Source organism: Hymenobacter antarcticus, assembly GCF_039539545.1.
GTDB classification, from domain to species: Bacteria; Bacteroidota; Bacteroidia; order Cytophagales; family Hymenobacteraceae; genus Hymenobacter; species Hymenobacter antarcticus.
In genome coordinates this window covers 1-57,671 of record NZ_BAABDI010000008.1, presented here as the reverse complement: position 1 = coordinate 57,671, position 57,671 = coordinate 1, and the positions used below count along the sequence as shown (strand labels likewise).

At 63.6% G+C, this 57,671-nt stretch carries 42 protein-coding genes and 2 pseudogenes (1 of these 44 running past the window's edge); 28 read left to right on the top strand and 16 right to left on the bottom strand.

Features of this window, described 5'->3' with window-relative positions:
- Positions 1-217: the 5' end (the start) of a 7TM diverse intracellular signaling domain-containing protein gene (locus tag ABD819_RS07780; RefSeq protein ID WP_345122781.1), read on the bottom strand. It extends 2,798 nt beyond the left edge of the window; the window shows 217 of its 3,015 coding nt (coding positions 1-217); the start codon lies at positions 215-217; the stop codon falls past the left edge of the window.
- Between the two features lie 299 nt (positions 218-516).
- Between ABD819_RS07780 and ABD819_RS07775 the strand changes: the two genes are divergently transcribed.
- The 3 genes from ABD819_RS07775 to ABD819_RS07765 all read left to right on the top strand — a co-directional run bounded on the left by ABD819_RS07775 (position 517) and on the right by ABD819_RS07765 (position 6,980).
- The gene (locus ABD819_RS07775) at positions 517-5,511 is read left to right on the top strand and encodes a fibronectin type III domain-containing protein (protein WP_345122779.1); all 4,995 of its coding nucleotides are present in this window, start codon (positions 517-519) and stop codon (positions 5,509-5,511) included.
- A 271-nt stretch (positions 5,512-5,782) separates the two neighbouring features.
- Positions 5,783-6,037 carry a PID-CTERM protein-sorting domain-containing protein gene (locus ABD819_RS07770; protein ID WP_345122777.1) on the top strand — a complete coding sequence of 85 codons (255 nt, stop codon included), beginning with the start codon at positions 5,783-5,785 and terminating at the stop codon, positions 6,035-6,037.
- Between the two features lie 541 nt (positions 6,038-6,578).
- Positions 6,579-6,980, top strand: a complete 402-nt coding sequence (locus ABD819_RS07765) for a hypothetical protein (RefSeq protein WP_345122775.1) — start codon at positions 6,579-6,581, stop codon at positions 6,978-6,980.
- A 21-nt stretch (positions 6,981-7,001) separates the two neighbouring features.
- Here the strand turns inward: ABD819_RS07765 and ABD819_RS07760 are convergent, their stop codons facing one another.
- From ABD819_RS07760 to ABD819_RS07750, 3 genes are all read right to left on the bottom strand, one after another.
- Complete coding sequence (locus tag ABD819_RS07760; protein WP_345122773.1) at positions 7,002-7,895, bottom strand: DUF6929 family protein; 894 nt, start codon at positions 7,893-7,895, stop codon at positions 7,002-7,004.
- A gap of 36 nt (positions 7,896-7,931) precedes the next feature.
- A complete protein-coding gene (locus ABD819_RS07755; RefSeq protein ID WP_345122771.1) occupies positions 7,932-9,968 on the bottom strand; it encodes an RICIN domain-containing protein in 2,037 nt (678 codons plus the stop codon).
- A gap of 244 nt (positions 9,969-10,212) precedes the next feature.
- Positions 10,213-12,000, bottom strand: a complete 1,788-nt coding sequence (locus tag ABD819_RS07750) for a tetratricopeptide repeat protein (protein ID WP_345122769.1) — start codon at positions 11,998-12,000, stop codon at positions 10,213-10,215.
- Positions 12,001-12,243: 243 nt separating this feature from the next.
- On the opposite strand from ABD819_RS07750, the gene ABD819_RS07745 reads away from it, so the two are divergent.
- Positions 12,244-12,453, top strand: a complete 210-nt coding sequence (locus ABD819_RS07745) for a hypervirulence associated TUDOR domain-containing protein (RefSeq protein ID WP_345122767.1) — start codon at positions 12,244-12,246, stop codon at positions 12,451-12,453.
- A gap of 120 nt (positions 12,454-12,573) precedes the next feature.
- Here the strand turns inward: ABD819_RS07745 and ABD819_RS07740 are convergent, their stop codons facing one another.
- Complete coding sequence (locus ABD819_RS07740; RefSeq protein WP_345122765.1) at positions 12,574-14,154, bottom strand: amino acid permease; 1,581 nt, start codon at positions 14,152-14,154, stop codon at positions 12,574-12,576.
- Positions 14,155-14,402: 248 nt separating this feature from the next.
- Here ABD819_RS07740 and ABD819_RS07735 point away from each other — a divergent pair, with 248 nt between their 5' ends.
- The 3 genes from ABD819_RS07735 to ABD819_RS07725 all read left to right on the top strand — a co-directional run bounded on the left by ABD819_RS07735 (position 14,403) and on the right by ABD819_RS07725 (position 16,933).
- Positions 14,403-14,831, top strand: a complete 429-nt coding sequence (locus ABD819_RS07735; RefSeq protein WP_345122763.1) for a hypothetical protein — start codon at positions 14,403-14,405, stop codon at positions 14,829-14,831.
- A gap of 147 nt (positions 14,832-14,978) precedes the next feature.
- Complete coding sequence (locus tag ABD819_RS07730; protein ID WP_345122761.1) at positions 14,979-15,404, top strand: hypothetical protein; 426 nt, start codon at positions 14,979-14,981, stop codon at positions 15,402-15,404.
- A 149-nt stretch (positions 15,405-15,553) separates the two neighbouring features.
- Positions 15,554-16,933, top strand: coding sequence for an MBL fold metallo-hydrolase (locus ABD819_RS07725; protein ID WP_345122759.1), 1,380 nt, complete (start codon positions 15,554-15,556; stop codon positions 16,931-16,933).
- A gap of 204 nt (positions 16,934-17,137) precedes the next feature.
- On the opposite strand, the gene ABD819_RS07720 is transcribed toward ABD819_RS07725, so the two are convergent.
- Positions 17,138-20,668, bottom strand: coding sequence for a T9SS type A sorting domain-containing protein (locus ABD819_RS07720; protein WP_345122757.1), 3,531 nt, complete (start codon positions 20,666-20,668; stop codon positions 17,138-17,140).
- A 440-nt stretch (positions 20,669-21,108) separates the two neighbouring features.
- Here ABD819_RS07720 and ABD819_RS07715 point away from each other — a divergent pair, with 440 nt between their 5' ends.
- Positions 21,109-22,368, top strand: coding sequence for an exonuclease SbcCD subunit D C-terminal domain-containing protein (locus ABD819_RS07715; RefSeq protein ID WP_345122755.1), 1,260 nt, complete (start codon positions 21,109-21,111; stop codon positions 22,366-22,368).
- 54 nt (positions 22,369-22,422) lie between these two features.
- Here the strand turns inward: ABD819_RS07715 and ABD819_RS07710 are convergent, their stop codons facing one another.
- On the bottom strand, positions 22,423-23,337 hold the full coding sequence (locus ABD819_RS07710; protein WP_345122753.1) for an alpha/beta fold hydrolase: 915 nt from the start codon (positions 23,335-23,337) through the stop codon (positions 22,423-22,425).
- Positions 23,338-23,571: 234 nt separating this feature from the next.
- On the opposite strand from ABD819_RS07710, the gene ABD819_RS07705 reads away from it, so the two are divergent.
- A complete protein-coding gene (locus ABD819_RS07705; RefSeq protein ID WP_345122751.1) occupies positions 23,572-27,285 on the top strand; it encodes an AAA family ATPase in 3,714 nt (1,237 codons plus the stop codon).
- Positions 27,286-27,367: 82 nt separating this feature from the next.
- Here ABD819_RS07705 and ABD819_RS07700 read toward each other — a convergent pair whose 3' ends face one another.
- Both ABD819_RS07700 and ABD819_RS07695 read right to left on the bottom strand, forming a co-directional pair.
- Positions 27,368-28,423: a DUF6687 family protein gene (locus ABD819_RS07700; protein ID WP_345122749.1), complete on the bottom strand. Its 1,056-nt coding sequence runs from the start codon at positions 28,421-28,423 to the stop codon at positions 27,368-27,370.
- Positions 28,424-28,464: 41 nt separating this feature from the next.
- Positions 28,465-28,704 (bottom strand): HNH endonuclease, encoded by a 240-nt coding sequence (locus ABD819_RS07695; RefSeq protein ID WP_345122747.1) that lies wholly within the window; start codon positions 28,702-28,704, stop codon positions 28,465-28,467.
- A 247-nt stretch (positions 28,705-28,951) separates the two neighbouring features.
- Between ABD819_RS07695 and ABD819_RS07690 the strand changes: the two genes are divergently transcribed.
- The 5 genes from ABD819_RS07690 (at position 28,952) to ABD819_RS07670 (ending at position 33,711) form a co-directional block, all read left to right on the top strand.
- Positions 28,952-29,410: a hypothetical protein gene (locus ABD819_RS07690; protein WP_345122745.1), complete on the top strand. Its 459-nt coding sequence runs from the start codon at positions 28,952-28,954 to the stop codon at positions 29,408-29,410.
- Between the two features lie 140 nt (positions 29,411-29,550).
- Positions 29,551-29,859: a thioredoxin gene (trxA, locus tag ABD819_RS07685; RefSeq protein ID WP_345122742.1), complete on the top strand. Its 309-nt coding sequence runs from the start codon at positions 29,551-29,553 to the stop codon at positions 29,857-29,859.
- A gap of 89 nt (positions 29,860-29,948) precedes the next feature.
- Positions 29,949-32,306, top strand: a complete 2,358-nt coding sequence (locus tag ABD819_RS07680; protein ID WP_345122740.1) for a TonB-dependent receptor — start codon at positions 29,949-29,951, stop codon at positions 32,304-32,306.
- A 23-nt stretch (positions 32,307-32,329) separates the two neighbouring features.
- Positions 32,330-33,184, top strand: coding sequence for a DUF4249 domain-containing protein (locus ABD819_RS07675; RefSeq protein ID WP_345122738.1), 855 nt, complete (start codon positions 32,330-32,332; stop codon positions 33,182-33,184).
- 92 nt (positions 33,185-33,276) lie between these two features.
- Positions 33,277-33,711: a lipocalin family protein gene (locus ABD819_RS07670; protein ID WP_345122736.1), complete on the top strand. Its 435-nt coding sequence runs from the start codon at positions 33,277-33,279 to the stop codon at positions 33,709-33,711.
- Between the two features lie 88 nt (positions 33,712-33,799).
- On the opposite strand, the gene ABD819_RS07665 is transcribed toward ABD819_RS07670, so the two are convergent.
- From ABD819_RS07665 to ABD819_RS07655, 3 genes are all read right to left on the bottom strand, one after another.
- Entirely contained in the window at positions 33,800-34,621 is an 822-nt protein-coding gene (locus ABD819_RS07665) for a purine-nucleoside phosphorylase (RefSeq protein ID WP_345122734.1), read from the bottom strand.
- Between the two features lie 107 nt (positions 34,622-34,728).
- Positions 34,729-36,501: a signal peptide peptidase SppA gene (sppA, locus tag ABD819_RS07660; protein WP_345122732.1), complete on the bottom strand. Its 1,773-nt coding sequence runs from the start codon at positions 36,499-36,501 to the stop codon at positions 34,729-34,731.
- A 300-nt stretch (positions 36,502-36,801) separates the two neighbouring features.
- Positions 36,802-38,136, bottom strand: a complete 1,335-nt coding sequence (locus ABD819_RS07655; protein ID WP_345122730.1) for a replication-associated recombination protein A — start codon at positions 38,134-38,136, stop codon at positions 36,802-36,804.
- Positions 38,137-38,274: 138 nt separating this feature from the next.
- Between ABD819_RS07655 and ABD819_RS07650 the strand changes: the two genes are divergently transcribed.
- On the top strand, positions 38,275-39,207 hold the full coding sequence (locus tag ABD819_RS07650) for a DMT family transporter (RefSeq protein WP_345122728.1): 933 nt from the start codon (positions 38,275-38,277) through the stop codon (positions 39,205-39,207).
- Positions 39,208-39,309: 102 nt separating this feature from the next.
- Positions 39,310-40,269, top strand: coding sequence for an energy transducer TonB (locus ABD819_RS07645; RefSeq protein ID WP_345122726.1), 960 nt, complete (start codon positions 39,310-39,312; stop codon positions 40,267-40,269).
- Positions 40,270-40,326: 57 nt separating this feature from the next.
- Here the strand turns inward: ABD819_RS07645 and lpdA are convergent, their stop codons facing one another.
- Positions 40,327-41,721: a dihydrolipoyl dehydrogenase gene (lpdA, locus tag ABD819_RS07640; RefSeq protein WP_345122724.1), complete on the bottom strand. Its 1,395-nt coding sequence runs from the start codon at positions 41,719-41,721 to the stop codon at positions 40,327-40,329.
- 221 nt (positions 41,722-41,942) lie between these two features.
- Between lpdA and ABD819_RS07635 the strand changes: the two genes are divergently transcribed.
- Positions 41,943-42,872 carry a tetratricopeptide repeat protein gene (locus tag ABD819_RS07635; RefSeq protein WP_345122722.1) on the top strand — a complete coding sequence of 310 codons (930 nt, stop codon included), beginning with the start codon at positions 41,943-41,945 and terminating at the stop codon, positions 42,870-42,872.
- A gap of 154 nt (positions 42,873-43,026) precedes the next feature.
- On the opposite strand, the gene ABD819_RS07630 is transcribed toward ABD819_RS07635, so the two are convergent.
- A complete protein-coding gene (locus tag ABD819_RS07630; protein WP_345122720.1) occupies positions 43,027-44,283 on the bottom strand; it encodes an NAD(P)/FAD-dependent oxidoreductase in 1,257 nt (418 codons plus the stop codon).
- 118 nt (positions 44,284-44,401) lie between these two features.
- Between ABD819_RS07630 and fabG the strand changes: the two genes are divergently transcribed.
- The 3 genes from fabG to ABD819_RS07615 all read left to right on the top strand — a co-directional run bounded on the left by fabG (position 44,402) and on the right by ABD819_RS07615 (position 46,307).
- Positions 44,402-45,151, top strand: a complete 750-nt coding sequence (fabG, locus tag ABD819_RS07625) for a 3-oxoacyl-[acyl-carrier-protein] reductase (protein ID WP_345122718.1) — start codon at positions 44,402-44,404, stop codon at positions 45,149-45,151.
- 186 nt (positions 45,152-45,337) lie between these two features.
- The gene (locus tag ABD819_RS07620) at positions 45,338-45,610 is read left to right on the top strand and encodes a DUF7660 family protein (RefSeq protein WP_345122716.1); all 273 of its coding nucleotides are present in this window, start codon (positions 45,338-45,340) and stop codon (positions 45,608-45,610) included.
- Positions 45,611-45,629: 19 nt separating this feature from the next.
- Positions 45,630-46,307 carry a YiiX family permuted papain-like enzyme gene (locus ABD819_RS07615; protein ID WP_345122714.1) on the top strand — a complete coding sequence of 226 codons (678 nt, stop codon included), beginning with the start codon at positions 45,630-45,632 and terminating at the stop codon, positions 46,305-46,307.
- A 65-nt stretch (positions 46,308-46,372) separates the two neighbouring features.
- Here the strand turns inward: ABD819_RS07615 and ABD819_RS07610 are convergent, their stop codons facing one another.
- The gene (locus ABD819_RS07610; protein ID WP_345122712.1) at positions 46,373-50,260 is read right to left on the bottom strand and encodes a beta strand repeat-containing protein; all 3,888 of its coding nucleotides are present in this window, start codon (positions 50,258-50,260) and stop codon (positions 46,373-46,375) included.
- A 740-nt stretch (positions 50,261-51,000) separates the two neighbouring features.
- Between ABD819_RS07610 and ABD819_RS07605 the strand changes: the two genes are divergently transcribed.
- The 8 genes and pseudogenes from ABD819_RS07605 to ABD819_RS21515 all read left to right on the top strand — a co-directional run.
- The gene (locus ABD819_RS07605; RefSeq protein ID WP_345122710.1) at positions 51,001-51,228 is read left to right on the top strand and encodes a hypothetical protein; all 228 of its coding nucleotides are present in this window, start codon (positions 51,001-51,003) and stop codon (positions 51,226-51,228) included.
- A gap of 43 nt (positions 51,229-51,271) precedes the next feature.
- Positions 51,272-53,353, top strand: a complete 2,082-nt coding sequence (locus tag ABD819_RS07600) for a VWA domain-containing protein (protein WP_345122708.1) — start codon at positions 51,272-51,274, stop codon at positions 53,351-53,353.
- 96 nt (positions 53,354-53,449) lie between these two features.
- Complete coding sequence (locus ABD819_RS07595) at positions 53,450-53,740, top strand: GIY-YIG nuclease family protein (protein ID WP_345122705.1); 291 nt, start codon at positions 53,450-53,452, stop codon at positions 53,738-53,740.
- A 121-nt stretch (positions 53,741-53,861) separates the two neighbouring features.
- Positions 53,862-54,536, top strand: a complete 675-nt coding sequence (locus ABD819_RS07590) for an NAD-dependent epimerase/dehydratase family protein (protein ID WP_345122703.1) — start codon at positions 53,862-53,864, stop codon at positions 54,534-54,536.
- 31 nt (positions 54,537-54,567) lie between these two features.
- A complete protein-coding gene (locus ABD819_RS07585; protein WP_345122701.1) occupies positions 54,568-55,662 on the top strand; it encodes an MBL fold metallo-hydrolase in 1,095 nt (364 codons plus the stop codon).
- Between the two features lie 70 nt (positions 55,663-55,732).
- Positions 55,733-56,320, top strand: a complete 588-nt coding sequence (locus tag ABD819_RS07580) for a pseudouridine synthase (protein ID WP_345122699.1) — start codon at positions 55,733-55,735, stop codon at positions 56,318-56,320.
- A gap of 8 nt (positions 56,321-56,328) precedes the next feature.
- Positions 56,329-57,318, top strand: coding sequence for an alpha/beta hydrolase (locus ABD819_RS07575; protein ID WP_345122697.1), 990 nt, complete (start codon positions 56,329-56,331; stop codon positions 57,316-57,318).
- Positions 57,319-57,345: 27 nt separating this feature from the next.
- Positions 57,346-57,483: pseudogene (locus ABD819_RS21515) on the top strand (Imm53 family immunity protein); the annotation flags it as partial.
- 65 nt (positions 57,484-57,548) lie between these two features.
- Here the strand turns inward: ABD819_RS21515 and ABD819_RS07570 are convergent.
- A pseudogene (locus tag ABD819_RS07570) lies at positions 57,549-57,671 on the bottom strand (IS481 family transposase); the annotation flags it as partial.

The following is a 57,671-nucleotide window of genomic DNA, read 5'->3' as shown; positions in this document are numbered from 1 at the left end:
AGCGGGCGGCCAGGGAGTCGGCCCGCACCTGGGCCAGCGTGAAGGCGGGCGCGGCGGCGCGGTGGTCGGCCAGAATGCTCCAGTAGGTGCCCAGGGCGTAGAGCCGGGCCGTGTCGCGCAGCAGCACCGGGCCGGCGGGCGGAGCCGGCCCACCGCCCAGCGCCCGCAGGGGCAGGGCGCAGAGCAAGGCAACTAGCAGAGCGACAAAAGGGGGCATGGCCGGGGAACAAAGACCAGCTCCGCGATAAGCCGGCAAACAAGCGCTTAAAAATAGTCAATTCATTTCCAATTACTTACGCTCGCATTGCAACAAATGTATCAGCGCTGGTAACGAGGTTGTCATTATAAAAATAGCAATATGTAATTATAGTACTGATTTTTGACTAGAATGTGCTAACAGGCGGGTAGGCCCTCGGGCTAGGTTTGCATCGCATTGGCCGGGGTCGTTCTGCCCGGGCCGAAGTCGCGTCGGATTTGTGCGTCGGCCACTTTTGTCCAACCCTAACCCCTGAGCTCATGAAACTCCCTCTTCCTTCCTTTTGGCCAGCCCCGCCCCGGCCCACCCGGCAGCCGCGGGGGCGGGCGCTGCTGGTAGCGCTGGTATTGCTGGTGGCCGGCCTGCTGCCCCTGGGCAGCCGGGCGCAGCTGGTGGCCAACTACGCCTTTGCCGCCAGCACTGGCACGTTTACGGAGCTGACCGGGGCCACCCTCACGCCGGGGCTGCGCGTGGACACGGGCAACACGCCGGCCATCCCGCTGGGCTTCACCTTCCGGTTTGAGGGCGTGGACTATACCTCCGTCATCGCCACGTCGGACGGCTACCTCACCTTTAATTCCAGCCTGACCAGCTCCACGTTCAACAATGGCTTCGCCTTCGTGACACTGGCCAGCGACCCGCTCATCGCCGGCCTCTGGGACGACCTGACCGGGGCGGTGGCCAGCAGCCGGGCGGGCTACGCGATGACGGGGGCCCCCGGCAGCCGGGTCTTCACGTTTGAGTGGCTCAACTGGGGCTGGAACTACAACGCTACGGCCGGCGGCGTGTCCTTCCAGATAAAGCTGCGCGAGGGCAGCAACCAGGTCGAGCTGGTGTACCGGCCCGAAGCCGGGGCCGTCGTGTCGGGCAGTGCCTCGGTGGGGCTGCGGTCGGCGGGCGGCCAGGGGGCGGGCACGTACCTGTCGGTGAACAGCCTCAGCACCACGGCCACCACCAGCAGCACCGTGGCCACCGATAACCTGGCGACCAAGCCCGCCAGCGGGCTCACCTTCACCTTCACGCCCGCGCCCTGCAACGCGCCGCCCACCTACGCCACGCTGCCCGTGAGCCAGAGCTTCGAGGCGGCCTGGACCGACGCCTGCGCCACCCGCAACGCGGCCGGGCCCAGCTGGCGCACCACCCCGCTCATTGGCGACAACTCCTGGCGGCGCGACGACGACGGGGCCGCCGCCGCCTGGCGCTCGCCCACCAGCTACCTGCCCACGCCCCGGGCCAGCCAGGGCAGCCGGGCCGCCATTTTCCACAGCGCCTTCGCCCGGGCCGGCAGCCTCGGCAGCCTCGATTTGTACGTGGACCTGAGCGCGGGCGGCACCAAAACGCTCTCGTTCGACTACGTGAACCCGACCACCGTGACCGGCGGCAACCCCGAAAAGCTGGAGGTGCTGCTCAGCACCGACGGCGGAGCCACCTTCGGCGCCCCGCTACTGACCCTGACCGTGGCCGCCGCCTACACGCCCCAGAGCGTGACCGTGCCCGGCACCTCGGCCACCAGCGTCATCCGCTTCCGGGGCACCGGCGAGTTCGGCAACTCGGACATTGGGATTGACAACGTGCGGGTGATAGCCGCGGCCTGCGCGCCGCCCACGGCCCCGGCCGTGAGCACCATCACCAGCATTTCGGCCAGCCTGAGCTTTACGGCCAGCGCAACGGCCAGCAGCTACACCGTGAGCTACCAGCCGGCCGGCGGGGCCACCCAAACTGTGAGCGCGGCCGCATCGCCGGTGGCCCTCACGGGCCTGACGCCAGCCACCATCTACACGGTGACGGCGGTGAGCAGCTGCGGGGCGGGGGCGACCTCGCCCACCACGCCCAGCATTACCTTCACCACCGCCCCCGTCAACGACCTGTGCCCCAACGCCCAGACCCTGACGCCGGCTACGCCCTGCGCCGGCACGGCCGGCACCGTGGGCGGCGCGACCGGCTCGGGCCCGGCGGGCACCACGGGTGGCACCGCCGACGACGACGTGTGGTACTCGTTCGTGGCCACCAGCCCCCAGCACCGCATTACGGTGACGGAAAACGTGTACACCAACGCCACTGACCTCTCGCATGAGGTGTTCGGCGGGGGCAGCTGCCCGGGGGCCAGCGCCACCCCGTTGTTCAGCTCGTTCCAGCCCACGATACTGGCCACCGGCCTGACGGTGGGCCAGACCTATTTCGTGCGGGTATTCAGCTACTACGCCGTGCCGCTCACGCCACTAGAAGGCGCGTTCACCATTTGCGTGGACCGGCCCAGCAACGTGCCGGCCAACGACGAGTGCGCGGCGGCGGTTTCGCTCACTCAGGCCACTAATGCTACCTGCACCGCTACCGGCGGCACGGTGTTCGGGGCCACGCAGTCGGCCGTGAGTGGCGGCAGCACGGGCACGGCCGATGACGACGTGTGGTACTCGTTCGTGGCGACCAGCGCCGCCGCCGCCGTGGCCCTCACCAATACCGGGAGCCTCGATGTGGTGGTGAACCTGCGCACCGGGCCCTGCGCCACCGGCACCAGCCTGCGCTTCGGCGACCAGGCCGGGGCTACGGCCGGGGCCATCGACAGCGTGATTGTGCGCAACCTCACGGCCGGCCAGACCTACTACGTGCGGGTGTACTCCTACGGGACCACGCCGGCCACGGTCGCCAACGGCACGTTCACGCTGTGCGTGACCACGCCCCCGGCCCTGCCCATTACCTGCGCCCCGCCCACGGCCCTCATGGCCAGCGGCATCACCACCACCACCGCCATATTGGGCTGGACGCCCGGGGCCAGCGGCACGAGCTACCTGATAGAGTACGGCCCCAGCGGCTTCGCGCCCGGCAGCGGCACGGGGTTCAATGTGCTGGCCCCCGCCAGCTCGGCCACGATTATCGGCCTGACGCCGGCCACCGCCTACCAGTTCTACATGACCCAGCAGTGCGCCTCGGGCCAGACCAGCCCCCGCGTGGGGCCGGTGAGCTTCAGCACGCTGGGCGCGCCGGCCACCTGCGCCCCGCCCACGGGCCTGACCACCGGCAACGTGAGCAGCACCGGGGCCACCATCAGCTGGACGCCGGGAGCCAGCGCGGCCACCTACGCCGTGGAGTACGGCCTGAGCGGATTTACGCCGGGCTCGGCGGGCGGCACCGTTTCGGCCGGCCTCACCGCCGCTACCCTCAACCTGACCGGCCTGACGCCCGCCACCACCTACCAGTGCTACGTGACGCAGACCTGCGCCTCGGGCCAGAGCAGCGCGCGGGTGGGGCCAGTGAGCTTCACCACGCTGGGCGCGGCGCTTAATAACCTGGTGGTGAGCACTACCCAAGGTGTGCAGGGCACCTACGACAACGTGACCATCACCGGCACCGGCGCGGCCACGCTGGGCGGGGCCCTGGTCGTGAACCAGTCCCTGACCGTGCTGAGCGGCGGGCTGCTGAACTCGAATTGCCAGCTCATCACCGGCCCGGGCAGCTTCACGCTGAGCGCGGGCGGCACGCTGAACATCTGCGACCCGGCCGGCATTGCCCAGACCGGAGCGACGGGAACGGTGCGGGTGGCGGGGCCGCGCACCTTCAGCACCGGCGGCCTCTACGTGTATGATGGCCCGGCCCCCAGCGCCCGGGCCACCGGCCCCGGCCTGCCCGCCGAGGTACGGGAGCTAACCGTGAACCTGCCCGCCGACCTCAGCCTGACCAACGGCGGCCTCGACATCGCCCAGGTGCTGCGCCTGACCAGCGCCAACCTGAGCGTGCCGGCCGGCACCCGGCTGCGGCTGCTGTCGGGCCCCGGCGGCACGGCGTTGGTGGTGAATACCGGCGGCGGCATCAGCGGCCCCGGCGCGGGGGCGGCGCAGGTGCAGCGCTACGTGAGTGCCTCCCTGAATGCGGGCCCCGGCTATCGCCACTTCAGTGCCCCGGTGGGCGGGGCTGCGCTCAGCCAGCTGGGCAGCGGCGGCTCGGCGGTGGTCATCAATGTAGCCTTCAACGCGGCCTCGGCCACGGTGCGGCCCACCATCGTGCCCTTCCCCACGGTGTTTTTCTACGACCAAAGCCAGGTGCCGGCCACAGGCAGCCTGCTGGCCTTCGACCAGGGCTGGACTTCGCCCACTGCGGCCAGCAGCGTTATGGGCACGGGCCAGGGCTTCACGATGCAGGCCAGTGGGGCCGAAACCATCACCTTCCAGGGGCTGCTGACGACGGGCGCGGTGCAGCTCCCGGGCCTGGGCTTTGGCCCGAACGCGGGCCAGGCCGGCTGGCAGCTGCTGGGCAACCCCTACCCCAGCCCGCTCGACTGGAGCACGCTGACGGTGGGCACCCTGGGCACCGATAACCTCCAGAACCTGAACGGGGCCGTGTACGTGTTCCAGAGCAGCGGGCCCTACGCGGGCACCTACCGCAGCTACATCGGCGGCATTGGCAACCCGCTGGTGGCCAGCGGCCAGGGCTTCTTCGTGCGCACGGCCGGCAGCGGCCAGTCGGGCACCCTGCGCCTGGGCAACGCCAACCGCGTCACCACCTGGTCGGCCACCAACTCCACCCTGAACCGCTCCACCGCCGACACCCGCCCGCAGGTGCACCTGCGCCTGAGTAGCCCGGCGGCCGGCCTCGCGCCCGACGTGGCGGTGGTGTACTTCGAGGCCGGGGCCACGGCGGGCATTGATGCCCGCTTCGATGCCTACAAGCTCCGCAACCCCGGCGCGGCCGTGAGCCTGTTTAGCCTGGCCGGGCCCGAGGAGCTGAGCATCAACGGCCTGCCGCTGCCCGCCGGCCTGCCCCTCACCCTGCCGCTGGGCTTGAGCGTGCCGCAGGCGGGCACCTACACCTTTGAAGCCGACCAGCTGCTGAACTTCCGGGCCGGAGACGTGCAGCTGCGCGATGCCCTCACCGGGGCCCTCGTCGACTTGAGCCAGCAGCCAACCTATGCCTTCCAGGTGGCGGCGGGCAGCCTCAGCAGCACCACCCGCTTCGCGCTGCTGTTCCGCCCGGGCACGGTAACGGCTACCGCGCCCGTGCTCAGCGCCGCCCAGGTGGGCCTGTTTCCGAACCCGGCCCGGCAGGAGTTCACGCTCACCATGCCCGGGCTGCCGGCGGCCCGCACCGTGGTGGCCGAGCTCAGCAACGCCCTCGGCCAGCGGGTGCTGGTGCAGACGCTGGCCCTGCCCGGCACCGGCCTCCGCGCCCGCTTCGACGTGCGGGCGCTACCCACCGGCGTGTACTCGCTGCGCCTGAAAGCCGGCTCCGAGCCTCCGCTCACCAAGCGCCTGATTATTGAATAAGTGCTGTTGCGCAGCAAAGTGTAGCGCGGACTTTGTAGTCCGCGAGTCTGCTCCGTTTAGTGGTTGTAACGGCGCGAGGACGCGCACCACAAAGTCCGCGCTACCCCTCCAGCGGCGCTTCAACAAAGGCACTGCGTAACCGCAGTGAATAAGTACCTGGTGGCGAGGGGGCGGGTACGCCCCCGGACCCTGGCCGCCGGGCATTTCGCCCTGCCCCAATGGGTTCAACACGACGCTCAGCTACCCCATCACACCCGGCCACTCCTTTTTTATGAAATCGCACCTGTTTTTCGTTATTCGCTTACTGGTTTGCGGGCTGGGGCTGAGCCTGGCCCCGGCCGTGCGGGCCCAGCCGGGCAGCGGCGGCCCGGAGCCCGGCGCGCCCACCGCCGTTCCGCTCGATGGCGGCGTTTCGCTGCTGCTGGCCGCCGGCCTGGGCCTGGGGCTACGACGGCTGCGGCAGCGGCGGCCGGGCCAGGCGGTGCCGGACAACGCCCGGGCGCGGGGGCCGCGTAGGCCGCATTAGGCGGCTCAATTCGACATTCTACTTGATACATGGGATGTCGGATTGACAATTCAGCTTTTAAGTTGTTAGTCATTAGTTGTCAGTTGTTAGCAGGAAGGCAATCGGCTGACTGACAACTAACAGCGAGCAACTGACAACCCGTTTATTTTTGAACGACTACTTAGCAGCTAAGTTCCGCGCTCAGCAGCCAGTTTTGGACCGCCTCGTACGTGGAAAAACGTTGAAAAATCAGGCCCGCCGGAGCCGCGCTCAGCATCAGGCTCATCACCTGTTCATAGAAGGCCTTAATGGCTTCCAGGACTGCCCGCCGGGGGGGGGGGCACGCCAGACACACAAAACCTGCGGGCCGGCAAAAAAGCCTGGCGGCGGCAGTACCGCGCGGCCCCGCAGGCAAGTAAAATCACGCCCGCATCTGCTTCACCGTGTCCCTCTGCCAACAAATTCCGTTTTGCTTCGTAAGCCACCCCGGCCATCTATGGTATATCGAGCCGAGCATCTTATCCAATTTACCCCTCTGTTTCATTACGTTAGGCAGTTCGCTATGCGGTTATATTTTGAGAATCCCATCGGGCGGGTGCTTGAGGACCCCAACGGTTACGCCCTGGTGCAGTACGCGGCCGGGCCCCGCGATTTTGCCACTTTTCAAGCCTTTCTGACCCACACGCACCAGCTCCTGCGCCGGCACGGCTGGCACAAAATGCTGGCCGACCAGCGCCACATGACTCCCTACACCGAGCAGGAGCGCGCCTGGATTGCCGACCATTGGCTGGCTCAGAGCGCTGATGATGGATACCCGTTATTCGGCGCTATTATTATTGCCAGTGACGTTTATGCCCACTTGGCACCAGTGCCGACGATGGACGCGGTGCGGCACCAATCGGCGCTGACCTACCGGATTTTTGAGGCCGAGCAGGATGCCACCAACTGGCTGGCGCAGCAGTAGCGGCCCTGTGTTCGACCACGCTCACAGCCGCACCTGGGCAATGACGGCCGTGCTGCCGCCCGCATCATCATCGGTCACGAGCACTACTTCGAACTGACCGTCGGCCAACTGCCGGCGCACGGCCAGCCCTTCCACCTTGCCGTAGTAGGCCCGGCCATCGGCCCAGGCCAGCCGGGCAAAGGTGGCCGTGTGCGCCGCCACGTTCACCACCCCCACAAAGGAGCCCAGCACGTCGCCATCCAGTACGGCATCGGCGGTATCCTCCACTGAGGCCGACACGAACAGCCGTCCATCAACAAAGGAAGCCCCGGAAAAGCCCGCCGGGCAACCGTCAATCAGCGGCAGCTCAAACACCAGCTGCTGCGCGGTGGGCGGGCTTGCGCCAGCCGGGTTCGTCAGAAAAGCCAGGGTTTCGGCCAGCGGCAGCCCGAAAAGCAGGGCGGCGTCGGCCCGCCCCACGGTGCGCTGAAACAGCAGCAGCTCGGTGGCGGTGGTGGCGGCGGCCTCCAGGTTGAGGGCGACGCCGGTGGGCAATTGGGCCCGCAGGGCTTCGTAAAGCGCCGTCAGGTCCACGGCTTCGGGCACCTGGGGGCCTTCGGTGGGCACAAACCAGCCCCGGGCCCGGGTGGGCAGGCTGCCCGAGCCAAGCAGCAGCAAGCCGGGCCGGCCATCGGGCCAAGTGAGGGCCACCAGGCATTCCAGGTCGGGTTTTTCGGGCTTGGGAATGCGGCCCGTAGCAAAGCCGCTGGCGTCGAATAACGGCAGCCGGCCGATGGGTGCCAGCGTGGCCGCATCGAGCTGGTAGAGGTAGGGCGAGTCGTCGCCAATGACGTAGGCGGTGCCGCCGAGTATTTCGATTCCGGAGGCGGAAGGCAGGCCGGGCAGGGTGATTTCGGAGAGGATGGCGGCCGTCATGGCAGGTGGTGGGGCTATTATTTAGCGCACGGGTAACTACTTCACAATCACCAGCTCCACGCGGCGGTTCAGGCGGCGGGTTTCCTCGCGCTCGTTGCCGTAGCGGGGCTTGGTACCGCCGAAGCCCACGGTGGCAATGCGCTTTTCGTCCACGCCCCGGCCCACCAGGTAGCGCTTCACCTCGGCCACCCGGTCTTCGGAGAGCTGCTGGTTTTTATCGGCGGGGCCCACGTTATCGGTGTGGCCTTCGAGGCGGACCTCAATGGCCGAATTGGCCTGCAGGGCAATGGCGAGGCGGTTGAGCTCGATGTAGGACGAGCCGAGCAGCGTGGCCTTGCCCTGGGTGAAAATAATGGCGGGCAAATCAACCTTGGCCCCCACGGCGGCGGGCAGCAGCAGCAGGTCGCGCCGGGGCGAGCCGGTGGCCAGCAGCGTGTCGCCCATCGTCAGAAACCCCCCGCCGAGGGCCGCCAGGTAATACTTACCGGGCAGCAGCGACATCTGGTAATTGCCCGAGTTGTCGGCCTTGCTGGTGGCGTTGAACTGCGTGCCCACCTTACTTATCAGGTTGGCTTTCACCACCGCGCCGGGCACGGGCTGCCTGGTGCGGGCATCCAGCACGCGCCCACTCAGAAACGCCCGGCCGCTGCTTTCGCTCACCTCGGCCACCACGGGCTGGGGCAGCGAATCGGCGGGTACGGCGCGGCCGGTGCGCCAGATGTCCTTGGTACCGCTGGCCGTGGCCGAGGACGAGAAGTAGGCCGTTTTGCCGTCGGGCGTGAGGCTGAGGAAAGCGTTGAAGCCGGGGCCATTCAGGGCCGGGCCCAGGTTGCGGGGCTCGCTCCACCGGGTCCAGCTCTCATCGAGGCGCTGGCTCACAAACATATCGGCCGAGCCGTAGCCCATGTGGCCGTATGAGGCAAAATACAAGGTTTTGCCATCGGCGGCCAGCCAGGGCGCAAAGTCGAAACCCGGCGAGTTCAGCACCGCCCCGAGGCTTTTGGGCTCGCTGAAACCGCCGCTGCCATCGGGCCGGCTCAGGTAGATATCGTTGCCGCCTTCCGAGTCGCCCCGCTCGAGCGAGAGCAGCAGTGTCCGGCCATCCGGCGACATGTAGAACCCCGTGCCGGCCACGGCCGAGTAGAAGTTGGCAATGCGCAGGGCTTCGGGCCGCACACTTTTGGGCGTGGCTCCGGCCGCTACGGCCGCGGCCTGCGCCACTCGGCTCAGGCCCTCGTCCCGAAAAGTACCGTCGCGCTCGTAGGTGCCGCGCACCAGCAGCAGCTGGCCGCCCGTGCCCGTGGTGGCCTCCACGGCGTTGTTTTGCGGCGTGTTCAGGCCGTCGAGGCGGGTGGGCGCGCCCCAGGTTTTGCCCTTATCCGGGCTCTGGCTCAGCCAGGCGTCGCCCGAATCGGTGTTGCCCTCGGTGTTGCCGGCAAACTTGGTGCGGGCGAAGTACAGCGTATTGCCATCGGGGCTAATCACGGGATGCACCTCGTTGCCGGGCGAATTTACCGGGCCCGCCAGCGGCTGCGGCGGGCCAAACGGCGACGCGCCTTCGAGCACGTTCAGCCGCAGCCGAAACAGCCGCCACTGCTGGCTGGCGCGCCCATTGCCGCTCTGGGCCAGGATGGGCGTCCCGTTGAATTTATCGGCCGAGGCCAGGGCGGCCACCTTGGTTTCACTCTTGTTTTCGAGCTGGTAGCTGCCGGCCGGGCCCGCCGGCACCAGCCGCCACTGCTGCTCGGCGCTGCCCTGAAACGGCCGTTGCACCAGGGCCGTGTTGTCGCCGGCCTTGTCCACGGTGAGGCACTGGCCGCTGTGCCGGGCCTCGATGCGGTAGTACTCGCTGCCGGCGCGCACCGGCACAAAGCGCCACTGCTGGCTGGGGGCGTGCGTGAATTCCCACTGCACGGCGGCGGCTCCGCTGGCCGTGCTGGCCCCGGTCACATCGAGGCAGCGCCCGCTGCCCCGGTCAATCAGCCCGTAGTACGCCCGCTCATCGGGCACAAAAGGCGTTTGGGCGGAGGCAAAAAACGGCAGCAGCAAGCACAGCGACAGGAATCGAAACATCAGTGGGGGCGCGCCGAAAGGCAGCGCGCTTGGGTGAACAGTGCAAAAGAACGGCGGGAAAGCTGAAACGCTGCCCCGGAAACCCAATTACCAAAGCAGCAGTGCCTCCGTCTGCCTTCCGTTTCGGCCACCCAGATTCGGGCCAGCGCCGGAGCGACCCACCATGCCCACTCCTACCCGACCACTCCCTTACACCTGGTCCTTTGCTTTCAAAAAAACCAGCAGAGTGGCAAGGCAGCCAGCCTCAGCGAGCTGCGCGGACAGCCCGCAGCGGCAGCCCCAACGTGACGGTGGTGCCCCGACCAGGCATCGCATCGAAGTAAACCCGCCCCCCCAGGTAGGCCATGCGGCTTTCCAGGTTTTTGAGCCCGATGCCGGCTTCATCGCCCAGGGCGGCCGGGTCGAATCCCACGCCGTTATCGGCCACCAGCACCGTTAGCTCGTCGGCGTGCCGCACTATCCCCAGCGTGAGCTCAGTGGCCTGCGCGTGCTTCAAAACGTTCTGCACCAGCTCTTGAATTACCCGAAAAAGCATGTTTTCAATCAGTGGCTCCATTCGGTCATTTTCATCCAGGCCGGTCACATCGAGGCTGGTTATCAGGCGGCCATCGGGGGGCACCTTACCCAGAAAGTCGCGCACGGCCTGGGCCAGTCCCTGCTTCATGAGCGCAGTTGGCATGAGGTTGTGGCTGATGCTGCGCACCTCGCGAAAGCTCTCGTTCACCACGTCCAGGGCATTGTGCAGCAGGATGTGCTGGCTCCTGTTTTGGCGGCACAGGTCCTCGTCGAGAGCGTGCAGATTGAGCTTGGCCGCCGTGAGCAGCTGCCCCACCCCGTCGTGCAAATCGCCGCCAATGCGGCGGCGCTCGGCTTCTTCAGCCTCTAGTATGCCCTGGACCCGCAGGCGCTCCAGCTGCTGCCGCTCCTGGGCAAACTCTACTTCGCGCCGCAGCCGCCGCCGGTTGAGCAGCAGGTAGGCAAACACCGCCACCACGGCCACCAGCCCCAGAGCGGCCAGCAGCAGCCGCTGCCGGTGGGCACTGCTGGCGCGCAGCTGGCGCTCGGCCAGCTCCTGCTGCCGCATCTGCTCGCTAAAGGCCAGTGCTTGCAGCTGAGCCATCTTCACCTGGCTAAACAGGCTGTCGCGCGTGGCCACGGCGGCGGCCAGCAGGCGGTAGGCCATGGTGGGGTTGCCGCGAGCCGCGTACAGCCGGGCCAGGTAGCCGCTGGCCTCAAATACCCCTTTGGCGTAGCCGCCCTCGTGGCTGGCCCGCAGCGCCAGCTGGCCGTAGCGCAGGGCTTGGTCGGGCGGCCCACTGGCCCGCGCCAGGCCCAAATAGGAGCGGCACAGGGCGTAGGAAACGGGCATGCCCCGGGCCCGGCCGATGGACCGCTGGTAGTAGGCGCGGGCGGCAGCCGGGTTGCCCCGCCGGGCCTCCACATCGCCAAGCAGCGACAAATCACCGATTTCGCTGTGCCGGTCCCGGAAGCGCACGTCGTACTTATAGCCTTCGAGGGTGTAGTACCGGGCCGAGTCGGTTTGACCAGCCATGAGGTAGGCTTGGCCAATATTGCCCAGAATGGGCGTCATCAGAATGTAGTTGCGCTGGTGGCGCGCCTGAGCGACGGCCCGTAGGTAATAGCGCAGGGCCAGGGGGTAATTGCCCTGCTCGGCGTAGGCATACCCCACGGCATTATCGGCGTGAATGATGCCCCCGGCGAAGCCCACCCGCTCGGCCAAACGGCGGGCCTGCAGCTGGGTTTGCACGGCCGTGGGGTAGTTGCCGGCCCGCATAAAGGCCCAGCCCAGCATCAGCAGCGAGCGGCACTCGCCGGTGGCAAAGTGTAGCTGCCGGGCCAGGCGAAGGCTCCGGCGGCCGTAGCGAATGGCGGCCAGGGGATTATCATCGGTGCGGTCCCAGGCCAGCTGAATCAGGTATTCGACGCGGTTCGTATCGGGGCGGCTGGCGGTCAGCAGGCGCTGCAGGCTGTCGGCGCGCACGCTGGGCCGCTGCGCCCAGGTGGTCGGCACGAGGGCGGTTAGGAGGAAAAAAAGCAGGTACAGATTTTTCAACCCTCGAATATATCTTTTTCTAAAGATAAAATACTCCTCTCCCATCCCGGCCGGATAGCCTGCCTGCTTGCTGCTGCCATCGAAACGGCCGCCGCGCCGCGGCCGCGAGCGTGATTATTGCCGGCCCCGCAACGGTGGAATGACAATGGCAGTACATTGCGGAGCATACCTCACATCCACTTGCATCCACTTCTCCGCCCCATGCGCAAAGGCACCAAAGTCACCTGGAAATACGGCACCGGCACGGCCACCGGCAAAATCGAATCGATGCACAAAGAGCCCGTAGCGCGTACCATCAAAGGCAGCGAAATCCATCGCAACGGCTCGGCCGCGGACCCGGCCCTGGTCATCGTGCAGGAAAACGGCGACCGGGTGCTCAAGCTTAAAAGCGAGGTGAAAGTGGCCTCCTGAAAAGGTAAAATTCGAATGATTTCGCCGCCTTGTATCGTCCTTATACCAAAATACTTATACCAAAAAATCCCCGTCAGCATACGCTGACGGGGATTTTTTGGGGTTGAATGGGCGAATTGCCTATAGGTTCTTATCGCTGGGCTCGATGAAGGCTTGCTCCTCCATTTCGCTGGGCACCACCACGATGCCCTTCTGGAGCAGCGAGTTGCGCTTGCCGTAGATAAAGTAGACGATAAAGCCCAGCAGCATCCAGCCAATGGCCACTTTCAGGGTGAAGGTGTCGAGGCCCGCAATCAGAGCCAGGCATACCAGCGCGCCCATGATGGGCACCAGCGGGAAGCTGGCCGACGATAGCGGGGCCCGGAATGGCCGGGGCTGGTCGGGGTCCGACTTGCGCATAATCCACACGCCCAGGCTTACCAGCACGAAGGCCAGCAGCGTGCCGAACGAGGTGAGGTCGCCGGCCAGGTTGCCGGGCACGAAGGCCGCGAACAGGCCCACGAATACCATCAGCATGAGGTTGGATTTGTAGGGCGTGGCGAAGCGGGGGTGCAGCTCGGAGAAAGCCTTGGGCATGAGGCCGTCCTTGGCCATGGAGAAGAATACGCGGCTCTGGCCCATCAGCATCACGAGGATTACCGACGTGAAGCCGAGCAGAATGCCCACCGTGACGGCCGTAGCCAGCCAGCCGTAGCCGGGCATGTGCGCCCGAATGGCGTAGGCCACCGAAGCCTCGCCGCCCAGGGCCGGGTCGGCAAATTCGCGCCAGTTGGCTACGCCGGTCAGTACGTGGCCGAACAGGATGTACAGCACCGTGCAGATGGCCAGCGAGCCGAGAATACCGATGGGCATGTCGCGCTTGGGGTTCTTGGCTTCCTGCGCGGCCGTGCTCACGGCATCGAACCCGATGAAGGCGAAAAATACGATGCCCGCGCCGCCCAGAATACCGCCCAGGCCGTGCTTGTTCCAGCCCTCGTAGGTGCGTACTACTTCGCCGGCGGTGTTTTTCACCACGGCGTCGGCCGGAATCAGGTAGGGCGTGTGGTTGGCGGGGTTGATGAACTGCCAACCCACGGCGATGAACACAATCACAATCAGCACCTTCAGCACCACTACCACGGCGTTGAACAGGGCCGACTCCTGCGTGCCTTTCACCAGCAGCAGGCTCAGCAGCACGATAATAATCAGGGCGGGCAGGTTGATAATACCCTGCTGCGACACCCCGTCAATCATGGCGTGCTCGAAGGGCGAGTGGCTGAGATTATACGGTATACTGGTGCCAAAGACTTCCAGGAGCTTATTCAGGTACTCGCTCCAGGCGATGCTCACGGTGGCCGCGCCCAGGGCGTACTCCATAATCAGGGCCCAGCCAATAACCCAGGCCACAAACTCGCCCATCGTGGTGTAGGCGTAGGTGTAGGCCGAGCCGGCGATGGGAATCATGGCCGCGAACTCGGCGTAGCACAGGCCGGCAAATACGCAGCCGAAAGCGGCCAGAATGAAGGCCAGCGTCACGCCCGGCCCGGAGGCCTGCGCGGCGGCGGCGGCGGTGCGCACAAACAGGCCCGCCCCAATAATAGCGCCCACGCCCAGCGCCACGAGGTTGCCCGCGCCCAGCGTCCGTTTTAGAGTGCCGTGCCCGGTGGAATTGGCCTCACCCAAGAGCACAGCCAGGGGTTTTTTGGCGAAAATACTTGCCATGTGTTAAATGTAAAGAAGGAAGAAGTGTGAAATAAATAAGAGATGAAACGAAACAATTCGTCGCCAGAGGCAATGAAATTGACCCCTGGCGTAGCGACGGGCCCGAAATATAGGCAGCAAATTCCCTCTGGAACGCGGCACTTCCCTTAACCTGCCGGACACACCACATACCCGAGCCTATCCGCATTGGCCTTAAACTTGTGCTGTCGACCGGCATCCAACCCCTACTTACCAGCTATATTTTCCCCATGAAAAAGTTTCTGTTTCTCTTTGTGGCCTGTGGAGCCACCGTCTCCGCCGGCTTTGCCCAGGCTCCGGCCCCAACCGTGCAAACCGTGCCCCCGGCCGGCGGCATGCAGCAATCGCCCGAGCAAATGGTGACGCGCCGCACGCAGTACCTGGCCAAGGAGCTTGGCCTGAGCGCCGACCAGCAGGCCCGGCTGCAACCCCTGCTGCTGACCCAGCGCCAGCAAATGCAGGTATTGCGCGAGCAGCGCACCACCGGCGGCCGCCGCCAGGGCACCGCGCAGGACCTCAAAGCGGCCCAGGCCAAGTTCGACGAGCAGCTCAAAGCCGTATTCACGCCCGAGCAGTACGCCAAGTTCAACGCGATGAAGGACGGGCAGCGTGACAAGGTGCGCGAGCGCCGCGCGGCCGGGGCCGGCCAGCCGGAATAAGCGGCCGCTTCATCCGCGGAAGGTGCCCGTTGGTCGATTGCAGGAGCGCGGCGCGGCGCAAGGGCGACTCTGGCACACCGCTTGTAATTCGTCTGGCAAGCGCCGCACCTTTATAGAGCGCCCCTCCCCACCCCTCAAGCTTTCCTCATGAAAAAGAATCTTTTGCTGCTCGTAGCCCTGGCATTCGCCACCGCCGGCACCAGCTTCGCCCAAACCACGCCCGCCGCCGCCTCTATGGTGCAGGCGCGCAAGCAAGCCCCCAAATCGCCCGCTCAAAAGGCCGACCGCCAGGCCGGCAAGATGGCCAGGGAGCTCGGCCTCAACGCCGACCAGGAAGCCAAAGTAGAGCTGCTGCTGCTGGCCCGCCAGCAGGAAACCGCCGCGCTCAAAACCAAGTACGGCACCGATAAAAAAGCCGGCCGCCCCGAAATGAAAGCCGCCCACGACCGCTACCAAACCCAGTTTAAGGCCATCCTCACGCCGGAGCAATACGCTAAGTTCAGCCAGATGAAAGCCGACCACCACGGCCATGGCAAAGACGGCGGCAAAATGAAGATGAAGGCCAAAGCCTGATTGCCCGGTTACCCATCCAGTCAGCTAAAGCCTCAACCCCGCCGGTTGGGGCTTTTTCGTGCCTTTTATAAAGCTGAACCGGTCTGCGCGTCCATCACCTTGCTTATATTTGGCCTGGCCACCCGGCTTCCACTTTACGCAGTTTCCCCATGCCTCCCCTTCCCAGTAGCACGGCCTCGGCCGTGCAAATCCAGCAGTTCTACGACAAGGGCCTGGCCCACGCCAGCTACGCCGTGCGCTGCGGCCGCCAGGTCGCCATCATCGACCCGGCCCGCGACCCGCAGCCCTACTACGACTTTGCCGACGAGCACGAGGCCCGCATCATCGCCGTGATTGAGACGCACCCGCACGCCGATTTCGTGTCGTCGCACCTGGAAATTGCCGAGGAAACCGAGGCCACCATCTATTGCAGCAAGCTGGTGGGCGCCAAATACCCCCACAAGAACTTTGACGACGGCGACCGCCTCACGCTAGGTACCGTGGAGCTGCACGCCATCAACACCCCCGGCCACTCACCCGACAGCATCAGCATTCTGCTCCTCGATGAGCTGGCCCAGAGCCGGGCCGTGTTCACCGGCGATACGCTGTTTGTGGGCGACGTGGGCCGGCCCGACCTGCGCGAAGAAGAGGCCGTGGGTGGCCACAAGCGCGAGGAGCTGGCCGCCCAGCTCTACCGCAGCACCCGCAATAAGCTCATGACCCTGCCCGGCAGCACCAAGGTGTACCCGGCCCACGGCCCCGGCTCGCTCTGCGGCAAAACCACCAGCCTCGACCTGGACAGCACCATTGCCAAAGAGCTGAAAACCAACTACGCCCTGCAACCCATGTCGCAGGACGAGTTTATCCGGGTACTGCTCGAAGACCAGCCGTTCGTACCCAAATACTTTGGCCACGACGTGCAGCTGAACCGCCAGGGTGCCCCCAGCTTCGAGGACAGCATCCGGGCCGTGCCGCACTTAAGCAGTGCCGACCCGCTGGAGCCCGGCGTGCTGCTTATCGATACCCGCCCGGCGGCCCGGTTCCGCGCCGGCCACCTGCCCGGCTCCCTCAATTTGCAGGATGGCGGCAAGTTCGAAACCTGGCTGGGCTCCGTCATCGGGCCAAAGGAGAAATTTTACCTGCTGGCCGACACCAAAATCGCCCTCGACACCGTGGTGCGCAAAACCGCCAAAATCGGCTACGAAGGCAATATCAAAGGCGCGCTGCTGGCCCCGGCCGCCCTGCCCGCCACCGCCACCGCCGTGGAGGTGGCCCAGGTGCGCGAGCACCCGGAGCAGTTCACCATCGTGGATATCCGCAACCGGACCGAGGCTAAAGTGCCGGTTTTCGCTGACGCCTTAGTCATTCCGCTGCCCGAGCTGCGCGAGCGGGCCCACGAAATCCCGACCGATAAACCCATTCTCGTGCACTGCGCGGGCGGCTACCGCTCGGCGGCCGGGGCCAGCATCGTGCAGGCCGCATTGCCGGGCGTGGAGGTGCTGGATTTAGGCGAGGCGGTGATGGAGTTTCAGCCGCAGGCGGTTCATTAATCACCTTATCAAATACCCCGGCCCGGCTGCGTAGAGCGCAGCTGGGCCGGGGTATTTCTGCTTCTTTCAGGCAGCGCCCGTTGCCTGCCAACGGCAAAGCCGCATGTGCCGCGCTTTAAGTTGTTAGTTGTTGACAGGATTACAATGTTCTGACTGACAACTAACAACGAGCAACCGACAACCTGTTTACTTTTGAACGACTACTTAAAGCAGCTTTACCAGGCGGCTGTTCAGGCTCAGTCCCGCTCCTTGCACATGGACCTCGTAGAGGCCGGCGGCGAGGGCAGTTACGTCCAGCTCGTGCACCTGGCCGGCACGCAGCCGCTCGGTGCGCACGGTTTGGCCGGTGGCGTTTAGTATTTGGATGGCGTAAGTGCCGGCTGGCACCAACGACAGGTCGAGGGTTACTTTCGACGCGGCTGGGTTGGGGTAGAGCACCAGCCGGGCCGGGCGCGCCAGCGGGCCGAACTTCACGGCCCGCACCGGCGAGTAGGCCGCCGTACCGCCGCCGTCCACCTGCCGCAGCCGGTAATAGACTACTTCGGCCAGGCGGCCGCTGCGGGCGTCGGTCCAGGCGTAGGCCAATGGCTGGCTCGAATTGCCGGCGCCAGGTATCCTTTCCACCGGGGTAAACCCACGGCCGTCGAGGGAGCGCTCCACTTCGAAATGGTCGTTGTTCCGCTCCGACGCCGTGCGCCACACCAAGGCCGCGTCTTCGCCCCGGGCTTCGGCTTCGAATGCCGTCAGCTCCACCGGCAGGGGCACCGTGCTGTAGGTAATGGTTCTGGTCTGGCTCAGCTGGCGGGCGCAGCTGTTGGTTGTCACGGCCGAAACGGCGTAGGTGGTAGTGGCGGCAATGGGGCCGGTGGGCAGGCCCAGGGTGTTGCCCGTGCCGGCCTGGGGCCCGCCCACGCTGCTATTGTTGCCGGTGTCGACCAGCTGATAGGAAACGCCCACCTCGGAAGTGGCCACGGTGATGGTGGTGCCGGAGTTGCCGGCGCTCACGGCACTCGCCTGCGCCCCCAGGGCTTTGTCGATGGGCAGCGGATTCACGGTGAGCGGCACGGCCGCCGTGGTTTGGCTGCAATTCACCGCCCCCACCGAATAGGCGTTCAGCTTAATGGAATAAGTGCCGGCCGTGGCGAACGGGGCCGTGCTCAGGGTGAGGCTGCTGGTGCCCGCGCCGGTGCCCACCCGCGAGTAGCCGGTGGCCACGCTGCTGCCGCTGGTGGCATCTTGCAGCGAGTACACCACGCCGGGCTCCACGTTAGTCACGGTGAAGGACGCCACCTGGTTCTGGCAGATGGCGCCGGTCGAAAACGACTTGTCAGCAATCGTGGCGCAGCCCACCGGCACCGGAGCCGAGGCGGCGCTGGCCAGCTTACCGGTTTCCGTGGCCGTGGCCGTGAGCACGCCGCCCGCGTACAGGGCCGGGTAAGCCGTGTTGGGGCTCAGGCCGCTGCCGTTGCTCAGGCCGGCCAGCGTCCAGGTGCCGCCCGCGGCCACCGTGGTGGTGCCCAGCACGTCGCCGTCTTCATACACCGTGATGAGGCTGCCCGTGGGCGCGGCCGACGTGCCGGTTATGGATGTTCCTTTTTCAGCGTACGTGCCGCTGATAACCGGCACGCTGGCAGTTTGGGACTGCACCACAACCACGTTGGACACGGCACTGGTGCCGTAGTTGGCCGGCGTGACGGTGGCGCTGGCGTTGAGGCCGGCCGTGAGGGCCGGCACCGTGACCGACCACGCCCCCCCAGCCAACACCGTGGTGGAGTAGGTGACCGTGGAAGTCGGCACGCCGTTTACTAAGGTGTATGTGCTCAGGGTGATGGCGGCGCCCACCGCTTCGCCCGACGTACCGCTCACCACCGTGCCCCCCACCATCAGCGGGTCGCTCACCTCGGGCGGGGCCACGGTGCGCGCCGCTACCACGTTTAGCGCCACGCCGCTCGAAAGGCAGGTGCCGCTGTTGCCGCTCACGTAAGCATACAGCGTGAGCGTGCGCCCCGTCGCCAGGGCGGGCAGGGTGGCGGTGGCCGTCGAGAACGTGAAGTTGCCCCCGGTGGCCGTCACGGCGCTGTAGCGCTGGCCATCGACGTACAGCAGCACGGTGCCCCCCGCTGTGGCCGTACCGCCGAGGCTGGCGGTGCTGGCCGTGATGGGCCGGGCCGTGGTTACCACCGGCGCCGCGTTGACTGCCGCATTGATGCACAGCTGCAGCCCCGCCGACTCGCAGCCGCCGCTGGCCGCGGGCGGCGCCTGCGACAGAAAGTACGTGCCCTTGAACGTATTGGTCTGCCCGGTGGTGCAGGTGGAGTTGCCGCCCTGGCTGCTGAAGGCGTAAGCCCCGGTGGCGTCGGTGAGCACGGGGTTGGCGGCCAGGCCCGTCATCAGCGCGCCATCGGGTGTGCGCACGTACACGCGGTGGTTGGCCGTGGTGGTGCCGGTGAAACCCCGGCCGTTCAGGTCGATGCAGGTGGGCATGGCGGGCACGGCCGTGGCGCACGCCGTGCTGCCCGCAGCCTGCACCTCGTTCGAAAAATCAGACTGGCTTTTGCCCGCCGCCGTGGCCGTGGCCTTCACCAGCGCGCCGCTGGCCAGGGCCGCGATGCCCGCCAGCGTCCAGGTGCCGCCGCTCTGCACCGTGGTGGTGGTGCCCAGGGCCGTGCCGTTCACGAACACGGTAATCACGGTGCCCGCGGCTTCGGCCGAGGTGCCGCTCACGCTCGTGGCCCCGGTCAGCAGCGGGGAGCTGACGACCGGCGCCGCCGAGCGGGCCGGGATGGCGTTGCCCAGCGTGGTGGGCACGGTGGCGCCGGTGGTGGCCGTCGAGCCCGTCACCAGGTCGATGTAGGCGTAGTCGGGGTTGGGGTAGGCAGCGTCGTTCACGCCACCGATGTCGGAAATATTCTGGTAGTGCGTCACGCTGTGCGGAGCGATGATGGTGTTGGCCACCAGCCGCAGCGCGGTGTTCAGGGTGAAAGGCACGGCCGTAGTGCCGGTGCTGTTGAAGAACGTACGGTCGCCAAACTGGGCCTGGATGACGGAGAGCGGGATGTAGAAGTCGTAAAACACGTCCGGGTCGCCGCCGTTGGTCGTCACGGCCAGGGCTTTTTGAGCGTAGCTGACGTAAGGCAATTCTATCATGCTGCCGTCGGGCCCGCCCACGTTGTCGAGGCCCGGGTCCGAGGGGTTGGCCGTGCCGTCGATGTTGTAGAGGCGCACACCGAAGTTGGAGGCCAGCAAAATTTCCATTTCGAAACCGGGGTTGTGGGCCACGGCATTGGGGTCGGCGTTGGGGCCGGTGAAGCCGAACTTGTTGTCCGTATCAATGGCAATGCTGTAGCCCTTCGAATTCGGCGCCGAGCTGCCCAGCCGAAACCGGAACATATAGTTACCGTTGCCGTCGACGAAAAAGCCCACCGAACTACCCCCACCGGTCACGTCGGCAAAGTCGGTGAACTTGTTGCTGGGCCCCACGCGCAGGTCGGCGTTGGGTTCCAGGCTGGTGCGCTGGGGCAGGTACTTGTAGGGAATCTCGCTTTGGGTACCCAGGTCGCCGCCCGCCGGGGCAAACCCGGTGGCCGCCGCCGACACGTACCCGTCGCCGTTCGGGTCGAGCACCGCCGCGCCGGGCGTGCCCGCAGTGGCGGGCTTAAAAATAAGGCCCGCCGTGGGCGTCTGCGCCGCGGTGGAAAGCACGCCGGGCCCCAGCAAGAGCAGCAATAAGCTCAAGGCTAGCAATCGGGCTGGGCCGGTGGGAAGCCAGCCTGCGTGTGGGGCGCGTAGAATGAGGAAAGGTGCAAGCATAATGGCGATTGGTTAAGGCAATAAGTGGTTGACAGAATTCTATGTATCAGTCAAAACCTCCGCCAACAGGGAGATTTGGCTCGCCTCAATAGCACCAGTTAAATACTTGAGTGCTGAACTTGCTAGATGCAAAGTTAGACGGGGCCCTACCCCTTTCGGGGTAGTTTTGCTACCCCAAAATGCGGTAGCTGCTTACCCTTTTTGGGGTATAAGCGCCGCGTTCGGCCCCACCGGCTAGCCGCGCCCCGTGCATAATTTCGGGCCCTGATTTGACTTTTTTTCGCATCTATCCCGGTTTGGCCCGGGAATATGCCGGGAGATGGTTTGCCAGCCGCCGGGGTATCTTTGAGATTCATTCTACCTTAATGCGCGTTCTTCACACCGCCGACTGGCACCTCGGCCAGCACTTCCTCACCGGCCAGGAACGCACCACCGAGCAGCAGGCTTTCCTCGACTGGCTGCTGCTGACGGTGCAGGCCCAGGCCATTGATACGCTGGTGATTGCCGGCGACATTTTCGATACCCAGTCGCCCTCCTACACGGCTCAGGAGCAATATTATACCTTCCTGGTGCGGATGCAGGGCACCGGCTGCCGCGACATCGTGGTGGTGGGCGGCAACCACGACTCGCCCACCATGCTCAACGCCTCGCGACAATTGCTGCGGCAGCTGCGCATTCACGTAGTGGGCGGCGTGCCAACTGACCCCGCCGAGCAGGTGCTGCACCTGGCCGGACCCGATGGCCGGCCGGGGCTGGTGGTGTGCGCCGTACCGTTTCTGCGCGACCGCGACATTCGCCTGGCCGTGGCCGGCGAAACCCCCGACGACCGCCAGCTGCGCATCCGCCAGAGCATTGCCGGCCACTACGCGGCGCTGTCGGAAATGGACGTGGTGCGCCGCCTGCGCGAGCAGGACGTACCCGTGCTGGCCACCGGCCACCTCTACGCGGCCGGCGGCGAGGCCCGCGAGGGAGCCGAGCGCGACGTGCACATTGGCGGGCTGGGGCTGGTGGGAGCCGAGCATTTCCCGGCCGCCTTCGACTACGTGGCCCTGGGCCACCTGCACCGTCCGCAGGTGGTGGGCGGCCGGGCGCACATCCGCTACTCGGGCTCGCCGGTGCCGCTGTCCTTCACCGAGGCCGATGATAAGCAGCAGGTGCTGCTGCTGGAGTTTAAGGGAGCCGGCGCGCCCACGATTACGGCCCTGGCGGTACCGGTGGCGCGGCGGCTGCAGCGCTTCCACGGCACGCTCGACGAGGTGGAGGCCGACATTCTGGCCTACGATAACGCGGCCTTTCCGCTCGTGGCCTGGGCCGACGTGCTGGTGCGCTCCGACGAAACGCCCACCGAGGTACAGCGCCGCGTGCAGGCGGTATTGGAGCTGAAGAAGCTGGAAGTAGTGGCCCCGCGCGGCGTGCGCCACCAGCGCGCCACCGAGCAACCCGACCTGGCCGCCGACGTGGCCCCGCTCGCGCAGCTGCACGAGCTGACCGTGGACGAGGTATTTGGCCGCCGGGTGGCGGGCCTGCCGCCGGAGCGGGCGGCAGCCCTCACGGCCACATTTGGCGAGCTACGCCAGTTGCTGAGCGAGGCGGAGCCGCAGGCCTGGGGGGGCGGCCAGCAGTGACGAACCAGGCAAATGCCGGGACGCGAAAGTTGGCGTCCCGGCATTTGTCGGGCTTTATTTCTTTTTCAATAGCCAGAAGGTGCCGAAACCCAGTGCCGCTCCCCCCGCCGCTACGGCTACGGTAGAAACAGCCTTGCTTTTGGTGGCGGCCGGGCCACGCCGGGAAATTTCCGCATCGCTGAAATCGTGGCCGGCGGTGGCCGCCAGAATCAGGCGGACAGCTTCGGCGGGCTGGTCCCAATGCGGAAAGTGGCCGCACTGGTCGAACCAATAGAGACGGGCATCGGGGAATTTTTCGAGGGCCAGTTTCGATTGGCTGGGCCGGCACGCCCGGTCTTGCCGGCCCCAACCGATGACCAACGGTGCGCTGATGCTGCCTTTGGGCGTCCCCTGCTGCACTTCGCCATAGGCCAGATTTCGCAGCAGTTCATCGAAGGAAGGAGCGTGGGCGAAGCTCCGCGTCTCATCGAGCGCCACCTGGGCCGGCACTTTCCACGGATGAACGGAGAGCTGCGCGTATATCAGCGTGCGCGTGACGGGATTGCCGGTGAGGGCGGGCATCACCGGTTGCAACGCCCGCACCAGTTTAACCGAAACCGCCAAGGTGTAGTAGAACACGGGAATTTCCCAGCCCTGCCAGAATCCCCCGGGGTCGAGCGATACCACCGCGCCCAGCACGCCCCCGCGCCGGGCCAGCTCCAGCACCAGGCGGGCGCCCATGGAGCTCCCCACGGCATCGATGCCCAGCAGGTCGTGCTCCTTCAGAAAATCCGTCACGGCATCGGCCAGGGTGGCGATGGTGACCGGCCCGGCCAGCGGCGGCGTGTTGCCAAAGCCAGGTAAATCCACGGCGATAACGTCGCGCGTCGCGGCCAGGTCGTCGAGAATGGTTTGCCAGGAGCGCCAGCTCCCCCCAATACCGTGCAGCAGAAGAAGCGGTTTGCCCGCCCCGCGTCGAACGTAGTTCATACCGGCTATTTAGTTGATTTTTGCTTAATCACGAAACCGCTGCCAGCGGCCGGTGTCCATCCGGTGGCGTTGGCAGGTTATTTCTCTAACTGACTTACGCGGTTCGGGGTTTTGGCGGGTCCGGCGGTAACCCGGCAACCACAGGGAAACCCAAACCGGCATTCCCGCTTTTCCAGGGCAGTTCCGGGTCAGGGCCGTCGTATCTTCGGGGCGTATTTTGGGAGAACTATTTGCATGAAAATTATCAGCGTCCGCTTCGCTAACCTGAACTCGCTGCCCGGGCCGTTTCTGATTCGCTTCGATGAAACGCCCCTGGCCGACACGGGGCTTTTTGCCATCACGGGGCCCACGGGCGCGGGCAAAAGCACGCTGCTCGATGCCATCGCGGTGGGCCTCTACGGCCGGGTGCCGCGTCACGACCGGCAGGTGGGCGAAATGGTGAGCCGCCACGCGCCCCACGCGTTTTCGGAAGTGGAATTCGAAGTGTTCGAAACCAACCCCGATACCGGCGCGGTGGGCCGGGTGCGCTACCGCTCGCGCTGGGAGGTGAAGCGCAAAACCCGGGGCGACGACAAAGGTGGCCTCGGCCAGGATGCCATGACGCTGGTGATGAGCCCGTCGGGCGTGGCCGTAGTATCGGGTAAGGAGGCGGTGCCGGCGCGGGTGAGCGAGGTTTCGGGACTGGATTTCGGGCAGTTCGAGCAGTCGGTGCTGCTGAGCCAGGGCAAGTTTGCCCGGTTCCTGCACGCGCCGGAAAAGGAGCGCAGCGCCCTGCTGGAGAAGATGACCAACGTGGGCATCTACTCGCGGCTATCGATGGCGGCGTTCGAGAAAGCCAAGGAGGAGGACCTGAAAACCAAGCTACTGCGCGCCAGGCTGGAAGCGACCCGGCTGCTGACCGACGAAGAGCGGACGGCGCTGGAAACCCAGCTCGACGTGCTGCACCAGCTGGCCGAACAGCATTACGAAGAGCAGCAGGAGCTGACCGTGTGCCTGACCTGGCGCACCATCCTGGACCAGCTCGACCGGCAGCTCACGGACACGGCCCGCGAGCTGGAGCGCCTGCACCGCGCCGATGAAACCCTGCAACCCGAGTTTGCCCGGCTCGACGGCCACGCCCGCGCCGCCGCCGTGGCCACTCCCCTGGCTCGGGCCGATGACGCCCAACGAGCCCTGCTTCGCCTCGCCGAGAACCTCCACCAGCTGGAGCTGACGCACCCGGCGCTGAATTCGGCCGCTGGCGAGGCCATTGGTGAGCTCACCAAAGCCCAGGAAGCCCACGTCGCCGCTGAAACCAAAGAAGCCAAGCTGCGGCCCGTGCTGACCCAGGCCCGGGAGGCCGATATTGCCTTGGCGGCGGCCGAAAACCAGCTGGCCAAAACCACGCAGGCCCAGACTGACGCGCAGCGGGACCACGACGCCAAGGAGACCGTCCACACCCGGCAAGGGCAGACCGTGACGGCGCTGACAGGACAAAAAACCACGCTCGAAAGCTGGATTCTGGCGCATAACCACGAGAATGACCTGGCCGCGGCGCTGGCCGAAATCAAGCGGGAGCTGCTGGATTTGGAGGGCGTGACCACCCCGCAGCGGGCCCTGGAAACCCGCCAGAATGAGCTGCTGAAAAACCTCCAGTCGGCGGCCGACGACTTCAAGCGCCTTCAAAAAGCCGAAGCCGATGCCCTGGCCGACCAGCAGCACCTCGTGGCCCAGGGCCGCCCCCACCGCGCCGAGCGCGACGCCCTGCTTCAGGATACCGACGCCGCCGCCCTCGCGGGGCGCGAGGCAACCCTCACGGCTCAGCTGAACCTGGGCCAGCGCCTGCTACCTCTGGCCCAGACGGTGCAGAAACAACAGGCCCGCGCCCAGGAAATCGACCAGCAGCACGCGGCCGAAGCCGAGGCGCTCCGCCCCGCCGAGCAGGACTTCAGCCACCTCAAAACCCGGCGCGACGACGGGCAGCGCCTCCTCGAAAGCTACCAGCGCGAGCTGCGCACCCGCCAGGCGCTGGCCGACCTCAACACCCACCGCCACCAGCTGCGCGATGGCGAGCCCTGCCCGCTCTGCGGGGCGCTTGAACACGCTTTTGCCGCCGATTTCACGGCCGAGGCCGATGAGCAGGAACAACGGGTAGCCGCCCAGCAAGCGGCCCTCGCGCAGCTGGACCAGGCGCTGAGCCTGGCCGATAAAGCCCTGGTGCGCCGGCAAACCGAGCAGCAGCAGCGCCTGCTGCGCCGCCAGGAAGCCGCCGAAGCGGCCACCCTGGCCCGCACCGAAGCCGCCGAGCTGGCCGAGGCCCTCACGCCCGCCCTGCCCGACCCGGCCGACCCCACCGCTATTCAGCAGCGCCTCGCCGAAACCCGCGCAGCCCAGGCGGCGGCCGCGGCGGCGTGCCAACAGCTGGCCGGCCTGGAGAAAATGCTGGCCGAGCTAAAGGAGCAGCACACCACGGCCGGCACCCTGGCCCTGCAAGCCAAAGGCGAAGCCGCGCTGGCCCAACAGCGCCACGAAACGGCTCAGAGTGAGCTGGCTAACCTAAAAACCGAGCTGGCCGACTACCGCCAGCAAGCGACCAACTACCGCCACGAGATTCAGGGCATGCTGGCTCCTCATGCGCTGGTGCTGCCACCGGCGCAGCCCTACGACGGGATTTTGGCGACCCTGGGCGAGCGGGCTGCTACCTACGCCGCGCAGCTGGAGGCCCGGAATAGCCTCGACAAAGACCTCACCCGCCAGCAGGCGCAATACGACTCGCAGGTGGAGGCGCTGAACCAACAGCGGGCCCTGCTCCGGACCAGTGCCGAAACGCTGGCCGCCGAGCAGCTGACGCTCCGGCAGCAGCGCGATGCCCGTTTGGCCGGGTACTCTGGCCCCAACCCGGCCGACGAGCAGGAACAGCTGCACCAGCAGACCCTGGCCCTCGCCCGCGCCCTGCAAGCCGCCCAGTCCGAACACGAAAGCCGCCAGCAGGCGCTGACCAAAAACCGCACGCTGTTCGTGCAGCTTCAGCAGGAAGACGCCCAGAACCGCACTACCGCCGAAGCCCGCCAAGCCGAGCTGACCGCCGCGCTTGCCACCGCCGGCCTCGCCACGGCCGCCGAAGCCCGCGCCCTGCTCCTACCCGCCGCCGAGGCCGGGCGCCTCACCCAGCTTCGCCAGGACCACCGCACCAACCAGGCCGCCGCCACCCGCCGGCTCAGCGACCTCACCGCCGAGCTCAACCGCCACGCCGAGGCCGGCCTCACGCCCCATGCCGCCGCCGAGCTTACCTCCCAGCTCAACACCCTTTCGGTGGCCGATGACATTTTACAGCAGCAGCTGGGCGCGATTGGCAACCAGCTCGGGCAGGACGATGAAGCCCGCCGACTCCTGGCGGCCGGCCTGCACGAGCTGACCGTGCGCCAGCAGGAGGAGCAACGCTGGCAGGATTTGAGCGAGCAGATTGGCTCGGCGCGCGGCGACAAGTTCAGCCAGTTTGCCCAGGGCCTCACGCTTTCGCACCTGGCCCGGCTGGCCAACCTGCGCCTGCGCCAGCTCACGGGCCGCTACACCATTCTCAAAACGCCCAACCGCAACCTGGAGCTGCAAATCATCGACCACGACCAGGCCGACACCGTGCGGCCCATGGCCTCCCTATCGGGTGGCGAGAGCTTTCTGGTGAGCCTGGCGCTGGCCCTGGGCCTGAGCGAGCTGGCCGGTCACAAGGCCCGCATCGAGTCGCTGTTTATCGACGAAGGCTTCGGTACGCTCGACCCCGACGCGCTGAATACGGCCCTCGATGCGCTGGAACGGTTGCAGCACTCGGGCAAGATGATTGGCATCATCTCCCACGTTTCCGACCTCAAGGAGCGCATCGGCACCCAGATTCGGGTGCGGCCCGGCGCGGGCGGCAACAGCACCGTGCACATCGTGGACGGCCGCGGCGACGAAACCGACTGCGCCGTGTAGGATAGTTGTTGGTTGCTTGTTGTCAGTTGTCAGGCATTAATCTCAGACGGATATTTTGCAACTAACAACTGACAACAAGCAACTAACCAGCGGCCTTCACCTCAGCCCAGGTCCAATCCTTTTTGGGCTGAATGCCCGCGTAGCCAGCCTGGAAAAACGCCACTACTTCTCGCTCAAACACTTCCGGCACGATGGACGAGGCGTAAATCGGTCGGCCGTCGGGGTCGGCGTAGCGCTCGGCTTTGGTGAGCTTTTTCCCGCTGAGGCGCAGCAGCGGGCCGGTGTCGGTGATGCCGTCGGCGGCCCAGGCGCGGGTGCTGGTTTCCAGCGCATTCAGGCGGGCTACCAGTGGGGCCAAGGGCAGACGCGGCAGCGTGGGCCGGCTTTCGAGGTCAATCCAGGTGGTGTATTTGTATTCGAGCTCGTAGCGCTGGCCCTCGTATAAGCTCAGCACGATATCGGAACCGGCAGTGGGGCCAAACAGGGCGTAGTAGGATACTGGCGTGGGCGTTGCGACAACGGCCAGGCTGATTTCCGGGTAGCGCCGCCAGTTCGTCTGCGGCTCCCGCATCCGGGCGGCGGCTTGCCTCACCCGCTCATATTCGGGTTGCCAGGCGGCGCGGCCGGCTTCCGGGTTTTCGAGCATTTCGGCGAAACGCGGCAGGAACCACGCGAATTTCCCGGCCGAGGCCTCATCCTCGCGCCGCCGCCGGGCCGGGGCCCCGAACGGCTCGTAGAACCGGGCTTTCTCCTCGGCATTCAGCCAGCACACCAGTTGCAGGGCGCGGTCGGCCAGTGGGTCAGCCAAATCTATCTCCCGAAAATCCCCAAGCCCGGCTACCAAACGCAACAGCTCTGCGTGCCGGAGCGCCAACCCGGGGTTCAGCAGGGTCCACACCCCAATAAAGCCGTCGACATCGAAGTGATTGGCCGTCACGGCCGCCGCTTCGAGGCCGGGCGTTTCGGAGTGGTGCAGCGCCCGCAGGGCCGAGCCCGCGCTGGTATCGTGGCGCAGCGCGGGCGGCGTGGGAGCCCCGCGCCAGTGCGCCAGCGTGAGGGTGGCCCCGTTCCCGACGCTGTCGACCAGAATGGTGGGCTGCTGCCGAAGCTGCGCGAAAGGCACGAAATAGCGGTTCATGGCACAAAGCTGCGTCGGAATTGGTGATTGGGAGCCCCGGCCTAGCGCCGGGCGCGCCGGTTGCTGATGCGCTCTACCCGCTGCCTGCGAATCCAGCTCAGGTACTTTTGCAGCTCTTCGGCCGTTCGCAGCGCCTCCACGGACGAATAGCGCCGGGCCAGGTCGCGGTTGGTCAGAAAGCGGTGTACGCTGCTGTGGCAGGGTTGGCACAGGTCGACTACCGGGCCGAGCTTGCCGCCTTCTTCGCGCGGCACCAGGTGATGGCGGGAGGTGGCTTGCACCTCCCGCTCGCAGAGGCCACAGCGGAGACCAGATGGGCGCGGATTATCTGCAAACGGCCAACCAGGGCGCTGACGAGTCATAATTAATTAAACGAGAATTCATGCCCTGCTAACCCCAGGCAGAAGGGTAATAACCGATTGGAGTTGCGACTTTCTTGAAAACGTATTACATTGGCCTACATTCTACTTATCAGCATCATTATAGTCTTTATTAAATAGCATTTTCACCCTTTTGTTTTTCCTGACCATGCAAACAACTGTACCTCCTTTTTCTTCGCCCAAACGTCTGTCGCTGGCCGGCCGGGTGGCGGGTGCGCTCGTGGCCCTGCTGCTGCTGGGAGTGGCCCCATCGGCCCACGCCCAAACCTGGATGGTGAGTACCACCGCCCAAATAAAACTGGGAGTATTGGACAAATACGGCCAGATTGGACCCTATACGGCCACATTCGTCGTGCACAGCGAGCGCACCGGCAAAGATTACTACCTTGTGAGAGAGCTGGCCAAAGGCCAGACCGGAGTTGACGTGCTATTCCCGACCGAGCCTTCGGACCCGGAATATTTCAAAAGCGAAACCGGTGAGGCCGCCAACCCCACTCCCGGCCGCTACACCTGGGAATGCCGGGTGAAGGGCGTGAAAGCCGTCGGCGGGAAGTTCACTTTTCCCGAAGTCGGCAACGACGTGACGGTGGTCAGCTCGGGGAAATAGGTCCAAACTTTTGCGGGCATCTTCCTTCATTAAATCAACAGAAGCCCGGCCATGCGCCGGGCTTTTTTCGTTTACGCGTCGTGCCCCGGCTGGTCGGGGCGGCCGGCTCTGGCCGAAACTCACTTTTGCTGCTCCATACCGTGCCTCGCAAGTCCTTTTCCGAACTTATCAACAGCCCGGGCATGCCGGTGCTGGTCGACTTTTATGCTGCCTGGTGCGGCCCTTGCAAAACCATGGCCCCCATTCTGGAGCAGGTGGCTACCCAACACGGCGGCAAGGTGCGTATCATTAAAATTGACGTGGACCGCAACGCCGCCGTGGCCCAGCAATTTCGGGTGCAGAGCATTCCCACCCTGATTCTGTTTCATCAGGGCAAGCCGGTGTGGCGGCAGGCGGGCGTGGTGCCGGTAGCGCAGATAACCCAGGCGTTGCAGGCGTACATGAGCTAATGGGCTGGCCCGCACGCGGCGGCAAACTATCCGGCGGGCGCGGGCGTTGGACAGGGCACTAACTTTGTGCTCTTTCTGACTTCTGCGCTATGCTATTTCGGTCCACTTCGGGTTTTCTGTTCCTGTTTTTACTGTTGGGGCTGGCCGAGCCGGGCAAAACGAGGGCCCAGACGGTGGCCCAGTACTCGCTGAGCGGTACCGTGCGCGGCAGCCGGGGCGAGGCGCTGCCCGGAGCCAGCGTGGCCGTGCCCGCGCTCAATACCGGCACCGCCGCCGACTCACTCGGCCATTTCGTGCTGCGCCTGCCCACGGGACGGCATCAGGTAATTATCGCCTTTGTGGGGTATCAGCAAGTCACCCGCGAGGTTAACTTAACCAAAAACCAGCGCCTCAACCTGGCCCTGGAGGAAAGCGGCAACGAGCTGGGCGAAGTGGTGGTGGAGGGCTCCATCAGCCTGGAGCAAAAGCTCAAAACCACCCAAATGGGAGTCGAGCACCTCAGCATTCGGGAGGCCAAGCTGCTGCCGGCGTTGTTTGGCGAGGTCGATATCCTGAAAACCCTGCAACTCAAGCCCGGCGTGCAGAGCGGCGGCGAGGGCACCAGCGGCCTGTTTGTGCGCGGCGGCTCGGCTGACCAGAACCTGATTCTGCTCGATAATGCCGTGGTATACAACCCCAACCACTTATTCGGGCTGTTTTCGGTGTTCAACTCCGATGCCGTGCAAAGCGTGGATTTGTATAAGTCGGGCTTTCCGGCGCAGTTTGGCGGGCGGCTCTCGTCGGTGGTGGACGTGAAGCTGCGCGAGGGCGACCGGCAGCATTACGTGGCCACCGGCGGCGTGGGCCTGATTTCGTCGCGCCTCACCTACGAGGGGCCCATCAACAAGGGAAAAGGCTCGTTCATCGTGTCGGGTCGCCGCACGTACTTCGACATTTTTACGCGGGCGCTTAACAAAGCCAACGAGGACAAAGAGAACTACAGCCCCATTCCCGACTACTATTTCTACGATTTCAATGCCAAGGCCAACTACACGCTGGGCGATAAGGACCAGCTGTTTCTGACGGGCTACCTGGGCCGCGACGTGTTTGGGTTCAACAGCACGGGTGGCTTCAACTTCAAATTCAGCTGGGGCAACACTTTGGGCGCGTTGCGCTGGAACCACGTATTCTCGCCCAAGCTGTTCGTGAATACGTCGGTGTCGGTATCAGACTACAAATACAACCTGACCAACCAGCTCGACCAGTTCAGCTTCGGGCTGGGCTCGCGCATCACGGACTATTCCGGCCGCACCGATTTTGAGTACACGCCCAACGACCGGCACACCCTCAAGGCCGGGGCCATGTTCACGCAGCACAAATTTGGCGTGGGCCGGCTGGATGCCAACTCCAGCGACGGCCGCATCAATTTCGGCTCCGACATTGGCTACTACGGCGTGGACGGGGCCCTCTACGCTTCCGACAACTACAAGGCCACCGATAAGCTCCAGCTGGAAGGCGGCCTGCGCCTGACCGGCTTCCGCAGCGGCGACAACCAGTACGCCGGCCTGGAGCCCCGCGCCGCCGCCCGCTACTCGCTCAGCGACCGGACGTCGCTAAAGGCCAGCTACGCCATGATGTACCAGTACGTGCACCTGGTGACCAACTCCGGAGCCTCGCTGCCGACGGATATCTGGTATCCATCGCGGTTGGGGGTGAAGCCGCAGCGCTCGCAGCAGGCCAGCACCGGGGTAAGTTTTTTGCTGGGTAAGGGCAAGTACCTGCTCACCAATGAAGTGTACTACAAATGGGGCCGAAATCAGATTGATTTCAAGGATGGTGCGCAGCTCTTCGTCAATCCCGAGCTGGATTCGGAGTTCATCTTCGGCAAGAGCTGGAGCTACGGCAACGAGGTGTACCTGGAAAAGAAAACCGGCAAAACCACCGGCTGGATTGGCTACACCCTGGCTTGGAGCTGGCTCAACTTTCAGCCCCAGCGCGGCACCAATGGCATCAACAACGGCGCCGATTTCCACCCTACCTACGACCGCCGCCACAACCTGACCGTGGTGGTCATCCACCAGCTCAACTCTCGCATCAACCTCACGGCCAGCTTCGTGTACTCGTCGGGCTCACTCACCACGCTGCCGCTGGGCCGCTTCGGCGTGCAGGACATTCCGGGCTCCAGCACCAGCCTCGACCCGCGTCCCGTGCCCATCTACCCCGACCGCAACTCCTATCAGCTCATTCCCTACCACCGCCTCGACCTGGGCGCGGTGTACAAAATCGGCACCCGGCGCAATCAGGACCTGACTCTGAGCATCTACAACGCCTACAACCGCCGCAATGCCTACTTCGTGTTTTTCGACACCGTGAAAGACAAGGCCACCGACCGCACCACCGGCTTCCGCGCCCAGCAGGTGTCGCTGTTCCCGGTCATTCCTTCGCTTACGTATAACTTCCGGTTTTAGGGCCTGTGCTATCAATTAATGCCATGCGAACCTTCCACAAGGCTGCTTTAACGGTGCTCCCATTGCTGGCCCTGGCCGGTTGCGGCGCGCTGCAAAACGATATCGACGTGGCGCTGCCCACCTACTCGTCGGAGCTGGTGGTGGAGTGCTACCTCGAACCGGGCAAGTTGCCCTCCCTGGCCGTTACCACGTCGGTCCCTTACCTGGGCGTGGTACTTCCCCAGGTGCCCACCGATGTGACGGTTACGCTTACCATGCCCAACGGCACGCTGGTGCCCCTGGCATTCTCGCCCAACTACCGGGCTTTAGTTGACACCACCGGCGAGAAATTCCACTCCCATATTGGACGCGACCCGCTGGTGGCCCGCCCCGGCGATGTGTTCAAGCTGGACGTGCGCGACACCAAGGGCCGGCAAGTGACGGGCACCACCACCATGATGGTGCCCATTCCCATCGATTCGGTCGAATACAAGTTCAACGACAAAACCGGGCCCGAGCGCAAGGCTTATTTCCTCACCAATTTTCGCGACCCGGCCACTCCCGACGATTACTACCGCCTGCAGCTGCACAAGGGCGACCCCGCCAAAGGGGCGTTGTTGAGAACACCTGAGTCCGACATCTCCATCCAGGACCGGCTGCTCAACGGCCAGGCTTTGGTGGTGGGTACCAGCTACCGGTTTTTTGCCGGTGATACCGTGACGGCCACCCTCTACCACACCGATGCGGCCTACTTCCGCTTCCGGCAGTCGGTGCGTGATGCCCGCGGGGCCAACGGCAACCCCTTTGGGCAGCCTTCCGCCATCTTCAGCAACGTGCAGGGCGGCATCGGCATTTTCACCGTGCTCAGCGGTACCAGGGCCATGAAAATTCTGCGCTGACAAGTGTCAATCACAAAAAAAGGGCAGCCTCAGGCAACCTTTGGGCGGGATGCGCCATCACAGACATATCCATTCACATTCATTTCTTTCCCATGACGATGTTTCGCCTACCCCTCCTTACCCTCGCCCTGGCGCTATCCGGCCTGAGCCTGACCAGCTGCAGCAAAAGCGACCCGCAGCCCCACACCGCCATCACGGCCTCGTCGCAGCAGCTGGCCACCGGCAGCTGGCGCCTCGACCAGATTAAGGAAGCCGGCCAGGTAACCAGTGCCGGCGCGGCCATCAAGGACCAGTACTCGCTCACGTTCCGCCCCGATGGCACCTACACCCAAAAGCTGCTGGCCGACAACACCACCTACAACGGCACCTGGATGCTGATGAGCAACAACACCGTGCTCCACCTCACCGACCACAAGGGTGATTCCAATCAGTACACGCTGGCCAGCCTCACCGCCACCGAGCTGCGCTACACCTTCACCAATAAAACCGGACAAGCCGAAGAGCGCACTTTCTCGGCGCAGCCGTAACCCGACCCGATTTTTTTTATCAACAAAAATGCCGTTGCTACTCAGCAACGGCGTTTTTGTTGGCAATAGCGGCGGCGGCCACGGCTTGCTACAGCTCCGCGACCACGGCTTTAATCAAGGCCGTGAGGCGGGGCTCGGCCAGGGCGGCGGCGGCAAAAATATCGGCCAGCACCACCGGCTTGAGGTGGCCGGGCGCGCATAGGTCGGTGATGACCGACACGGCCAGCACCGGCAGGTTGAGGTGGCGGGCGGCGATGACTTCGGGCACCGTGCTCATGCCCACGGCATCGGCCCCGATGGTGCGCAGGTAGCGGTATTCGGCCGGCGTTTCGAGCATGGGGCCGGGCACGCTCACGTACACGCCACGCCGGGTGGTGCCGGCCTGGCCCAGGGCCTGGGCGGCGGCTTCGGCGCGGGCCAGCAGGCCGGCATCGTAGGGCGCGTGCATGTCGGGGAAGCGCGGGCCCAGCTCGTCCAGGTTCGCCCCAATGAGCGGGTTGGTGGGCTGCAGGTTGATGTGGTCATCAATCAGCATCAGGTCGGCCAGTTGGTAATCCGGGTTGAGTCCCCCGGCCGCGTTGCTCACCAGCAGCTGGCTGATTCCCAGCAGCTTCAGCACCTGCACGGGCATGGCTACCTGCTGCATGGTGTAGCCCTCGTAGTAGTGAAAGCGGCCCTGCAGCACGGCTACTTTCTTTCCGGCCATGCGGCCCAGCAAAAGCCGGCCAGCGTGGCTTTCCACGGTACTCAGCGGGAAATTCGGAATGTCGGCGTAGTTGATTTCGTGCTCCACTTCCACTTCCCGGGCCAATGCGCCCAGGCCCGTGCCGAGGATGATGCCGGTTTCGGGCAGGAAATTATCAGAATGAGCCTGGATGTAAGCGGCGGCTTCGCGGAGTTGGTTCAGCATAAGTAGGTAAGGTTCGCACGGAGTTAAGGGAGGAAAAAAGGAGTTTCACAGAGCAGTTGACGCTCCGTAAAACTCCTTTTTTCCTCCCTTAACTCCGTGCTAAAATTTTAGTTAATTTCCAGCTCATATGGCAGCCGGGCCTGCACGCCGCGCATCTGCATCAGCAGCTGGTACTGGGCGTAGGCGGGGTACAGCGGGCCCAGCTCGGTTTTAAGGGCCTGGGCTTTGACTTCCTCCTTATCGCCACCGCCAAACATCGCGAAGAAGTTTTCCAGCTCCGACTTGCGGCGGGGCAGGCGCTGCACCTCGTAGTCGTCGGCCTTGAGGCGGGCGCGGGCGGCGGCAATCTTCAGGGCATCCTGGTAGTCGCCGAGCACGTCGACGAGGCCGTTGCTTTTGGCTTCGAGGCCGCTCCAGACGCGGCCCGAGGCCAGGCGGCGCAGGCGCTCCACGGGCATGTGGCGGCCCTTGGCGGCCTTGGTGGTGAAGTCGGCGTAGATGTTATCGACTTCACGCTGCAGGTTGCGCTTCTCGAAGTCCGACAGCGGCCGGGTGATGGTGGGCAGGTCGGAGAACTTGCCGGTGGTCACACGGTCCACGGTGATGCCGAGCTTGTCGCTGAGCAGCTTCTGGATGTTGGGCAGCACGCCGAATACGCCGATGGAACCCGTAATCGTGTTCGGATGGGCCACAATGGTGTCGCAGGCCATGGCAATGTAGTAGCCGCCCGAGGCCGCCACGTCGCTCATGCTGGCGATAATCGGCTTCACTTTCTTGGTCAGCACTACTTCGCGGTAGATGATGTCCGAAGCCAGCGACGAGCCGCCGGGCGAGTTGATGCGCAGCACCACGGCCTTCACCTTTTTGTCGAGCCGGGCCTTGCGGATGGCTTCGGCAAACTTGGTGCTGCCGATGTTGTCGTCCGAACCTTTGCCGGTCACGATGTCGCCTTCGGCATAGATTACGGCAATGCGGTTGCCGCTGGTGTTGCCCTCCTTTTCATCCAATTCCTTGTCGTCGGTGTAGTTGCCCAGGCTTATCAGGCTCGGCTTTTTGTCCTTCGCCAGGCCCAGCTTGCCGCGCATATAGTCCTGCACCTCATCAAAGTAGCCGAGCTTGGTTACCAATTTCAGGCGCAGGGCATCGGGGGCGTTGTGCACCAGCATCGAATCGGAAATAACCTTGAGGCGGGCCGGGGCAATGCCGCGGGTTTTGGCCACCTGGCCAATCATGTAGCCGTTGATGGAGTTCAGGAACGAGACCGTCTGGTAGCGGGCCGAATCGGAGAAGCTTTCGCGGAAAAACGGCTCCACGGCGCTCTTGAACGAGCCCACGCGGAAGATATACGGCTCAATCCCGGCCTTATCGAACAGCCGCTTGTAGAACAGCACCTCCGAGCTCAGGCCGTTGAATTCGAGCGTGCCCTGCGGGTGCAGGTAAATCTCATCGGCCACCGACGACAGGTAGAAGCTCTTCTCGGAGCAGACTTCGTGGTAAGCCACCACGAATTTGCCCGACTTCTTGAAGTCCAGCAGCGCGTCGCGCACTTCTTCCAGCGAAGCCATGCCGCCCTGCACCAGCTCCAGGTTGAGCAGAATGCCCTTGATTTCAGAGTCGCCCTTGGCCCGGCCAATGGCTTCCTTCAGGTTGACCAGCCCGGTGGCCGAATTATTGCCGCCAAAGCTGAACCGGCTGTCGCGGCCCCGCTCGGTGAGCGGCTCGTTCAGCTTCAGCTCCAGCACCGAATTGGCGGCGGTTTCCTTGCGGTCGCCGGCGCTCTTGGCGGCCCCGATAATTCCGGCCAGAATCAGAAAGCCCAGGAAACTGAAGGCCAGCAGGCCCACGATGGTGGCAAGTACGTATTTAAAAAACTGACCCATGGATGCAGAAGGTGAATGAGGGAAGTAAATGTAGGCCGGGCCGGGCAAAAAGACGGGCCAGGGGTGTCGTTATTTCGTTATTCGCTGGAGTCGGGCTTTCATTACAGCCGCTGAGTCAGGGCCGCTATTTCGGCTAGTCCGGGCCCTTATAGCCTATCCGAATAGGCCGTCATGCAGAGCGCAGCGAAGCATCTTTACCTCAGTAGTAATCCAGGAAAAAGAATTAGTTATGCGGTAAAGATGCTTCGCTGCGCTCTGCATGACCGTTCTTTTTTTGGGCCTATTCGCATAGGCAGGCTCTCAGTAGCTATACTTTTCGCCCCACCAGCCGCGCAGCCGCTCCTGAATCTTCTGCTCGCTGGCGTTGGGGCCGGGCGCGTAGTAGCGGGTGCCGCTCAGCGCGTCGGGCAGAAACTCCTGCTCCTCAAAATTACCCTCCCCGTTGTGCGAATACGCGTACTCCTTGCCGTAGCCGAGCTGCTTGAGCAGGCGCGTGGGGGCGTTGCGCAGCGGCACGGGCACGGGGTACACGCCATTGGCCTTCACCTCGGCCTGAGCCGCCCGGATGGCGAGGTAGGCCGCATTGCTCTTCACCGAAGTAGCCAGGTAGATAACGGTTTGGGCCAGAATCAGGTCCGATTCGGGCAGGCCGATGACGGTGCAGGCCTGGAAGCAGCTGGTGGCCAGCATCAGGGCGTTGGGGTTGGCGTTGCCAATGTCCTCCGAGGCCAGAATGAGCATGCGGCGGGCGATGAATTTCACGTCCTCGCCGCCTTCCAGCATCACGGCCAGGTAGTAGAGCGCGGCATTGGGGTCGGAGCCGCGAATACTTTTTATGAAGGCAGAAATGACGTCGTAGTGCATCTCGCCGCCTTTGTCGTACCGCGCCAGCGGGCGCTGGGCCACCTGCTGCACCACCGCATCGGTGATTTGGATGACGCCCTTTTTATCGGGCGGCGTGCTCTGCACCACTATTTCGAGCAGGTTGAGCAACTTGCGGGCGTCGCCACCGCTCAGGGCCAGCAGGGCGTGGTCTTCTTTCAGCACCACCTTTTTCTGTTGCAGGGCTGCGTCCTCCGTCAGGGCTTTTTGCACCAACCCGCGCAGGGTATCCGCGCTCAGCGGCTCCAGCACGTACACCTGGCAGCGCGAGAGCAGAGCCGGAATCACTTCAAACGAGGGATTCTCGGTGGTGGCCCCAATCAGGGTCACGGTGCCGTGCTCCACCGCGCCCAGCAGCGCATCCTGCTGCGCCTTGCTGAAACGGTGAATTTCATCGATGAAAAGCACCGTACCGCGCTGCCGCTTGGCGCGTTCAATCACGTCGCGCACATCTTTCACGCCCGCGTTGATGGCGCTCAGAGCCGAGAACGGCTGTTTCAGCTCACTGGCCAGCAGGTGGGCCAGGGTGGTTTTGCCCACGCCGGGCGGCCCCCACAGAATGAGGCTGGGCAGCCGGCCGGAGTTGAGGTAGCGGCGCAGCACGCCGGTTTCGCCCACCAGGTGCTGCTGGCCGGCGTAATCGGCCAGGCGGCGCGGGCGCTGGCGCTCGGCCAGGGGCGCATCGGGGCCGGGGCCGGGGCCGGGGGCTGGGGTGAAGGCGGCGGGTTCGTCGTCGGGAAAGAGGGAGGCCATAAACAAAGCGCAGAAGCAGAAGTAGCGCGAACTTTGCGGTTCGCGTTTTAGAACGATTCCTGGCCGTCGTAGTTCCGACGGCGCGGGGGTCGCGAACTTCAAAGTTCGGGCTACTTCGTGCTTAAGCCCTTCCGACCCATGCGTAATCAATTTCGCGTTCACGCGGCTCTCTTCTTCGTCGCCGTTATCTACGCGGCCAACTATTCACTATCCAAAGACGTGATGCCGCGCTACATGGGCCCCTTCGGCATCGTCACGCTGCGCATAGTGGGAGCCGTGCTGTTTTTCTCGCTGGTAAAATATTTCGTAGCGCCGCAGGACAAAATCATTGGCCGGGCCGATAACCTGCGGTCCATCCTGTGCGGCATTTGCGGCATTGGTGTCAACCAGCTGCTGTTTTTCTCGGGCCTGAACCTGACTTCGCCCATCAGCGCCTCGCTGCTGCAAACCATCGCGCCCATCGTGGTGGTCATTGCCTCGGCCATTTTACTGAGCGAGAAAATCACCCTGCCGCGGGTGCTGGGCATTGCGGTGGGCGCGGCGGGGGCGGCCTCGCTCATTCTCAGCCGCAACGCGCAAGCGGCCATCTACCCGCACGCCACGCTGGGCAATATTTTCATTCTGGCCAATGCCACCGTGTTTGGCCTCTACCTGGTGCTGGTGCAGCCGCTGATGCGCAAGTACCACGCCTTCACGGTGCTATCCCGTATTTTTCTGGTGGGCGCGTTCATTGCCGTGCCCTTCGGCTGGCGCGAGGCGCTGACGGCCGATTACGCCAGCTTCCCGCTTTATATCTGGCTCGAAATCGGCTACATGGTCGTCTTCCTCACCATCCTGGCCTACTTGCTGAATAACTGGGCCCTGAAATACGCCTCCCCTGCCCTGCTGGGCGTGTACATCTACCTGCAGCCGGTGCTGGCCGTGCTCATTGCCGTGAGCCTGGGCAAGGACCACCTCACCTGGGGCAAGGCCGGGCAGGCGGTGCTCATTTTTCTGGGCGTGTGGCTGGTGAGCCAGAAACCGAAAGGTGCAAAGGTGCCGGCAGTGCCGCTTGAAGCGGTGCAGGACTAATTTAGCCGTCATTCTTCCTTAAAACTGCGTTTTGCCGGCTTTATGCGCCATTATTTCACTCTCCCGTTGGTATGGGTGCTACTTTCAATCGGTGGCCGCGTCTTGGCCCAAACTCCCACCCCGCCCGATACCGCCGCCCCAAAGCACTACACCTACACCGAGAAAATGCCGGTTTTCCCCGTGTTGGCCCCCGGCGACAGCGCATTCTCGCCCAACCAGCGCTTTATCCGTTTTATCAACGCCGACGTGCACTACCCATCCAAAGCCTTGCGCGACGGCGTAACGGGCCGGGTATACTTCTCTTTTTCCGTGAATGCCCAAGGCCGGGTTCAGGACATTAAAGTGGTGAAAGGAGTGCGGGCCGATATTGACGCCGAAGTGCTGCGCAATGCTCACCGCCTGGATGCCATTCAGTGGGAGCCCGGCACCCAAAACGGCCGCCCGGTGACGGTGTCGTTCACCGCGCCCATGAATTTTAGTATCAATAATGGGCGGGCCGGCCAAGCCCCGGGCGACTCGCTGGACACTGCGCCTTTCCAGCATCGGATGGCGTTTGCCCTTCCCGCCTGGGATAGCAAGCGGTGGCCGGTGCCCAAAGGCAAAGGCATGATTTACGGGAGCTGCTTGCAACGGTTCGCTGGCACCGGCAGCTTGGGTTCGGGCGGGTTCGTGCAATTGGTGAATCTGACTACCCGAAAATTAATTAGCTTCAGCGTTAAACCACCCATGAAATCGCGGCGCGAAAATTCATTTTTTTATGCTTTGCCTGCAGGCCGCTATGCGCTGCATGTCTATGCTTATCCAGACAAGGTTTGGGGGCCTTACCGCATGTATTTCGAGAACCTGCGCAAGCCCGTCGCACCCGCCCCGAATGAACCGCTAAGTGAAACCCGCTACCAGTTTACAGTCGAAAGCGGCAAAGTGCATTATGTGGGCACCTGGAATCTAGCTAACGAAAATAAGCCGGAATTTATGGATGAGAAATACCAGATTGACCCGGCCATTCAGGCCTATTTTCCCCAATTCAATTTCAAGGAAGCGGTTATGTCGCTGCCTCAATAAAAAAGGCCAGCCGGAAACATTTCCGGTTGGCCTTTTTTACGATGACAAAAGCAAAGCTTACAAGTGAATCACCTCGCCATAAGCTGCGGCGGCCGCTTCCATAATGGCTTCCGACATGGTGGGGTGCGGGTGCACCGATTTGATGATTTCATGCCCGGTAGTTTCCAGCTTGCGGGCTACTACCACTTCGGCAATCATCTCGGTCACGTTTGCGCCAATCATGTGGGCGCCGAGCCATTCGCCGTATTTCTTGTCGAAAATGACTTTCACGAAGCCGTCTTTTACGCCGGCGGCGCTGGCTTTGCCCGAGGCCGAGAAGGGGAACTTGCCCACCAGCACGTCGTAGCCTTTTTCCCTGGCTTCGGCTTCGGTGTAGCCCACGCTGGCGATTTCGGGCGAGGCGTAGGTGCAGCCGGGGATGTTCTGGTAATTGAGCGGCTCGGGGTGGTGGCCGGCAATTTTCTCCACGCAGATGATGCCCTCGGCCGAGGCGACGTGGGCCAGCGCGGGGCCGGGCACGATGTCGCCGATGGCGTAGATGCCCGGCACATTGGTCTGGTAGAAATCATCCACCACCAGGCGGCCGCGCTCCACGTTGATGCCCAGCTCTTCGAGGCCGATGTTCTCCAGGTTGGTGGTCACGCCCACGGCGCTCAGCACCACGTCGCACTCGATTACCTGTTCGCCCTTGGCCGTTTTGATGGTTACGTGGCAGCCTTCGCCGCTGGAGTCCACCTTAGTCACTTCGGCACTGGTGAGCACATTCACGCCGATTTTGCGGAACGACTTCTCCATCTGGCGCGAGATTTCCTCATCCTCCACCGGCACGATGCGGGGCAGGAACTCCACTAGGGTCACCTCCGAACCCATGGTGCGGTAGAAATAGGCAAACTCCACGCCGATGGCACCGGAACCCACCACCACGAGGCGCTTGGGCAGTTGCTCCATGGTCATGGCCTTGCGGTAACCGATGATTTTTACGTCATCAATTGGCATAGTGGGCAGCTGGCGGGCGCGGGTGCCAGTGGCCAGGATGATGCTCTTGGCTTCCACCGTTTCTTTGCTGCCGTCGGCCTTGGTTACTTCTATCTTGCCGGGGGCCAGCAATTTGCCGGTACCCATCACGGTTTCAATCTTATTCTTTTTGAACAGGAAATTGATGCCCTTGCTCATGCCGTCGGCCACGCCCCGGCTGCGGCCAATCACGGCTCCGAAGTCGTAGCCCACGTTTTCGGCTTTGAGGCCGTAGTCGGCGGCATGGTTCAGGTACTCAAACACCTGGGCCGACTTCAACAGGGCTTTAGTGGGAATGCAGCCCCAGTTGAGGCAGATGCCGCCCAGCGCCTCGCGCTCAATCACGCCTACTTTCAAACCCAACTGCGAGGCCCGGATGGCGGCCACGTACCCGCCGGGGCCACTGCCGACCACGACCAAATCAAATTGCAATGCCATAAAATGCGCTGGAAGAAAAAAATACACCGGGCCCGGCTGGGGGACCCACCCATTCTGTGTGCAAAGATAACTGCGCCCCCGTGCCGCACCGCACCGGTGGCCGCAACCGGCCTTATCTTGTCCAAAACCAGTGCGCCGAATCAGCAGCCAATCTTCTTTACACTCCGTATAACGCCCGGTTGCGGCACAGCTTGCCGCGACCTTTTTCATTCTGATATTCCATGAAACTACATTTCCGCTTTCCTTTGGCAGCCTTCGGACTGCTGGCTTTTCTGACTAATTGTGCGACCACCGTTACCGAAAAGGAAAAACCGAGCAATATGAGTCAGCCCATGTCCATGCCGGTGGCCACCGATGCCCGCCGCCCCGACTCGACGGGAGCCGCCGCCTCGGCCACCGACACGCGCATCATCTCCGAGGCCAACGGCGCTGCCGCCACCCCCGCCACGGCCCCGGCTGCCATGACCACGGCCTCTGATGCGGCTTCGGCAGCCGCGCTGGCCGCCGACCGGCCCGACCCCAATGCCCTTTCGGCTTCGGCTGCGTCGGCGGAGCGGGAAAAGGAGAAGAAAATGGCCGTGGCCGATTACCGCGTGATGCTGACGGAGGCCGAAACCACCCTCAAAACCAAACCCAGGGACGCAACGGCCCTGCTGCAGCGGGCCAAAGCCAAAAGCTACCTGAAGCAGTACCCGGAAGCCTTGGTGGACTACACGGCCGCCATTCGCTACCAGCGCAACAACCCCGACGCCTACTACAACCGCGGCGTGAACCGCCTGATGATGAAGCAGTACAAAGCGGCGTTAACGGATTTTTCCGGCGCCATCAAGTACCGGGCCGATGATAAGGAATCGTACTTCGGGCGGGGCGTGGCCAAGATGCAGATGTACCAGTACAAGCCCGCCGTGGCCGATTTCACGAAGGCCATTCAGCTCGACTCGACCTATGCCGACGCCTGGGAATACCGCGGCATCAGCTACTCGTCGTTCGACAAAATGTCGGAAGCCCGCCGCGACCTGGAGCGCGCCGCCAGGCTCAACCCCGAAGCGGTCAAGAGCCTGCGCCGCTACGTGGGAAACACCGACGGCCGTGCCCCCATCAAGCCTACTCCCGCGCCCCGCGCCCCGCGCCCAATGCCGGCGAAAAAATAAATTGGCTGACTTGATGTGTAAGAACGTCATGATATAAAAACGTCATGCTGAGCGAAGCCGAAGCATCTCTACCGCGCCAGTAACTAATTACTCGTGCGGTAGAGATGCTTCGGCTTCGCTCAGCATGACGTTCTTTTTTGTGCTTGCCTCCCCCCTACTTCCCGCCAAACAGCAGCTTGAAATAGAAGCTGGGCTGCCGCAGGCGCTCGCGCAGGTCCAGGTCCATGAACATCATGGACAAGGTTTCGGCCAGCGTGGGGTTGTTCACCGCGCGGTTGGCGATGATGTTGAACAGGCTGGGAAAGTTGAGCAGGCGCTGCATCACCCGGCTCAGGCGCAGCTCCTGGCCGAGACGGTTGTAGACGGCCTTGTCGTAGCTTTTGAGGAATTCGGGGCTGAAATCGTTGTTTTTCACGGCCTCGGCGGCCCAGATGGCGGCGTGGCGGCCGCTCACCATGGCGTGCGAAATGCCCTCGCCCGAAAAGGGGTCGATGAGCGAGCCGGCATCACCCAGCAGAAAGTACCCGGCCCCCGACAGCGCCCGCCGCTTCGAGCCCAGCGGCAGGCCGAAGCCGCGCACCGGCCCCAGCCGCTCGGCCCCGGCAAAGCGCGGAGCCAGCGCCGGGTGCGTGGCCAGAATCTCATCAAGCCGCTGGCGCAGGTTGATTTTCTTGGCCGCCACGGTTTTCGAGAGCATGCCCACGCCCACGTTGGCCTGGCCATTGGGCAGCGGGAACACCCAGAGGTAGCCCGGCAGAAAATCCTTGATGAAGTGCAGCTCGATGAAATTATCGGGGCTGAGGCCGTCGACTTTATCGTAGTACGCCCGCAGGCCGGCGCAGTGGTGGTCGGGCTCCAGGGCGTGGCCGGCCACTTTGCGGGCAAAGTCAGACTGCGCGCCGTTGGCCACCAGCAGCAGGCGGCAGGTGGCGATTTCCTGGCCGGCTTTGTCGAATAATTGCCAGCCGTCGGGCGTGCGCTCGGTGCGGGCCACGTCCACGTTTTCGCGGAAGTCGATTTCGGGCCGCTGGCGCACTTCTTCGACCAGGAAATTATCGAAGTCGATGCGCTTGGCAACGTGGCCGGCCGTGTGGTCGGTGGCTTTGTCGAACTTCGGCTTGAAGGGTATGCCCAGTTTGCGGCCGTTGGGGGCGAAAAAATCGATGCCCCAGCTGGGAACCTGCATGGGCGACGCCGCCAGCTTGGCGTGCAGACCAGCATCGATGCGCTTCAGCTCATTGATAACCTTACCGCTGAGCGCATCGCCGCAGGTTTTGTCACGCGGGAAAGCGGCGCGGTCGAGGAGCAGGCACCGATGGCCGGCGTTGGCGAGGTGCAGAGCAGCGGCGGCGCCACCGGGGCCCGCGCCCAGAATGCAGATGTCGTGATGGGGCATTGATTCGTAGCGCATGCTTTAGCTTGCGCCCCACAAAGATGCCGCTTCCAGCGGGCCGGATTGTCATTTTGCTTTGGCAGCTTTTGCCAGCGGGAACAAGCTAAAGCATGTTCTACAGTCTTACCTTCGCCCCATGACCAACACACTGACCGGAAAAGTGGCCCTCATCACGGGTGCTTCCAAAGGAATTGGCCGCGCCATCGCGGCACATTTTGCCCAGCTTGGCGCCGATGTCGCCTTCACCTATTTGTCGTCCGTTGAGAAAGGCCAGGCCCTCGAAACCGAGCTGGCCGCCCACGGCTCCAAAGTGAAAGGCTACCGCTCCGACGCCTCCGACTACACCCAGGCCGAAAAGCTGATTGAAGACGTGGTGGTCGATTTCGGCAAGCTCGACATCCTCGTCAACAACGCCGGCATCACCCAGGACGGCCTGCTCATGCGCATGAGCGAGCAGCAGTGGGACAACGTGCTGAACGTGAACCTAAAATCCGTCTTCAACCTCACCAAAGCCGCCACCAAGCCCATGATGCGCGCCAAGGCCGGCTCCATCATCAACATGACCAGCGTGGTGGGCATCAAGGGCAACGCCGGGCAGGCCAACTACGCCGCCAGCAAAGCCGGCATCATCGGCTTCACCAAATCGGTGGCCCTGGAGCTGGGCTCGCGCAACATCCGCTGCAACGCCGTGGCCCCCGGCTTTATCGAAACCGAAATGACCGATGCCCTCGACCCCAAACAGGTGGAGGAGTGGCGCAAAGCCATCCCGCTCAAGCGCGGCGGCCGCCCCGAGGACGTGGCAAAGGCCACGGCGTTTCTGGCTTCGGATGATTCAGCTTACATCACCGGCCAGGTGCTGCAAGTGGATGGCGGGATGCTAACGTAAGGAATTCTTACTGCTGAATGAGGTAGAGACGCGACATCTTGCGTCTCGTCATTGCTGATGTTGTTAGGACTGCCCGGTAATGATGCAGTGACGACTGTTCGACGATGAGATGCAAAATATTGCGTATCTACTTCTATTTAAGGGCTCAGAAACCATTCTCAAATTACGTCGAAACAACAAATTGTCGTGGATTCAAAGCCAGAACCGGATGCCCTCGAAACTTCAGCCATAAGCAGCCGTCAAGATTTTGTAGTGTTCTTGCAGCAGTTGCGGTCCGACTACTTGAAAAACGGGAAAGATTTTGAGAACCAGAACCTTGGCGATTTTCTAGAGGCTTTATCAGCATACGCCGCCGATATTCCCGGTTATTACAACAACATGTCAATGGCAGTGAATGCAGATACAGCCAGTTGGCGTGTTTTCGCGGACATGCTGCGCGGAGCAACTATTTACGAGTAGAAGCAGGCGAGACATCAGAATGAAACGCTGGCTCCTCCTCCCCTTTCTCCTCCTGGCTGGCCTCGCCATCGCCGCCTACCCACGCCTGCACCGCAAGCTGCTCCGCTTCCAAAGCCACCAAGCCGCTGAAGCAACCACCGCCGAAATCACCCCCCAATTGCGCGATGGCGACCTGATATTCCACACCTCGCTCTCGGCCCAGAGCCGGGCTATTCAACTGGCCACGCATTCGCCCTGGAGCCACTGTGGCATCGTGTATAAGGCAGGCAAAAACTGGCAGGTGTTCGAAGCGGTGCAACCGGTGAAGCTCACGCCGCTGGCCGATTGGGTGGCGCGGGGCCAGGGCGGCCACTTTGTGACCAAGCGACTGCGCGATGCTGATGCGGTACTCACGCCCGCCGCGCTGGCCCGCCTCAGAGCCGCCGGGCAGCCCATGTTGGGCCACAACTACGACCTGTATTTTGGCTGGGCCGATGACCGGATTTATTGCTCCGAGCTCATCTGGAAAGTATACGAGCGCGGGCTCGGCCGGCGGCTGGGGCAGCTTCAGCAGCTGCGCGATTTCGACCTGAGCAATCCCGCCGTGCAGGCCAAGCTGAGCGAGCGTTATGGCCGCAACCTGCCGCTAGCTGAAACGGTTATTTCGCCGGTCAGCATCTTCCGCAGCCCCGATTTGGTTAGCGTGCTTAATCGCTGAGTCGGCACTGGCTCGCTTGAATCAACTGACTGATTACAAGTTGTTGCCCACTTCAGAATGGCCCGTTAAGGCCTGACAAGCTTTAGTTGGGCGCTCTGGGTCTGGCCTTCAAGCAGCAGGTAGTACAACCCGGAAGCCAGCATTTCGTGAGAGAAGTCTAGCGGCAAGGGCTGAGTGGTTCCTGCTAACTGGCCATGAGCCAGCCGGGCACCCATTGCGGATACCAGCGAGTAAGACACTTCCCCCTGAAAATCAGTGGGAAGCAGCATCCAAAACCGGCCATCGTGGGAAGGATTGGGGAATATTTGGGGCACTGTAGTGCCTTCGGCAGCTGTTAACCTGGCCTCGGCCGGGATGCTACTGCCAGCTACATCCGCCTTAACAGGAAGGGCCAGTTGCGCGGCGCTCCCGAAACCAGATGCCCCGACGGTTCTGGCCGCAGCCGCCGGATTCTGGCGCCACACTTCAATCCCCGAAAGGTTGGCGTAGCCGCCGGTGGTGCTCACCACCAGCGTACCAGTGCTCGTAACGCTGGTGGTGTACGGGCCCAGCCGGCTCCAGCGGCCTGCGCTCCCGCTGTTGAAGTTGCTCAGCACTACCTTCCCCTGCACCCGCACACTGAAAACTTCCGGGTTGTTGTCTTCCCACACGTAAGCGTACACGGCATAGGTGCCCGTTGGCACGTTGCGCAGCGTTGCATCAATGATGAGACCGTATACCGACGAGCGAATCATGCTGGCCCGTGGGGCATCGGTAGCCGGGTTCAAGGCAACGTTCTGATTCGCAAAACGCGTCCCCGTTACCGTGAAGTTAGCCACCCCGCTGCTGGCTTCCCAGTTTTGGCCGTCAAGAACCAGCGCATTTCCGTTGATGTTCAGCGCCCGGTAAAATGTTAATCCTGAACCGCTGCTGGCCGTGAAGGTGGCCGTGATGGTTTTGTTGGCCGTCATCGCGACGCTCAGCGGGTTGGCCGTGCCCGTAGCACTGCCGCTCCAACCGCTGAAGCCAAAGCCGACGGCGGGGGTCGCAGTCAAAGTTACCGTGCTGCCGCTCACGTAGGTGATTTGGTTGGGGCTGGGGGTCACGGTTCCGCTGCCTATCACTGTCACGCCCAAGGTATACTGCGGCAATGCCGCGAAAGTGGCCGTAATGGCCTTATTCGCATTCATCGTCACGCTCAGCGGGTTGGTCGTTCCCGTGGCATCGCCGCTCCAGCCGCTGAAGGCGAAGCCGGCGGCCGGGGTGGCCGTCAGGCTCACGGTTGCACCGCTGGAATAAGTGGCTTGGTTGGGGCTGGGGGTCACGGTGCCGCTGCCCACCAGTGATATACCCAGCGTGAACTGGGGCAGCGCCGTGAAAGTGGCCGTGATGTTCTTATTGGCCGTCATGCTCACGCTCAGCGGGTTGGTAGTACCAGTAGCATCGCCGCTCCAACCGCTGAACGCGAAGCCCGCCGCTGGCGCGGCCGTCAGGCTCACGATTGCACCGCTGAAATAAGTGGCCTGGTTGGGGCTAGGGGTAACGGTGCCGCTGCCCACCACGGCCGTCGTCAGGGTATAGGCAACAGGAATCGCCGCGAAGGTGGCTGTGATGGTTTTATTAGCCGTCATACTCACGCTCAGTGGGTTGGTATTACCGGTAGCGGCACCGCTCCAGCCCGTGAACTGCTGCCCGGCGGCCGGCGTGGCGGTTAGTGTCACGGTACTGCCGCTGCTATACGTAAGCTGGTCAGGACTTTTGCTGACCGTGCCGTTGCCGGCAGTTGTTACGGTAAGCGAGTATTGCGCCGGCGGGGCCTGGTCAGTCACACTGAAATTGACCGTCAGGCTGGTACCGGCCACGCCCGTAGTGGTACCCTGCTGCCAGAGCTCGATGCCGGAGAGGTTGGCATAGCCCCCCGCCGTGCCGATGCTCAGGCTGCCATTGCTCACGGTGGCCGCGTAGGGGCCGAGCCGGTCCCAGTGCCCGGCCGCGCCACTGTTGTAGTTGCGCAGCACCACCTGGCCCTGCACCGTCACGTCGTAGGTTTCCGGACTGTTATCCTCCCACACATAGAGGTACACGTTGTAGGTTGCGGCGGGCACGCTGCTGAACGTGGCCGTGATGCTGGTGCCAAATACGGAGCTGCGAATCATGCTGGCCCGGGTGGCATCAGTGGCCGGGCTCAAGGCCACGTTTTGATTGGCGAAGGCACGACCCGTGAGCTGAAAGTTGGTAGTGGAAGCACTGGCGGCCCAGCTCTGGCCGTCGAGCACGATGGCCCCGCCGTTCACGTTCACCGCCCGGTAGAAAGTTTGGCCACTACCTCCGCTGCCGGTGTAGGGCGTGGCCGTGAGCGAGTAGCTGCCCACGGGCGGGGTCCAGGCCGGGTAGTTGCCGGCCACATCGGGCAGCAGGGCGTAGGGGGCCACCGCATCGGTCTGGGTTTGGGGCTGGGGGCCGCTTAGGGCGAAGGCTACGCTGCCCACCGTGGCCGGGTTGGTGTTGGCCCGCACGTTCAGGTTGCGGGTGGGCAGGGTGGCCAGGTTCAGCGTCGCCCCGCTGGTCAGGACCTGAATATCCTGCTCATTATCCGCATTCACCAGCGTGAAGCCCGTGACCTGCGGCGGCGCGGTACTAGTGGAAAAGGTGGCCGTAATGGTCTTATTCGCCGTCATGCTCACGCTTAGCGGGTTGGTGGTGCCGGTGGCATCGCCGCTCCAGCCGGTGAAGGTGAAGCCCGCCGCCGGGGTAGCCGTCAGGCTCACACTTGCGCCGTTGGGGTAGGTGGCCTGGTCCGGACTCCTGGCCACGGTGCCGCTGCCGCTGGTGGCCGTGTTGAGCGTGTAGCTGGTGGGCGAGGCGGGCGTGAACGTAGCGGTAATGGCTTTGTTGGCCGTCATGGCCACCGTCAGCGGGTTGGCCGTGCCCGTGGCATCGCCGCTCCAGCCGCTAAACTGGAACCCGGCCGCGGGCGTAGCCGTCAGGCTCACATTCGCGCCGCTGAGGTAACTCCGCTGGTCCGGATTTTTACTCACCGTGCCGCTGCCAACCGCAGTAGCGGTGAGGGAGTACGTAGAAGTACTCGCCCCGATATTCACCTGATTATAGGCTACTTGCTGCAACGCCACAGCATCAGCCGGAGCTATGCCCAGGTCGGCGGCGGCTATTTCCCCGGCCCCCAGCGTACGCGGGTCAACTCCCGTAATTTGGTAAAACAGCACGCAGGCACCGAGGTAGGAACCCCATTTGCTCGCGTGAAAGAAGTTGGACCACAGGTCGAGCTGCCCGGCCGTGGGGCTGTAAGGATTGGCCATGGCCACCCCCGTCTGGATAGCAAGCTGCCAGGCATCGCCCACCGGAGCTACGACTTCGAAACGCCCATTCTGCGCATAAGCCTGGTAATAGGCATTGTGCAAATCGGTTCCCATCGCAGTGATGGGCTGGCCCGAATAGGGCTGGTTGGCCGGATAGGTCAGGTCGGCCCGCGCCCAGGTTTCGAACAGGTAGACTTTTGCCGTGGCGTTGACGGAGTGAACAGCCTGCTCCAGGCGGGTCGAGTAGTCGAAAAAATCGACGGGCTGACCGCCTTTGCTCGTCGGTAACGGGCCCGTGCTTAGCTCCTGCAGCACCACCTGGTTCCAGCCGGCCCGCTGAATAACCGAGAGGGCATTGGTGTAATGATAAGCAAGCCCCACCCCGTTGATGGCTTCGATGTGCACCTCGTAATTGAGACCGGCCTGGTCGGTGAGCTTCTTAAAAATGCCCGGCACGCCGCCCCAGGGGCCCGAACCGTCGCTTTCGTACCGGGGAGAGCTCGGCGGCAGCCCAAAATTTTCGTCTATAATGGCAGCCGTATTGTAGTTCAGCACGGGCGCGACGAAGCCATGCGTGAAGCTGTTGCCCACAAACAGAATGCGGGACTGGGCCCGCACCGCCCCCGCCGGGGCCAGCAGCAGTAGGCCGGTGCCCAAGGCAGCAATAAGCAGTTTTATTGTGCGTAAGGATGCATATTGAAAAAACATGACGGCTCAAAATAAAGTGGAAGCATATGGCTATTTCTTTCCAGTCAAGGCCACGCGGCATTGACAGCCAGATAGTTGCCCGTAATTATCGTTACCCCATTACCGTGACTAAGCGAGCTGGCTGGCAACAGCAGCCCGTGCTTGCCCTTAGGCAAGTAGGCAAGTTCTGATGCTCGTGTGTTCGCGAGCGGGTACCCGCACGGAGCATCCCCACAAGGGCCGCGTTTTGTTCCCAGGCACCAAAACGCGCCGATTCAGTCCTATCTCAGAAAAAGCGGGAATGCACTTCCCTCAGGCGGGCATCAGGTTGTACTGCGCATGCCCTCATTTACACGGCGGTGGTTCACCGTGGCGCGTTCCTGACTTGAGTGGGGTAGCGCTCCATTTTGCTTCCGTTTGCAGAGGCAAGCCGTGGGCCAACAACGGCGTCGAAGGCGCTTTGCAATGGGCAGCAGCTTTGGTCGATTTTCACGGGCTTATACGGCCCTGCGCACGAAAAAGTCGATACGTTTCATCTTGTGAATCTTGGGTAAGTCCTCCCCGAATCACAGCAAATAATCGTTGATTTAGCAGTACTTCAAGTTGGTATTCAATTTATTAGGCAGTAACAATTCCCAACTTTCGCGAAGGGATGTAACGGTAAAAATAATCATAAAAATTTAACTATTTATATTTTTAATTTCACAACTTTGAATTTAAAACAAATTTTCGTTTTTTCAATGCTGCGCGGCAACGCGACCAACTGCCGACAGGCAACGGCGAAGCCGGACAATCTCACCCTGACCAGCCCATTTTCTCAGGCAGGGCCCAGCCTCGCCCAAGCTTACCACTGGGCTAATTTTATTCGCCAACCGGGCACAACCGGCCAAACAGCCAATGGTGCGCAGCCGTTGAACCCCAATTGCCTGCAACCTTAGCGGCCGGTGCCGACCTTTAGCCCTGATTCTATCCGATTTTCGTTTGCTGACCACTCACTATTCTTCCTGGTTTATCCTGCTCTGCCTGGCCGCGGGCGCGGGCTACGCGGCCCTGCAATACTCGGCCAAAGCGCCGTGGAGCAAGCAGCTGAACTACGCGCTGGCAGCGCTGCGCTTCGCCGTGGTCAGCTTCCTGTGCTACCTGCTGCTGGCCCCGTTCATCCGCAGCAGCACCACGCGCACCGAGCAGCCCACGCTGGTCCTGGCCGTCGATAACTCGCAGTCGGTGGAGCTGTTCACACCCAAAATGGTGCTGAGCCAGGCCACCACCGGCCTCACCCGCCTCGCCGAAACCCTGCGCGGCCGGGGCTTTACCGTTGAAACCCGCACTCTGACGCCCACGCCTGGCCGCCCGGCCCGGCCCGATTCGCTCCGCTTCGGCGCGGCTACCACCGACCTCGACCAGCTGCTTTCGGGTACCCGCGAGGCGTACGACGGCCGCAACCTGGCCGGCGTAGTGCTCTTGAGCGACGGCCTCGTGAACCAGGGCCGCAGCCCCGCTTACGCCGAGTTCAACTTCCCGATTTACAGCGTGGCCGTGGGCGACACCGTGGCCAAGCGCGACCTGCGCCTGAGCGGCCTCACCTACAACCGGGTGGCCTTCAGCGGCAATAAATTCCCGATTGAGGCCGAGCTGGGCTTTGAGGGCTACGCCGGCGGTGCGGCCACCGTGGAGCTGCGCGAGGGCAGCCGCGTGCTCGACAGCCGCCGGGTGGCCCTGCCTGCCGGCCGCCGCCGGGTGCGCACCACCTTCCAAATCACGGCGCCCGCGCCCGGCAAACGCCGCTACGAGGTACGCATCACGCCCCAGGCCGGCGAGTTTACGGCGCTGAACAACCAGCGCACGGCGTTCGTCGAAATTGTGAAGGGCAAGCTGCGCGTGCTGCTGGCCGGCGCGGCCCCGCACCCCGACCTCAAGGCCCTGCGGGCTGCCATTCTGGCCAACGACAACTTCGACCTGACGCTGGCCCTGCCCGGTGTGACCCCGCTCCGGGCCGGAGCTGATTTTGATGTGGCCATCCTGCACCAGCTGCCGGCGCAGGGCGGGCTGGGCAATGAGCTGCTGGCCCAGGTGAAAGCCCGCCGCACGCCGGCGCTTTACATCATCGGCGCACAATCGGACCTGGGCGCTTACAATCAGCTCGGCAGCGGCCTCACCATCCAGCCGCGCGGGGCGCAGACCGATGAGGTGACGCCGCTGCCGAACCCCGGCTTTGCGCGGTTTGCTACCGATGAGGAATCGGCCCGCCGCTTTGGGCAGTATCCACCCGCGCCCGTGCCGTTCGGCGATTTGCGCCTGGGCGCGGGGACCGAGGCCGCGCTCTGGCAGCGTGTGGGCCGCCTGGCTACCCAAAAGCCGCTGCTCGTATTCGGTGGTTCGCCGGACCGCCGCCAGGCTACGCTGCTCACCGATGGCAGCTGGCAGTGGCGGCTGAGCGAGGCCGTGGAGCACGACGATAAGCCCGAAGCCTACGACCGGCTCATCATCCGCACGCTCCAGCTCCTCACCCAAAATGCCAACAAAAAGCGCCTCGACGTGTACCCCACGCAGGACGCCTTCGGCACGCAGGACGACGTGACGCTGGGGGCCGAAACCTACAACGCCGTTTTTGAGCGCCTCTACAACCAGAAAATCGACCTCCTTTTAACCGACGAGAAAAAGCAAACCCGCCGCTTTTCCTTCGCCAACGCCGAGGATGGCTCACCCCTGCGCCTGGGCCCGCTGCCGGCCGGCCTCTACCGCTACCAGGCCCGCGCCACGCTCGGCGGCCAGGCCCAGCAGGACGCCGGGGAGCTGCTGGTGCAATCGCAACCCTTGGAGGCGTTGGAATCGAAAGCCGACCATAATGTATTGGCGCAGCTCTCGCGCCGCAGCGGCTCCCGGCTCTATTACCCGGCCCAACTCGATAAGCTGACGCAGGACATTATCAAGGCCAATTATAAGCCGGTGATTACGGCCGAAGACGACCTGAAGGACTTGATAAATCTGAAGTGGATTTTCTTCGTGATTCTGGCCTTTTTGACGGTGGAGTGGGCCGTACGGAAGTATTCGGGCAGCGTGTAGGGGAACCTTGTCCGTAGAACGTCATGCAGAGCGCAGCGAAGCATCTTTACCGCAATAGTAATCCCAGATTAACCGCTTCGCTGGACAAACCGACTGATGTACGTCTACATTCTGACTAACACCAGCCGCACTGTCCTCTACATCGGAGTGACCAATGACTTACCCCGCCGACTGTATGAACACAGTGCCGGCCGAGGTGACACCAGTAAATTCACCGGCCGGTATCAAGCTGAATTGCTGGTTTATTTTGAGATATCGCCTGACCCTACGCGGGCAATAGCCCGCGGAAAAGTATTGAAAGGCTGGAGCCGCGCTAAAAAGAACGCGCTGATTCAGGCGTTTAATCCAACCTGGCAAGTCATTGATTTGGAAACGTGGGAGGGATGATATGACGAAGCGGTAAACTTGATTACTTGCGCGGTAGAGATGCTTCGCTACGCTCAGCATGACGTGCTTTTAAAGTAAAACGGCTCAGGCTGCGTCCTCCCTCCTACTTTATCGAATCAACATGAGCATACGAGCTATCCTCACCGGGGCCACCGGCATGGTGGGCGCGGGCGTCCTCCATGAATGCCTGCAAAACCCGGCGGTCGAGCACATTCTGGTACTTAGCCGCAAAGCCAGCGGTATCAGGCATCCGAAAGTAACGGAGCTGCTGCACGCCGATTTGCAGCAGCTCGGCCCCGTCGAAAGCCAGCTAAGGGGCTACAACGCCTGTTTTTTCTGCGCGGGCATCTCGTCGGTGGGGGTTTCCAGGGAGGAATATGAGCGCATCACCCACGACCTGACGCTGGCCTTTGCCCAAACGCTGCTGCGCCTGAACCCGGCAATGACGTTTACCTACGTGACCGGGGCCGGCACCGATAGCACCGAGAAGGGCCGTAGCCACTGGGCCCGCGTGAAGGGCCGCACCGAAAACGAGCTGCTGGCGCTGCCTTTCGGGCACGTCTACATGTTCCGGCCGGGCTACATGCACCCCACGCCCGGCCAGGCCAACGTGCCCAAAGCCTACCGCTATTTCAGCTGGCTCTACCCCATTGCCCGCAGGCTCACGCCCGGTTTCGTGAGCACGATGCAGGAATTAGCGCTGGCCATGATAAAATCGGTGAGCGACGGCTACCCCCGGCGCGTGCTCGAAGTGCGCGACATCGTGGCCCTGGCCCACGCCGCGCCACGTTCCTGAACGCATGCGCAAACCATTGAAACCCCTTCTTATGACTACTGGCGGCATTTTTGGCACCTTACTGCTCGCGGCGGTGGCCTTCACGGGCATCAGCCCGCAGCTGGGCGGCACGCCTACCAAGGCCGATAAGCTGGTCTATGCGAAATCAGGGCATTACCGGGACGGTGAGTTCGTGAACCTGCTGCCCACCCGGGAGCTCACGGGCAGCAGCACGACGGCCGTGATGTGGCAGTTCCTTTTTCACAAAGACCCAACGGCTACGCCGCCCGGCCCGCTGCCGCTGCAGCCGCTCGATTCGCTGGCCATCACCCGGAAAACGCCCGAGCTGGTGCGCGTGACGTGGTTCGGCCACTCGGCCAGCCTGGTGGAGTTGGCCGGCCAGAACATCCTGCTCGACCCCATGCTCAGCATCGAGATGGGGCCGGTGAGCTGGGCCACACCCAACCGCTACAACCGTAGCCTGGCCATCGCGCCCGAAAAGCTGCCGCCCATCGCCGCCGTGCTCATTTCGCACGACCACTACGACCACCTCGACTACGAGACCATCCGCAAAATCAAGGACAAAGTGGGGCATTTTTACGTGCCGCTGGGCATTGGGCCGCACCTGCGCCACTGGGGCGTGGCCCCGGAGCGCATTGTCGAGATGAACTGGGGCGACAGCGCCCGGCTGCCCGGCCTCACCCTGCGCTGCACGCCCAGCCGCCACTTTTCGGGTCGCGGCGTCACCAATCACAACTCCACGCTGTGGAGCTCCTGGGTGATGGAATCGGCCACGAAACGCATTTTTTACACCGGCGATGGCGGCTACGGCCCGCACTTCGCCGCCATCGGGGCCGCCTACGGGCCGTTTGATTTGGCACTGGTGGAGTGCGGGCAGTACAACGCGGGCTGGGCCGAAATACACATGCGGCCTGAGCAGAGCGTGCAGGCCGCCCGCGACGTGCGCGCCGCCGTGATGCTGCCCGTGCACTGGGGCGCTTTCACCGAGGCCCTCCACCCCTGGAACGAGCCCGTGAAGCGCGCCACAGCCGAGGCCGCGCGGCTGGGCCAGGTCATCACCACGCCACACCTGGGGGAGCCCGTAACTTTGGGCACCGAGCTGCCCCACGCCCGCTGGTGGGAGTAGCACGTAGCGCGGACTTTGTAGTCCGCGTGTGAACGGCTTTACTCGCGGACTACAAAGTCCGCGCTACTCCATGCGCTACCTCCTCCTTAACAAGCCCTACGAAGTCCTCACGCAGTTCACCGACGAGCACGGCCGCGCCACGCTCAAGGATTTTGTGCCCGTGCCCGACGTGTACCCCGTCGGCCGGCTCGATTTCGACAGCGAAGGCCTGCTCCTGCTCACCGACGACAAGCAGCTTCAGCACCGCCTCAGCGACCCCAAGTTCAAAGTCCCGAAAACCTACTGGGCACAAGTGGAAGGCCTGGTTTCCGAAGCCGCACTGGGCCAGCTCCGCCAGGGCGTGCAGATAAAGGAAGGGTTCACCGCCCCCGGCGAGGCCGTCGAATTGCCTGAGCCCACCCAGCTCTGGCCGCGCAATCCACCCATTCGCTACCGCGCCAGCATCCCCACCAGCTGGCTGGAAATTCAGATTTCGCAGGGAATGAACCGGCAGGTGCGCAAGATGTGCGCGGCCGTTGGCCTGCCCTGCCTGCGCCTGGTGCGGGCGGCCATCGGCCCGTTGGGCTTGGGCGAGTTGCAGCCCGGCGAGTGGCGCGAGCTGTCACCGGCTGAAGTAGCTGAGCTACGGAAAATAAGCGGCGCGGCGCGGCGTTTCTGAGCTCACCTATGCTAAACCGCTCCCGCCGCCGCTGGCTAGTCCTGCTCCTGCTCACCGGCTTCAGTGCCCTGAACGCCGTGGCCTTCTTCCACGCCTGGCGCTTCACCCATTTCTCTAACGAGCCGGGCCTGCACTCGCCCAACCCCGAGCAGCTCGGCCCCGGCCAGAAACTCTGGCTGCTGCTCACCGGCATCCGCAATCCCAAACCCCAGAACGGCCCCAAGCCCGGTTTCCCGGTCGAAACCGTACGCATCGCCAGCCCCAACGGCCCGCTCGAAGCCTGGTATGCCCGCCCCGATTCCGGCCGTGCCCGGGGCACGGTGGCCCTGTTTCACGGCTACACCAGCAGCAAGTCGCACCTCACCCACGAGGCCGGCTACTTTCGCCGCCTGGGCTACGCCGTGCTGCTCGTGGACCAGGCCGGCAACGGCAATTCGGCCGGTTTCCGCACCACCGTGGGCTACCGCGAGGCCGACGATGTGGCCGCCGCCGTGCGCTGGCTGAACGATTCCACCAAAGCATCGTCTGGCACCCCTCCCCACCGGGGAGGGACCGGGGGTGGGGTCATCCTCTACGGCGTGAGCATGGGCGCCGTGGCCATCCTGCGGGCCGAGGCCGAGCTGGGCATCCACCCTACCGCCAACATCCTGGAATGTCCCTACGGCAACATGCGCCAAACGGCCTACAACCGCTTCGCCTCCATGCACGTCCCGGCGTTCCCGATGGCCGATTTGCTGGTATTCTGGGGCGGCGTGCAAAACGGGTTCTGGGCCTACGGCCTCAACGCCGAGCACTACGCCAGCCAAATCCACACGCCCACCCTCCTGCTCTGGGGCACCGCCGACCCGCGCGTGACCCGCGCCGAAATCGATGCCATCTTCGCCCACCTCGCCGGCCCCAAAGCCCAGCACGACTTCGTGGGCGTGGGCCATGAGCCGTACTGGCGGCGCTATTCGGCGGATTGGGAGCAGCAGACGCGGGCGTTTCTGGGCCGGTGATTCGCCGGATTCATCGTAATTCGCTGCATGGACTTATTACAACGAATTCAGCGCTGGTACACCATCAACTGCAACGGTGATTGGGAACACTCCTATGGCATATCTATCACTACAATTGATAATCCGGGGTGGGCAGTTAAGATTGATTTGCAGGAGACATGCTTGCGCAATGCTGTTTTGGAATACCGATTAATTGAAAGAAGCACCACAAACTGGATTGGATATTTGTATGGTCCCGGAGTATGGTGGGTCGGTTCTCGAATAAAGCTACTAGGATTTTTCCGCCATTCCGCACAAACAAATTCGTAGGGTGTCAATCCCTTGAGCCGTTTGAGGCGTTTGGCAAAGTTGTA

What these genes read in the sequence shown, in the direction of transcription:
- ABD819_RS07775 (WP_345122779.1), top strand. Translation starts at nt 517, where the DNA reads ATGAAACTCCCTCTTCCTTCCTTTTGGCCAGCCCCGCCCCGGCCCACC.
- ABD819_RS07770 (WP_345122777.1), top strand. Translation starts at nt 5,783, where the DNA reads ATGAAATCGCACCTGTTTTTCGTTATTCGCTTACTGGTTTGCGGGCTG.
- ABD819_RS07765 (WP_345122775.1), top strand. Translation starts at nt 6,579, where the DNA reads ATGCGGTTATATTTTGAGAATCCCATCGGGCGGGTGCTTGAGGACCCC.
- ABD819_RS07760 (WP_345122773.1), bottom strand. Translation starts at nt 7,895, where the DNA reads ATGACGGCCGCCATCCTCTCCGAAATCACCCTGCCCGGCCTGCCTTCC.
- ABD819_RS07755 (WP_345122771.1), bottom strand. Translation starts at nt 9,968, where the DNA reads ATGTTTCGATTCCTGTCGCTGTGCTTGCTGCTGCCGTTTTTTGCCTCC.
- ABD819_RS07745 (WP_345122767.1), top strand. Translation starts at nt 12,244, where the DNA reads ATGCGCAAAGGCACCAAAGTCACCTGGAAATACGGCACCGGCACGGCC.
- ABD819_RS07740 (WP_345122765.1), bottom strand. Translation starts at nt 14,154, where the DNA reads ATGGCAAGTATTTTCGCCAAAAAACCCCTGGCTGTGCTCTTGGGTGAG.
- ABD819_RS07735 (WP_345122763.1), top strand. Translation starts at nt 14,403, where the DNA reads ATGAAAAAGTTTCTGTTTCTCTTTGTGGCCTGTGGAGCCACCGTCTCC.
- ABD819_RS07730 (WP_345122761.1), top strand. Translation starts at nt 14,979, where the DNA reads ATGAAAAAGAATCTTTTGCTGCTCGTAGCCCTGGCATTCGCCACCGCC.
- ABD819_RS07725 (WP_345122759.1), top strand. Translation starts at nt 15,554, where the DNA reads ATGCCTCCCCTTCCCAGTAGCACGGCCTCGGCCGTGCAAATCCAGCAG.
- ABD819_RS07715 (WP_345122755.1), top strand. Translation starts at nt 21,109, where the DNA reads ATGCGCGTTCTTCACACCGCCGACTGGCACCTCGGCCAGCACTTCCTC.
- ABD819_RS07710 (WP_345122753.1), bottom strand. Translation starts at nt 23,337, where the DNA reads ATGAACTACGTTCGACGCGGGGCGGGCAAACCGCTTCTTCTGCTGCAC.
- ABD819_RS07705 (WP_345122751.1), top strand. Translation starts at nt 23,572, where the DNA reads ATGAAAATTATCAGCGTCCGCTTCGCTAACCTGAACTCGCTGCCCGGG.
- ABD819_RS07700 (WP_345122749.1), bottom strand. Translation starts at nt 28,423, where the DNA reads ATGAACCGCTATTTCGTGCCTTTCGCGCAGCTTCGGCAGCAGCCCACC.
- ABD819_RS07690 (WP_345122745.1), top strand. Translation starts at nt 28,952, where the DNA reads ATGCAAACAACTGTACCTCCTTTTTCTTCGCCCAAACGTCTGTCGCTG.
- ABD819_RS07680 (WP_345122740.1), top strand. Translation starts at nt 29,949, where the DNA reads ATGCTATTTCGGTCCACTTCGGGTTTTCTGTTCCTGTTTTTACTGTTG.
- ABD819_RS07675 (WP_345122738.1), top strand. Translation starts at nt 32,330, where the DNA reads ATGCGAACCTTCCACAAGGCTGCTTTAACGGTGCTCCCATTGCTGGCC.
- ABD819_RS07670 (WP_345122736.1), top strand. Translation starts at nt 33,277, where the DNA reads ATGACGATGTTTCGCCTACCCCTCCTTACCCTCGCCCTGGCGCTATCC.
- ABD819_RS07665 (WP_345122734.1), bottom strand. Translation starts at nt 34,621, where the DNA reads ATGCTGAACCAACTCCGCGAAGCCGCCGCTTACATCCAGGCTCATTCT.
- sppA (WP_345122732.1), bottom strand. Translation starts at nt 36,501, where the DNA reads ATGGGTCAGTTTTTTAAATACGTACTTGCCACCATCGTGGGCCTGCTG.
- ABD819_RS07655 (WP_345122730.1), bottom strand. Translation starts at nt 38,136, where the DNA reads ATGGCCTCCCTCTTTCCCGACGACGAACCCGCCGCCTTCACCCCAGCC.
- ABD819_RS07650 (WP_345122728.1), top strand. Translation starts at nt 38,275, where the DNA reads ATGCGTAATCAATTTCGCGTTCACGCGGCTCTCTTCTTCGTCGCCGTT.
- lpdA (WP_345122724.1), bottom strand. Translation starts at nt 41,721, where the DNA reads ATGGCATTGCAATTTGATTTGGTCGTGGTCGGCAGTGGCCCCGGCGGG.
- ABD819_RS07635 (WP_345122722.1), top strand. Translation starts at nt 41,943, where the DNA reads ATGAAACTACATTTCCGCTTTCCTTTGGCAGCCTTCGGACTGCTGGCT.
- ABD819_RS07630 (WP_345122720.1), bottom strand. Translation starts at nt 44,283, where the DNA reads ATGCGCTACGAATCAATGCCCCATCACGACATCTGCATTCTGGGCGCG.
- fabG (WP_345122718.1), top strand. Translation starts at nt 44,402, where the DNA reads ATGACCAACACACTGACCGGAAAAGTGGCCCTCATCACGGGTGCTTCC.
- ABD819_RS07615 (WP_345122714.1), top strand. Translation starts at nt 45,630, where the DNA reads ATGAAACGCTGGCTCCTCCTCCCCTTTCTCCTCCTGGCTGGCCTCGCC.
- ABD819_RS07595 (WP_345122705.1), top strand. Translation starts at nt 53,450, where the DNA reads ATGTACGTCTACATTCTGACTAACACCAGCCGCACTGTCCTCTACATC.
- ABD819_RS07590 (WP_345122703.1), top strand. Translation starts at nt 53,862, where the DNA reads ATGAGCATACGAGCTATCCTCACCGGGGCCACCGGCATGGTGGGCGCG.
- ABD819_RS07585 (WP_345122701.1), top strand. Translation starts at nt 54,568, where the DNA reads ATGACTACTGGCGGCATTTTTGGCACCTTACTGCTCGCGGCGGTGGCC.
- ABD819_RS07580 (WP_345122699.1), top strand. Translation starts at nt 55,733, where the DNA reads ATGCGCTACCTCCTCCTTAACAAGCCCTACGAAGTCCTCACGCAGTTC.
- ABD819_RS07575 (WP_345122697.1), top strand. Translation starts at nt 56,329, where the DNA reads ATGCTAAACCGCTCCCGCCGCCGCTGGCTAGTCCTGCTCCTGCTCACC.